Origin of the sequence: Desulfovibrio inopinatus DSM 10711, assembly GCF_000429305.1 — a bacterium.
GTDB lineage: Bacteria > Desulfobacterota > Desulfovibrionia > Desulfovibrionales > Desulfovibrionaceae > Alteridesulfovibrio > Alteridesulfovibrio inopinatus.
In genome coordinates, this window is record NZ_AUBP01000006.1 from 173,015 (window position 1) to 230,685 (window position 57,671).

The 57,671-nt window shown below is 49.4% G+C and carries 46 protein-coding genes and 1 pseudogene (1 of these 47 cut by a window edge); 14 read left to right on the forward strand and 33 right to left on the reverse strand.

Annotated features, from left to right (window positions below; genetic code table 11):
- Positions 1 to 120 precede the first annotated feature (120 nt).
- The 4 genes from G451_RS0107090 to G451_RS0107105 all read right to left on the reverse strand — a co-directional run bounded on the left by G451_RS0107090 (position 121) and on the right by G451_RS0107105 (position 4,957).
- Positions 121 to 1,047, reverse strand: a complete 927-nt coding sequence (locus tag G451_RS0107090) for an ABC transporter substrate-binding protein (protein WP_027183695.1) — start codon at positions 1,045 to 1,047, stop codon at positions 121 to 123.
- An 84-nt stretch (positions 1,048 to 1,131) separates the two neighbouring features.
- A complete protein-coding gene (locus G451_RS0107095; protein WP_027183696.1) occupies positions 1,132 to 2,154 on the reverse strand; it encodes an ABC transporter permease subunit in 1,023 nt (340 codons plus the stop codon).
- Positions 2,151 to 3,722: a sugar ABC transporter ATP-binding protein gene (locus G451_RS0107100; protein WP_027183697.1), complete on the reverse strand. Its 1,572-nt coding sequence runs from the start codon at positions 3,720 to 3,722 to the stop codon at positions 2,151 to 2,153. The genes G451_RS0107095 and G451_RS0107100 overlap by 4 nt, the downstream gene beginning before the upstream one ends.
- Entirely contained in the window at positions 3,719 to 4,957 is a 1,239-nt protein-coding gene (locus G451_RS0107105; RefSeq protein WP_027183698.1) for an ROK family transcriptional regulator, read from the reverse strand. The genes G451_RS0107100 and G451_RS0107105 overlap by 4 nt, the downstream gene beginning before the upstream one ends.
- Before the next feature lie 208 nt (positions 4,958 to 5,165).
- Here G451_RS0107105 and G451_RS0107110 point away from each other — a divergent pair, with 208 nt between their 5' ends.
- The 6 genes from G451_RS0107110 (at position 5,166) to G451_RS35300 (ending at position 10,804) form a co-directional block, all read left to right on the forward strand.
- Positions 5,166 to 6,155 carry a beta/alpha barrel domain-containing protein gene (locus G451_RS0107110; RefSeq protein WP_027183699.1) on the forward strand — a complete coding sequence of 330 codons (990 nt, stop codon included), beginning with the start codon at positions 5,166 to 5,168 and terminating at the stop codon, positions 6,153 to 6,155.
- A gap of 4 nt (positions 6,156 to 6,159) precedes the next feature.
- Positions 6,160 to 7,179, forward strand: coding sequence for a carbohydrate kinase family protein (locus G451_RS0107115; RefSeq protein WP_051261255.1), 1,020 nt, complete (start codon positions 6,160 to 6,162; stop codon positions 7,177 to 7,179).
- Positions 7,180 to 7,280: 101 nt separating this feature from the next.
- Positions 7,281 to 8,759: a xylulokinase gene (xylB, locus tag G451_RS0107120; RefSeq protein ID WP_027183701.1), complete on the forward strand. Its 1,479-nt coding sequence runs from the start codon at positions 7,281 to 7,283 to the stop codon at positions 8,757 to 8,759.
- Between the two features lie 52 nt (positions 8,760 to 8,811).
- Positions 8,812 to 9,705 (forward strand): PfkB family carbohydrate kinase, encoded by an 894-nt coding sequence (locus tag G451_RS0107125; protein ID WP_034641181.1) that lies wholly within the window; start codon positions 8,812 to 8,814, stop codon positions 9,703 to 9,705.
- Positions 9,706 to 9,738: 33 nt separating this feature from the next.
- Positions 9,739 to 10,410, forward strand: coding sequence for a D-lyxose/D-mannose family sugar isomerase (locus tag G451_RS0107130; RefSeq protein ID WP_027183703.1), 672 nt, complete (start codon positions 9,739 to 9,741; stop codon positions 10,408 to 10,410).
- A gap of 235 nt (positions 10,411 to 10,645) precedes the next feature.
- A complete protein-coding gene (locus G451_RS35300) occupies positions 10,646 to 10,804 on the forward strand; it encodes a hypothetical protein (protein WP_425387485.1) in 159 nt (52 codons plus the stop codon).
- A gap of 119 nt (positions 10,805 to 10,923) precedes the next feature.
- Here the strand turns inward: G451_RS35300 and G451_RS28150 are convergent, their stop codons facing one another.
- Positions 10,924 to 11,544, reverse strand: a complete 621-nt coding sequence (locus G451_RS28150) for a rhomboid family intramembrane serine protease (RefSeq protein WP_051261256.1) — start codon at positions 11,542 to 11,544, stop codon at positions 10,924 to 10,926.
- Between the two features lie 80 nt (positions 11,545 to 11,624).
- Between G451_RS28150 and G451_RS33595 the strand changes: the two are divergent.
- Positions 11,625 to 12,233, forward strand: a pseudogene (locus G451_RS33595) (transposase).
- Between the two features lie 79 nt (positions 12,234 to 12,312).
- Here G451_RS33595 and G451_RS0107145 read toward each other — a convergent pair.
- The 18 genes from G451_RS0107145 to G451_RS28170 all read right to left on the reverse strand — a co-directional run bounded on the left by G451_RS0107145 (position 12,313) and on the right by G451_RS28170 (position 34,398).
- Positions 12,313 to 14,574, reverse strand: coding sequence for a sialidase family protein (locus G451_RS0107145; protein WP_027183705.1), 2,262 nt, complete (start codon positions 14,572 to 14,574; stop codon positions 12,313 to 12,315).
- A gap of 946 nt (positions 14,575 to 15,520) precedes the next feature.
- Positions 15,521 to 17,425, reverse strand: a complete 1,905-nt coding sequence (locus G451_RS0107150; protein WP_245587786.1) for an ABC transporter permease — start codon at positions 17,423 to 17,425, stop codon at positions 15,521 to 15,523.
- 50 nt (positions 17,426 to 17,475) lie between these two features.
- Positions 17,476 to 18,633 carry an efflux RND transporter periplasmic adaptor subunit gene (locus tag G451_RS28155; protein WP_034641185.1) on the reverse strand — a complete coding sequence of 386 codons (1,158 nt, stop codon included), beginning with the start codon at positions 18,631 to 18,633 and terminating at the stop codon, positions 17,476 to 17,478.
- Positions 18,630 to 20,372 carry an ABC transporter ATP-binding protein gene (locus G451_RS0107160; protein WP_027183707.1) on the reverse strand — a complete coding sequence of 581 codons (1,743 nt, stop codon included), beginning with the start codon at positions 20,370 to 20,372 and terminating at the stop codon, positions 18,630 to 18,632. Before G451_RS0107160 ends, G451_RS28155 begins: the two co-directional genes overlap by 4 nt.
- A complete protein-coding gene (locus G451_RS0107165; RefSeq protein ID WP_027183708.1) occupies positions 20,347 to 21,885 on the reverse strand; it encodes a S8 family serine peptidase in 1,539 nt (512 codons plus the stop codon). Before G451_RS0107165 ends, G451_RS0107160 begins: the two co-directional genes overlap by 26 nt.
- Positions 21,882 to 22,136: a hypothetical protein gene (locus tag G451_RS0107170; RefSeq protein ID WP_027183709.1), complete on the reverse strand. Its 255-nt coding sequence runs from the start codon at positions 22,134 to 22,136 to the stop codon at positions 21,882 to 21,884. Before G451_RS0107170 ends, G451_RS0107165 begins: the two co-directional genes overlap by 4 nt.
- An 8-nt stretch (positions 22,137 to 22,144) precedes the next feature.
- On the reverse strand, positions 22,145 to 23,266 hold the full coding sequence (locus tag G451_RS0107175) for a TIGR04066 family peptide maturation system protein (RefSeq protein ID WP_027183710.1): 1,122 nt from the start codon (positions 23,264 to 23,266) through the stop codon (positions 22,145 to 22,147).
- On the reverse strand, positions 23,263 to 24,702 hold the full coding sequence (gene ccpM / locus G451_RS0107180; protein ID WP_027183711.1) for a Cys-rich peptide radical SAM maturase CcpM: 1,440 nt from the start codon (positions 24,700 to 24,702) through the stop codon (positions 23,263 to 23,265). Before ccpM ends, G451_RS0107175 begins: the two co-directional genes overlap by 4 nt.
- 243 nt (positions 24,703 to 24,945) lie before the next feature.
- Positions 24,946 to 25,080 carry a CLI_3235 family bacteriocin precursor gene (locus G451_RS35305; RefSeq protein WP_084448427.1) on the reverse strand — a complete coding sequence of 45 codons (135 nt, stop codon included), beginning with the start codon at positions 25,078 to 25,080 and terminating at the stop codon, positions 24,946 to 24,948.
- Between the two features lie 615 nt (positions 25,081 to 25,695).
- Entirely contained in the window at positions 25,696 to 26,382 is a 687-nt protein-coding gene (locus G451_RS0107185) for a hypothetical protein (RefSeq protein ID WP_027183712.1), read from the reverse strand.
- Between the two features lie 611 nt (positions 26,383 to 26,993).
- Positions 26,994 to 27,740 carry a FeoA domain-containing protein gene (locus G451_RS0107190; protein WP_027183713.1) on the reverse strand — a complete coding sequence of 249 codons (747 nt, stop codon included), beginning with the start codon at positions 27,738 to 27,740 and terminating at the stop codon, positions 26,994 to 26,996.
- Positions 27,734 to 29,902, reverse strand: a complete 2,169-nt coding sequence (locus G451_RS0107195) for a heavy metal translocating P-type ATPase (protein WP_027183714.1) — start codon at positions 29,900 to 29,902, stop codon at positions 27,734 to 27,736. The genes G451_RS0107190 and G451_RS0107195 overlap by 7 nt, the downstream gene beginning before the upstream one ends.
- Complete coding sequence (locus G451_RS0107200) at positions 29,899 to 30,123, reverse strand: hypothetical protein (protein WP_027183715.1); 225 nt, start codon at positions 30,121 to 30,123, stop codon at positions 29,899 to 29,901. The genes G451_RS0107195 and G451_RS0107200 overlap by 4 nt, the downstream gene beginning before the upstream one ends.
- Positions 30,113 to 30,454 (reverse strand): hypothetical protein, encoded by a 342-nt coding sequence (locus tag G451_RS0107205; RefSeq protein ID WP_027183716.1) that lies wholly within the window; start codon positions 30,452 to 30,454, stop codon positions 30,113 to 30,115. Before G451_RS0107205 ends, G451_RS0107200 begins: the two co-directional genes overlap by 11 nt.
- A 14-nt stretch (positions 30,455 to 30,468) precedes the next feature.
- The gene (locus G451_RS28160) at positions 30,469 to 30,825 is read right to left on the reverse strand and encodes a magnetosome protein MamC family protein (protein ID WP_034641188.1); all 357 of its coding nucleotides are present in this window, start codon (positions 30,823 to 30,825) and stop codon (positions 30,469 to 30,471) included.
- Between the two features lie 29 nt (positions 30,826 to 30,854).
- Entirely contained in the window at positions 30,855 to 31,850 is a 996-nt protein-coding gene (locus tag G451_RS0107215) for a mediator complex subunit 15 domain-containing protein (RefSeq protein ID WP_027183717.1), read from the reverse strand.
- Positions 31,851 to 31,867: 17 nt separating this feature from the next.
- Positions 31,868 to 32,179 carry a hypothetical protein gene (locus G451_RS28165; protein WP_051261258.1) on the reverse strand — a complete coding sequence of 104 codons (312 nt, stop codon included), beginning with the start codon at positions 32,177 to 32,179 and terminating at the stop codon, positions 31,868 to 31,870.
- Positions 32,176 to 34,398 (reverse strand): heavy metal translocating P-type ATPase, encoded by a 2,223-nt coding sequence (locus G451_RS28170; protein WP_084448428.1) that lies wholly within the window; start codon positions 34,396 to 34,398, stop codon positions 32,176 to 32,178. Before G451_RS28170 ends, G451_RS28165 begins: the two co-directional genes overlap by 4 nt.
- Positions 34,399 to 34,732: 334 nt before the next feature.
- Between G451_RS28170 and G451_RS0107230 the strand changes: the two genes are divergently transcribed.
- The 3 genes from G451_RS0107230 (at position 34,733) to G451_RS0107240 (ending at position 36,807) form a co-directional block, all read left to right on the forward strand.
- Positions 34,733 to 35,014 carry a hypothetical protein gene (locus G451_RS0107230; RefSeq protein WP_027183718.1) on the forward strand — a complete coding sequence of 94 codons (282 nt, stop codon included), beginning with the start codon at positions 34,733 to 34,735 and terminating at the stop codon, positions 35,012 to 35,014.
- Positions 35,015 to 35,169: 155 nt separating this feature from the next.
- Positions 35,170 to 36,087 carry a transposase gene (locus G451_RS32425; RefSeq protein WP_051261259.1) on the forward strand — a complete coding sequence of 306 codons (918 nt, stop codon included), beginning with the start codon at positions 35,170 to 35,172 and terminating at the stop codon, positions 36,085 to 36,087.
- A gap of 414 nt (positions 36,088 to 36,501) precedes the next feature.
- Positions 36,502 to 36,807, forward strand: coding sequence for an HdeA/HdeB family chaperone (locus tag G451_RS0107240; RefSeq protein ID WP_051261260.1), 306 nt, complete (start codon positions 36,502 to 36,504; stop codon positions 36,805 to 36,807).
- Between the two features lie 110 nt (positions 36,808 to 36,917).
- Here the strand turns inward: G451_RS0107240 and G451_RS0107245 are convergent, their stop codons facing one another.
- From G451_RS0107245 to G451_RS28180, 5 genes are all read right to left on the reverse strand, one after another.
- The gene (locus G451_RS0107245; protein WP_034641190.1) at positions 36,918 to 37,766 is read right to left on the reverse strand and encodes an aldo/keto reductase; all 849 of its coding nucleotides are present in this window, start codon (positions 37,764 to 37,766) and stop codon (positions 36,918 to 36,920) included.
- 43 nt (positions 37,767 to 37,809) lie between these two features.
- Positions 37,810 to 39,351 (reverse strand): MFS transporter, encoded by a 1,542-nt coding sequence (locus G451_RS0107250; RefSeq protein ID WP_027183721.1) that lies wholly within the window; start codon positions 39,349 to 39,351, stop codon positions 37,810 to 37,812.
- A gap of 144 nt (positions 39,352 to 39,495) precedes the next feature.
- Entirely contained in the window at positions 39,496 to 40,815 is a 1,320-nt protein-coding gene (locus G451_RS0107255; protein ID WP_027183722.1) for a BamA/TamA family outer membrane protein, read from the reverse strand.
- Between the two features lie 114 nt (positions 40,816 to 40,929).
- Positions 40,930 to 43,194, reverse strand: coding sequence for an FUSC family protein (locus G451_RS0107260; RefSeq protein ID WP_027183723.1), 2,265 nt, complete (start codon positions 43,192 to 43,194; stop codon positions 40,930 to 40,932).
- A gap of 8 nt (positions 43,195 to 43,202) precedes the next feature.
- Positions 43,203 to 44,225, reverse strand: coding sequence for an HlyD family secretion protein (locus G451_RS28180; protein ID WP_051261261.1), 1,023 nt, complete (start codon positions 44,223 to 44,225; stop codon positions 43,203 to 43,205).
- A 239-nt stretch (positions 44,226 to 44,464) separates the two neighbouring features.
- Between G451_RS28180 and G451_RS0107270 the strand changes: the two genes are divergently transcribed.
- The 4 genes from G451_RS0107270 (at position 44,465) to G451_RS0107285 (ending at position 49,967) form a co-directional block, all read left to right on the forward strand.
- Positions 44,465 to 45,607 (forward strand): FIST signal transduction protein, encoded by a 1,143-nt coding sequence (locus G451_RS0107270; RefSeq protein ID WP_027183724.1) that lies wholly within the window; start codon positions 44,465 to 44,467, stop codon positions 45,605 to 45,607.
- Positions 45,608 to 45,645: 38 nt separating this feature from the next.
- Positions 45,646 to 47,271, forward strand: a complete 1,626-nt coding sequence (locus G451_RS28185) for a PAS domain-containing sensor histidine kinase (protein ID WP_169727837.1) — start codon at positions 45,646 to 45,648, stop codon at positions 47,269 to 47,271.
- A 149-nt stretch (positions 47,272 to 47,420) separates the two neighbouring features.
- Positions 47,421 to 49,274, forward strand: coding sequence for an extracellular solute-binding protein (locus G451_RS0107280; protein WP_084448438.1), 1,854 nt, complete (start codon positions 47,421 to 47,423; stop codon positions 49,272 to 49,274).
- Between the two features lie 213 nt (positions 49,275 to 49,487).
- Positions 49,488 to 49,967, forward strand: a complete 480-nt coding sequence (locus G451_RS0107285) for an arsenate reductase ArsC (RefSeq protein WP_027183726.1) — start codon at positions 49,488 to 49,490, stop codon at positions 49,965 to 49,967.
- 97 nt (positions 49,968 to 50,064) lie between these two features.
- On the opposite strand, the gene G451_RS0107290 is transcribed toward G451_RS0107285, so the two are convergent.
- From G451_RS0107290 to G451_RS0107315, 5 genes are all read right to left on the reverse strand, one after another.
- A complete protein-coding gene (locus tag G451_RS0107290) occupies positions 50,065 to 52,140 on the reverse strand; it encodes a YjbH domain-containing protein (protein WP_027183727.1) in 2,076 nt (691 codons plus the stop codon).
- A gap of 52 nt (positions 52,141 to 52,192) precedes the next feature.
- A complete protein-coding gene (locus tag G451_RS0107295) occupies positions 52,193 to 53,119 on the reverse strand; it encodes a GumC domain-containing protein (protein ID WP_027183728.1) in 927 nt (308 codons plus the stop codon).
- Complete coding sequence (locus G451_RS0107300; RefSeq protein WP_027183729.1) at positions 53,116 to 55,764, reverse strand: SLBB domain-containing protein; 2,649 nt, start codon at positions 55,762 to 55,764, stop codon at positions 53,116 to 53,118. The genes G451_RS0107295 and G451_RS0107300 overlap by 4 nt, the downstream gene beginning before the upstream one ends.
- A 50-nt stretch (positions 55,765 to 55,814) precedes the next feature.
- On the reverse strand, positions 55,815 to 56,312 hold the full coding sequence (locus G451_RS0107305) for a hypothetical protein (protein ID WP_027183730.1): 498 nt from the start codon (positions 56,310 to 56,312) through the stop codon (positions 55,815 to 55,817).
- Positions 56,313 to 56,620: 308 nt separating this feature from the next.
- Positions 56,621 to 57,671, reverse strand: partial view of a ferredoxin reductase family protein gene (locus G451_RS0107315; protein ID WP_027183731.1) — the 3' portion only. It continues 254 nt past the right edge of the window; only the last 1,051 of its 1,305 coding nucleotides appear in the window; its start codon lies off the right edge, out of view — the gene reads right to left on this strand; it ends in the stop codon at positions 56,621 to 56,623.

Below are 57,671 nucleotides of genomic sequence, written 5' to 3' on the forward strand. Positions count from 1 at the left end.
TCTTTAGGGAAGGGCGGGACATAGTGAGAAAAAGAGGGAGCAGACATCTTTTTAATGCTCAAAAACAGCGCCCGACCGTTGCCGGCCGGGCGCTGTGTCATAATGCAGAATTCGCAGGCTTTAGCGGGGTGAACTCCAACCTTTGTAATCTTTGATGTTATCGCGCGTCACGAGGGTGGAAGGCATAAGGATCATGTCGCTTTCCAGCTTTTTGCCTTCAAGCAATTCCACACCGACATCAACACCCTTCTGGGCCATCGACCAAGGATCCTGGCTGGCCGAAGCGACGATCAGCGTGTTGCCCTTCAGGGCAGCTTCGATGTCAGGAGCGCCGTCAACCGAGGTGATGATCATTTCGTCACGCTTGAGCTGTTTGCATGCTAAGTCAGCACCGATAGCCTGCGGGTCGTTGATGGCGAACACGGCATCGATTTTGGGGAAACGGGTCAAATGGCCCTGCATGACATTGAGTCCGCCATCACGGGAACCCTTGGCGTCCTGGTCGTCAGACAGAATCTTGATGTCGGGGTACTTGGACAGGACATTTTTGCATCCGTCAACACGGTCGGTTACAGCAGAGACTTGAGGACCGTTCTGGATAATGACCTCGCCCTTTTCACCGATCTTATCGATGATATACTGGCAGGCAATTTCACCGGCTTGTACGTTGTTCGTCTGAACAGTGGCATCGGCACCCTTTGCTTTCACGTCGACAGCGATAACGGGAATACCCTCTTTCTGGGCACGTTTAATTGCCGGCTCAATCGCATTGGGATCAACGGCGTTGATCAGAATCATATCCACGCCAGCGGCAATGAAGTTATCAATCTGCGTGAACTGCTTGTTGAGATCGTAATCAGCCGAGAGCGCAATGACTTCAACATCGGGATTATACTCTTTGGCTTTGGCTGTGGCGCCTTTTACCATGGTAACAAAGAACGGATTTCCCAACGATCCCAGAGTGATACCCATTTTTTTGAAATCACGGGCATACGCGGTGCTCAAGGTCAGCAACGAAATGAGGCAGGCCAAAACGAGCTTTTTCATGACAGTTCCTTTGGTTTGAAAGTGAACCCACTCCGACGTTGCCACACAAAAACAACGCCGTTTGCACAACACACAACCATCGATTTATGTCCGGGCCGAACCCTGTAACCGATACCGGTCCAAGGCGACCGCACCAATAATGACCATCCCTTTGATGATGAACTGCCAGACGTCAGAAACACCAACAAGGATGAGTCCATTCGACAAGACGGCAATAATCAACGCCCCGATAAGCGTCCCCCAGATAGAGCCGATCCCACCGACAAAACTCGTCCCACCGAGGATAACAGCCGCGATGGCGTCGAGTTCGTAGGCCATACCGAGCTGCAAACCATTCGCGGCATACAGGCGAGCTGCCGACATGACTCCGCCGAGACCGGCCATAAGCCCTGAAAAGCTGTAAACGAACAAAAGAACGAACCAGACTTTAATCCCAGACAACCGGGCCGCATCCGGATTGCCGCCGACCGCATAGATGTGAACACCCAAAACGGTTCGTCGCAGGATAAACCATGAGAGGAGGATGACGGCAAACGCGATGATGACAAGCCACGGCACTCCAAAAAGTGACTCGTTACCAATAAACGCAAAGGGCATATTCGGATTGAAAACCGTGGTATCATTGCCCAGAAGTCGAGCGACCCCACGTACGCCGGTCAATCCGCCCAAGGTGACGATAAACGGAGGGAGACGTAACCACGCGATGAGCGATCCGTTGAACAAACCGAAAAGCAGTCCCATCCCGAGGCCGGCAGCAATGCCGAGCATGCCATAATCCGGAATGAGTGACCCCATAACGGCCACCATGGCCGAAGCGGCCAATACCGAGCCCACAGACAGGTCAATACCTCCGGTAAGAATGACAAATGTCATCCCAGCCGCCAGGACAGTGTTGATGGATGCCTGTTGCAAAACAATGGACAGGTTCTGTAGGGAAAGAAAGCGACCGGTCAGGAATTGGAATCCAATGCACAGTAGAATGAGCACGGGAAGCATGCCCATGGTTCGAATCAATTCTTGAATGATACGTTTTCTATCTGCCACGCTGCTATGCGGGGCAGAAGGGACGTGTCCGGCCTTTCCCGTAACATCGGGTGTCGCAGTCATTGCATGACCTCCTCGTGCGCTGTGGCGTCGGGTGCATGCACGACGGATGCTCCCGTGGCCAATTCCATGATCGATTCCTGAGTAACGGGGATGTTTGTCTGACCTCCAACCTCGCCGGCGATAACGCCGTCACGCATAACGATCACCCGGTCGGCCATCCCTACGACTTCGGGTAATTCACTCGAAATGACGATGACACCGATGCCATCTTGCGCAAGTTCGTCGATGATACGATAGATTTCAGACTTGGCGCCGATATCGACTCCACGCGTTGGTTCATCAAGGAGCAATACACGTGGTTCGGTTTCTAGCAGTCGCGAGAGCAACACTTTTTGCTGATTTCCACCAGACAATGAGCCTACCGTGACGGCAGGGCTCGCCACGCGAATAGATAACGCGTCGATTGCTGCGTCCGAACGGGTTTTCGCCCTCGTCCGATCAAGAATTCCCAGTGCGTTGGAATCGTTGTCCACAACAATGAGATTGACGTTTTCATGAACGCTCATATCGAGAAAAAGGCCTTGAGCCTTGCGATCTTCAGTCAGATAGACAATACCGGCGTCAATAGCGTCTTTCGGTGTCTTGATCTGAAGTTCCTGCCCTTCAAGTCGAACGATGCCGCCGGTTCGTTCATCAGCTCCAAATATGAGGCGAGCCAGCTCGGTACGCCCCGAACCGACGAGTCCGGCAAGACAGAGAACTTCTCCTTTGTGCAGAACGAAGTTGCATTCGTGAACTCGCCTGTCGTCTCGCACACCCTGTACCTCGAACAACACATCGCCTCGGCTTCCATGGGCATCGTGGTCTTTTTGATAAAACCCGGTCAGGTCGCGCCCAACCATCATTTTGACCAATCGCTCAGACGACAATTCACTGCGTGTCAGACTGCCCACATAACTTCCATCACGAATCACGGAAACACGGTCGGCCAGTTCGTAGACCTCGGACATACGATGAGAAATGTAGATAATGGCTAAGCCTTGCTCACGGAGGGCGTTGACGAGTGCAAAAAGACTTTCGGTTTCCCGAGCTGACAACGCTGTTGTCGGTTCATCCATAACGAGAATACGAGCATTAGCATGAATGGCGCGGGCAATTTCAACAAGCTGCTGTTCGGCAATCGACAACTCGTTCACCGGAGTATGCGGAAAAAAGGTTGCCCCAAGCCGCTTCAAGACTTCGGCACATCCTCTTTCCATGGCGGAACGATCGACAAAAAAGGATTTCTTGATTTCGCGCCCCATATAAATATTTTCAGAAACAGTCAGATTGGGCGACAGCGACAACTCTTGATAGATAACCGCCACCCCCAACTTTTTGGCAACAAGTGGGCCACTGATGACAACAGGCTGCCCGTCAACCCGGATTTCCCCGCCCGGATCGGCTTGATAGGCCCCGGACAAAATTTTCATAAGCGTGGATTTTCCGGCGCCATTTTCTCCCATAAGAGCATGGATTTCTCCGGCGCGGATCTCAAGCGAGACATCGGAGAGCGCACGGACACCGGGAAAGGTTTTGGAGATGCCGTGCATTGTCAAAATGACGGGGTTTTCCTTCGCCTGACTCATGGCCGACCTCCTTCCCATTCCTTTTGAGTGCTCAGAATGGGCGCCTGTGGGGTGAACGTATAAAAGATAGGAAGACTTGCCGCTCCCACGGCTGCGGCGCTGCATCCCATAGTTCCGACGACGATATCGGGAGCAGTCCGTGACTCGGGCGCATTGGCCGCGAGTGAATCGGTCAATCCCGTTTGCAGCAAAGCAATAAAGTCACCTCCTAAATCCGAATCGAGAACCACAGTCGGAACATCAAGCAAAGCGCGCCCCGACCAGGCAACCGGTGTTAACGCTCGAACACAATCGTCCAACCACTCCGTAAACGCTGTTGTTCTCTCTGCGACGGCCTGCTCAATATCTGCCCTGCCATGAACGGGAGTATCACAATAGCGCAAGTGGCGAATCAACGTATTGACCGATGCGCGATCAAGGAGGATGTCCCAATCCTGACGAGGACGAGGCGCAGACGGCAAACGACTTGGAGGCACGGGCATCAAACCGACATCGGCGGCATTTCCTGTTGTACCGCGGATACAATCGCCGCGCTGTACAACGCCGCCCCCCACAGCCGGCCCAAGATAGATATAAAGAAAATCATCCATTTGCCGCCCCACTCCATAGAGTAATTCTGCAATGCATGCGGCGGTCCCGTCATTTTCCAAAAACACGGGAAAATCGACAGCAGCTTCGAGCATTTGCCCGAAATGTACGCCCGTCCATTCCTGAAAGACCTGCTCGGGAAGATCGAGCTCGCGCAACCAACAATCGAGATTGAATGGCATAGCCAACCCGATACCGGATAAACGCTGCCGACGTCGGGGTCCAAGAATCCCGAGCATCTGATCGATATCATTTTGCACGAGCGTCAAGGCAAGTTCGGGACTGGGAAGGAGCGTTTCACGAAACACACGATGATGCACCTTTCCGTCAAAATCGATAAGAGCGGTTTCTATACAGGTCCGATCAAGACGTACTCCAATCCCATAAACCCCTCTGGCATTGAGTTGCAGCATCGTGGCCGGCTGGCCCCGTTGTCCCTGACGTTTTCCTGCGTGATGGATGAGATTTTGGTCTTGCAAAGACGCGACAATGCCGCCAACAGCCGCACTGGTGAGACCGGCAAAGCGCGCCAAATCGGCTTTGGACGCCTCGCCCATACGTCGAAGAGCTCGCAAGACAAGGCGCTCATTGAATCGACGCAATTGCGTGGCATTTTTCCCGCGGCCATCTGTACAGACAGAATCCATCACTCCCCCGATTCGTGAATCAATCTTTGACCGACAATTCTTTTTTCATTCCAAATGGATACAAAAAATCCATACTAATCCACTCATATACATGGAATTTTTATTTGATAAATTGATTTGAATTAATTATATTCATGACAACTCGGTGTCAAGCGGTTTCCAAAAAATCAACGCTTCACCCACGCACCCCCAGCGCAGGAGAAACAGCATGAAAAAACGTCTGATCCGCAAACTCGATCGTATTAAAGACGGAAAGTATTCACCGAAAGATTTCATCATCGCCGATGCCAAAGATGGAGACATGGCCATGGGTGCCGCAGCCCCTGGTCCAGATTGCAAACGTCCCGGTCAGTTTTTGACCAAAGCGGCCTACCTGGATAAAATGCGCGCTATTGTTGCGTCCGGGCTTGTCGACATTATGCTGATGTCAGCCTCATCGGCCGAAGTGTTGATGAAAGACGATGTCCTCGAAAAGAGCGATGTCACCCCGGCCGTACGCTTCAACGATACGACGGACATATGGTTTGCTCGTGGAAATCGATATTGTGACAAGCCGTCACGTCCCTTTTCCGGATTGAATTTGGAGGCCTGTCCAAAAGGTGTGAAACTCGGGCTCTACTCCATCACCTACTCCAATGACCTCGATGCCGATTACGCGAGTTTGGAAGCCTACAAAGCATTTCGGCACCACGCCACCAAACGTGATGTCTGCCACTTCCTCGAAGTGTTTAATCCCAATCCGGCACTTGATGTCGGCCTGAGTGCCGAAGAATTGCCAGCGTTTATCAATGATTCCATTTTGCGCACGCTGGCTCCGGTCACGTCCAAAGAAGCCCCGCTTTTTCTCAAAATAGCTTACAATGGACCGGCGGCCATGGAAGAACTCGCCTCCTACGATCCGAACAATATCGTTGTCGGTATTCTTGGAGGTTCCAAAGGCACTACGCGCGACACGTTCGAATTGCTGTTCAAAGCAGAGAAGTATGGCGCGCGCGTTGCATTGTTCGGCCGTAAAATAAACTTGTCTGAACACCCGATTGCGCTGGTCCAACTCATGCGTGCTGTTGTCGAGAAATCCGTAACTCCCGAAGAGGCGGTTCGCGCCTACCACGGAGAGCTTGAAAAATCAGGATACACCCCGGCATTGCCGCTGGATCAGGATATCATCATTTCCGACCCCATCTTGCAGAAGGATTAATGCCATGAAGACCACGGGTGTCATTTGCGGCGGCTCCTGGCTCGTCGATAAGACCAAGATCATCGACCGGTGGCCGGTCGAAGAAACCGTGGCCGTCATCGAACAGGCCACCATGCAAGCTGGTGGGCCCGGCATGAACCTCGGAATCAACCTGAAACGGCTCGGGGCAGCGTTTCCAGTCTATGGAGTCGGTGTTCTCGGCGATGATGTGGAAGGCAAATTTCTTCGCGCCGTCTGCCGTCGCAACAGTGTTGACAACAAAGGATTACGCGTTGTTCCTTCAGGCCAGACGTCGTACACCGACGTTTTCACGAGCGCACAGACCGGCAAGCGAACGTTCTTCCATTTTGAAGGCGTGAATGCCCAACTCAGTCCGGATGACTTCGACTTCACCACGATGATGGCCAGTCATCTCCATATCGGAGCACCCGGTATCCATGCTACGATGGACGGACCGTCCAATGACGATGAAAACGGTTGGGTCACGGTGCTTAAAAAAGCCCGACAAGCCGGCTTGGCCACCAATATGGAATTCATCTCATTGCAACCGGAACGATTGGCGAAGCTGGCCAGACCATGTCTACCACTGCTGGATACGCTTATCGTCAACGATGTGGAAATTGGGGCCATTACCGGCATTCACACGGTGACCGATGGTGCAACCGATGTTGCCGCCGTCATCAAAGCTGCAACGACCGCACAGGAATTGGGTGTTCGGCAATTCGTCGTTGTTCACTTTCCTCTCGGAAGCGTTGTCGTCGGTCCGGGAAGAGCGCCCCATATCGCAGGTTCTGTCCATCTGCCGGAAAAATATGTGGTCTCCAGCGTGGGAGCCGGGGACGCGTTTGCTTCCGGGCTTCTCTTTGGCCTGCTTCATGATGAGTCTCTCGATGCATGTGTGGCCCTGGCACATGCTGCGGCAACCGTTTGCTTAGGTTCAGTCTCGACAAACGAAGCACTTATCCCAGCAAAAGACTGTCTCGAACACGCTCGAGAACTGGGATACAGACAACCACCAGCATAAAGAACGAGAGGGTGGAAGGCTTCCTCCCTCTCTCTTCTTCCGGTCTCCATACCGTGAACCGTTGACCACAGGCTTTTCAGGAGATTCGAGGAGGGCATTCCATGGCGTATTATCTCGGGATTGATATCGGCACTTCAGCCGTCAAAACCATTCTTGTCGATGCGAACGAAAACATCGTTGCGCGCGCCGAAACTGCCTACGGTATTGAGCGACCTCATCCTCTTTGGGCAGAGCAAGATGCACGAATATGGAGCCATGCTGTACGCCATACCGTACACATGATTCGGGACGCAGCTCCCCATGCACTGTCTGCAACGCAAGGCATCGGTTTGTCCGGCCAAATGCACGCCGCTGTTGTCCTTGATCGGGATGACCAACCACTTCGTCCGGCAATGCTCTGGAACGATGGACGCAGTAAGGACGAAGCCTGCTGGCTTCACGCACACCATCCTGGCCTGGCCGAAGAAACCGGGGTGTTGCCTATGCCCGGTTTTACGGCGTCCAAACTTGTGTGGCTCCAGCGTCATGAACCGGATATTTTTCGAAAAATACGATATGTCTTGCCAGCCAAGGATCTGGTTCGATTGGAATTGACCGGAGAGCGCTTGACCGACCCATGCGATGGTGCTGGCATGGGTATGCTGAATGAAGCCAAACGACAATGGTCGACAACGGTATTGGAGGCCATCGGCCTTGATGCATCGGTTCTGCCGGAATTGGTCGAGGGAACACAAGCCGCCGGACAAGTATCAAAACAGGCTGCCGCCGAATGGGGACTCCCCGAAGGCATTGTTGTCGCCGCAGGGGCCGGAGACTGTGCAGCCGGCGCCATCGGGGCGGGGATGACAGAGGAAGGAGCCGCGTTTGTATCATTGGGGACAGGCGTTCTCATGTTTTGCCCCACCTGCGACTATCGCCCACATATCGCCTCACTCATTCATGCCTTTTGCCACGCTGTCCCCGAACGCTGGTTCCAAATGGCAGCAATGCTCAATGGCGGGTCGGTGCTCGAATATATCACCACACTGACAGGAAGCAGTCCGGCGCAAGCTGCGGCAGCGCTGGAAACACACTATCGCGGTCCCGGCAATGTCACGATGTTGCCGTACCTCAACGGAGAACGCACCCCGCATAACAACCCTCTTGCGAAAGGTGTTTTGTTCGGCCTGACCCCGCAAACCAATGCACTCGATTTGGCACAGGCTGCCATGGAGGCCGTCGCCTACACCCTCGCTGACGGCTTGCGGTGCCTTGAAGAAGCCGGTACCGCCATACCCGGAGTTGCGCTGGTGGGAGGTGGAGCCAAAAGCCGTATATGGGCGCATATCATTGCTGCAGTGATGAAACGCCCCGTAACCCGATTCAGTGGCGGCGAAACAGGCCCAGCATTCGGCGCGGCGCGGCTGGCTCGCATGGCTCATACCGGAGAATCCGTACAAACGGTCTGCACAGCGCCCCCCGTGCTCGATATTGTAGAACCAAAGTTGGAGCATGCGGAAGCATACGAAGAGCGCCTTGCGCAATTTCGTCGCCTCTATAGTGCGCTTGCAGCAGAATTTTCATTATCCCCGGTGTCTTAGCCAACAGGCACCACAACCATTTTATAAATCTATCGTTTTTGCTGGAGGTTTCATGCCACCCACACCACATACCACTCCATGTCTGATCGGCCTGGGAGAAGTGCTTTGGGATGTTCTTGCCGATCATGAAGAAATTGGTGGAGCACCAATCAACTTCGCCTACCATGCCAACGCTCTCGGAGCCAAAGGTATCCCCGTCTCAACGATTGGAAACGATGCGCGCGGCCGGCGCGCACTCGATGAATTGCAGAAACGTCACCTCGCGACAGCAGCTATTGCCGTGGATCCGGATCACCCTACCGGCTATGTCCCTGCCACCGTGGATGAGCATGGCGTGGCAACATACGTCTTTCCCGACGATGTCGCTTGGGATCACCTCCGGTTGAACGATCAGGCACTGACGATTGCGGAACAGGCCGATGTCGTTTGTTTCGGGATTCTTGCGCAACGCTCGGCAGCGTCACGACAGGCCATTCACCAATTTCTCGATATCGCACACCATGCCACGGTGTTTTTTGATATCAATCTCAGACAGCACTTCTATACACAAGAACATATCGAAACGAGTCTGAAGCGGGCACATGTACTCAAGCTCAACGACGCCGAATTCCCGGTGCTTCGAGCTATGTTTGACCTTCCGGAAAACGAACACGAAGGCCTTACCAATCTGGTCAAGCGATTCGACCTCAAATTGGCCGCTCTCACACGAGGAGCCCACGGAAGTCTGCTCGTCGCTCCATCGGACAGCAATGAACATCCGGGTGTCGCAACCGACGTCGTGGACACCATTGGAGCGGGGGACAGCTTCACCGCGTCACTGGCCCTTGGCCTGCTTCTTGGTCACGACCTCGCAACAATCAACGACCACGCCAACAGATTAGCCGCATTCGTCTGTCGTTCCCACGGAGCCATGCCGACCGTACCCAGCTCATGGAAGCTGTTGTAAATACAGCCTGTTCGAGAAACCAAAGAGGAAGCCATGAAACGCAGTGAAATCAACCGTCGAATACAAGATGCCGAAGCATTTTTTGACAGCATGAATTTCAAACTCCCCCCATGGGCTCACTGGACAGCGGATCAATGGAAGGGGCTGGGTGATTCCGAAGTTGTTCACCATATGCTCGGCTGGGACCTTACCGATTACGGGAAAGGAGAATTCGACAAAACGGGTCTGATCCTATTTACGTTACGTAACGGCAAACTCGGTGATCCCAACGCCAAAACCTATGCAGAAAAGATTATGATCGTGGGTGAAAACCAGATCTGTCCAATGCATTTCCATTGGAACAAACGCGAAGATATCATCAATCGTGGGGGCGGCAATCTGGTCATTGAATTGTATAGCTCCACCCAAGACGAGGAGCTGTCGAATGAGCCAACAACAATTAACGTTGACGGCATCGTCCGAATCGTCGAGCCGGGCGGCACGATTGTCCTGACACCAGGAGAATCAGTCTGCCTGGAACCGGGGATGTATCACCGATTCTACGGCGAAACCGGTAAAGGCCGCGTCATGGTCGGCGAAGTCAGCTCGGTGAATGATGACAATACCGACAACCGCTTCCACGAATCCATGCCCCGCTTCCCTGCCATCGAAGAAGATGAGCCCGCCTATCGCCTGCTCGTGACGGATTATCCGAATTACGTCTAAATGCTTCGTCCCACGGTGTAGCGAATCGTATTGTACAGCAGCACTGTGGGACAATTTCTCTATGGAAATAGAGCATTAGTCTCAACGAAGAAAAAATCATTGCCCCGATATTGTCGCCATTGCCCATTATGCACCCGACACCAGCGGCGATGTCTATATTTCTGATACGAGTCTTTGCCGTATTCAAAAATTTACCGCAGAGGGACAATTCCTCACCAAGTGGGGAAGCCCCGGTATAGACGATGGTCAATTTCAATCTCCTGAAGGCCTCACGGTAGACAAAAGCGGTAAAGTCTATGTCGTCGACACATCAAATCAACGAACCCAAGTCTTCGCACCTCAGCAATCAAACGACTTGAACGCCCTGCTCCCTGTCCTTTTAATGCTTTTATAAACATATTGTCTGTTCTACTGTTTCATGCGCTTTTCAACAAAGGCGCATGAAACAGTATTATTCGTGTATAAAGGGGACAGGCGAAATATGTTTTTGGGTAGCTTCAGAAACAGCGGAGGTCAGGATTCCTGTAATAACTCCGCACTGACGTTGCCGCGACTCAAATAAAATCCACCGAAGACCAATCCGAGCACAAAACCTACAACGTGACCTGGCTTGGGATACCCACCATAAATCAAATCAAGCGCTAAACCGGACAGCAGCACAAGCGCGATCAAGGTCCATGCCAGCTTGCGCTTTAGGACACCGAAGAGCGCGAGCACTGTCGCGCACCCCGCAAACACGAAGGTTGCTTGTGAGGCTCCGGTTCCCACGTTCCATGGGGCCTCAACCCAGATCGGGCTGATGGCGGTAGCTACTCCGCCTGCAATCAGCCAGATCAGAAACGTCCGCAAACCGCCAAGTTTGCTTTCCACTAGACTGCCGAGAAGGAGCATGTAGAGTGCATTGAGCAGCATATGAGCCTGGTTTGCGTGGATGAGCTGGGCGGTAGCGAAACGCCAAATTTCCAAATTTTGTATGTCTTCAAATGTTATGCCGCCGTAGTTCCGAAGGACCGGCATCTTTACACTGCTGAAAAATTGATGATTGGCGGAATAAGACACAAAAAGCGATACGACTATCGTCAATGTCGTCAACGCCAGCGAGACGCGAAACCGCTTTGGCCGAAGGCTACTCATTGATGTTCCTTCTTAAAAGTGACTAACAAAACCGAGCCAATAATCTTAATGATTCTTAATTCTTTCAATGGGAGGTGATTATGAAGCCCGCTGAATTTGAACGCCTGTGGACGATAATTAAACCCATTCTTCCCCAAGAGCCCCCCAACCTAAAGGGGGGAGACATTGATGCAGTGACAAAGAAGCCCTTCGAGATATTTTGTTCATCCTGGAGACTGGCACTCCATGGGAAAAACTTCCTCGTGAAATGGGTTGTAGTTCAGGTATGACCTGCTGGCGTCGCTTGCGGCAGAGGCAAGCTGCCGGAGCCTGGGATAAACTCCACACAATTCTCCTCACAGAAGTCAACCGGGCTAACGCTTTCAAATGGGAGCGTTTCTCCATTGATGCCAGCTCAATTCCCTCCCCCGGGATGACCTCGGAAACGTCCGTACAACCTCCAAGCAGGCAAGGGGTACGACTTTTCTGCCTGTAGAGAATCTGACCGGAAGAAGGGAATCGTTCCACGGATTGCAAGACGAGGAATTGAATCCTCTGAACGCCTTGGTCGTCATCATTGGGTTGTGGAGCGAACATTGTCCTGGCTGAATCGCTTTCGAAAGCTACGCATTCGCTATGAAAGAAGTGCTGACGCCTATCTTGCACTGTGCTCCTTGGCTTGCTCTTTCATTACTTTGCGGTTTTGTTAGTCGCCCTTAATAAAGAAAAAAGAAAGGATGCCGCACCCTCCTCATGGTCATGACACCCTTCCTTCTTATTCTTCGTATTTTAATCGAGCAAAATACTGATTAACGAAGCCACGATACTGCCGGCATCTGGATTCAAGGGGGCGCCGGTGACGTATGTTTCCTTATACATCAAAACACCGTCTCCCGCGCCAACGCGGTTATCTGCCCCTGTCCAGGTGGCATTTTGTGTTGTTTTGCCATCAAAAGGATAATAGGCCAACAAGCCCGTCTCATTCCCCGTAAGATGTTGCAAACGCGTTGCCTCGATTTGCGATGCACTCCGCGCAGTATTCCAAAGTCGAAGTTCATCGACATCGTGTGTTCCATAGTACCCCGTGAAAAAGCAGCCATCTCCCTGTTCTACAGTTCCGCTCGCATGAGTCGATGCAAGAAGCTCCCCATTCAGATAGAGCATGAGGTTGTCACCCGAGGCAGCAGCGTCATATACGAGCGCTAAGTGACTCCATTGGCCTATCTTCACCACCCCAGCGTCCGACGAATCCGGTGTCAACACCCATTCCCCTTCATCCGTTTTCAGTCGAGCACCAAAAACGCGTCCAGCGTTCGTGTTGGTTGTCATCAACGCGTAGACCATGGCGTATGATGATGCGCGTTTGTACACGATAGGCCGTTCGGCACTTGTGCTCCCCGTTGTCCGTCCGCCATCATAGGGACGCACCCATGCTTCCAGCGTCAGGGCCGTGGTCACCGTATTGGACGCTCCTGCGGGAACATGCATGTTACCGAAATACTCGGTGTCGGTATCGTTCTCCATATGCAACGCAAAGTTCGCCGGTCCACTACCAGGAGAACTTGCCGGCTCGACACGACGGTAGATAATGTCGAAATCGCAGTAACCACCGCAGACCAGAGTCGAGTAGTAACGGGCTTCGACAACATAATGCAGTCGCCCTTGACTATCGAATGTAAAACGCGGGCGTCTCGCACCACTGGTCAAACTCCCACTGTACGAGAATCGAGGCGAGACAAGTGCAGGGTTCGTAAAGTTTTGTCCTCCGTCCACAGTTTGGACAATCTGAGGCCAATCACTGAGGACGGTCGCACTCGCGCCAGTCGTGTCCTCGGGATTTGTCTGAACTCCGGCCCACCATCCCTCATCACCATAATACGTTCCTGAGGTCACTGTGAGAATGGTATCGCCAGCAACAACCCCACTAGGAGAACCACGACGAAAATGAACAGCCCCATTCGTAGCCTGATAGATTATATAAAGGTGCTGTCCTGACAGAGCGAGTGTTTCCTGGCCTGCCTGTACTTCAACAGCCGTATCGCCTTCCTGGTTCAGGGGAATCGCTGAAGAAAAGGTATCGCCGTTATCTTGAGAAAGAATGGCGAAGATCGTCAAAACGTCAGTACTATCCAGCCCAGCCCAAACAACCGCTACATTATCAGCGTGAGCTGAGATTTTGGGAACATAATTCTCTTCCTGGAGCGAATACGTCTTATGCTTACCATTCAAAGATGGAACGGAAATCTGTTGGCTCGTGAAACTCCCCCCTCCATTATGGGAAGTCGCCAGATAGAGTACTCCTTCCTGAAGTCCATATGAATAGTATGTACCTCGATAGAGGACATGGACATCGTCACCGTACAACAACGCGTCTCCAATAGACCACCCGAGGGATGTATCCGAAAAGGAATATACCGAATGAGACTCCCAGGTGGCCCCGCCGTCATCTGTCATACGGACATAGCCTGTATTATTTTCATTCCAATTGACTTGCACACGATAGCAAACTCCTACTCTTCCTTGGTCCGAAATCGCGTGAAGATCGTAGACGTGATTGACATCACCTGCATTGTGCAAAACTTCCACGTCACCAAAGGTGGCGCCATTGTCCTGAGAGCGGCTTACCCCGAGTATCCCGTACCAGGTCGACCCTTGGCCATAATATGAATGGAAGATCAAGACATTGCCATTTGCCACCGCCATACGACGATAGGTGTTACTGGTCAGCAACCCCTGATCAGACGTGAAGGTAGCAACTCGCACCACTGCTCCGAAATCTTTACCGCCATTCAAGGAACGCCGGTAGTTCACAGCTTTGGAGCCGTCAGTCAGAGTCGTAATCCACATAACATGGACAGTATCTCCCTCGACGATGATTTCCTGGTCATAGTCTTCGTAGGTCTCGCTATCTTCCTCATCTTGGGAAAGATTCGTCTCCCAGGAGGATACAAGAGGATTTTTCGCTTGAGCAATACCAGGAAGACAATACGACAACATGAAAACAAGAAAACACGTCGTCAATTGTTGTGGCAAATTCACATACGATAGCATGGCAACCTCCGATAATCATGACGATTTAATAAGACTGCAAATTGCTATAAATGAGGCAGCATAACAAGTGAACATTCATTGAAAGGCATGAACAAATAGCACATAGCTCTATAATACTTATTTTCAGAAAATAATGTCCAGAGAAATAATCTGCGGCTAAAACAAACACAATACAATATATAAATTCATATATCAAATAAAAACATACGTAACAATAATAAACGAAAAAAACAATTGCATCTATCATTATGAATTAGTTTTAACAATTAGATATAAAAAAACATTATAACAGCAAATACATCTTATTGAAAAAAGTCTTTACACTTTATTCAAAACCAGAATCATTTTTATATTCAAAAGAAATCATTACATTCCATACTAAAACAGTAAAAAACAACTCCACTTTGATGCAAGCAGAACACACGTGCACATTGAAGTATATAATTATTATACACGTATCATCACTTTCTAGCATTGATCCGCTTTGACAATAAAATGTGGTAAAGTAAGGGGCAGAATAAGAAAAAACAAGCGAGATATGCTTGTAGCTTTTGATATGTTACATGATAAAAAATGATAAGGAAACAGAGGGAGGAGGGGACAGGCGAGATATGTCTGTAAACTGAAGCTGATGATACAGCAGTACTCTTCGTCGCTGATAATCAAAGCCATCAGAAGTCAGGACGGACTGTCAACGTAGAATTCATACTTCCGAAGGGAAGTCTCGACTTGCCGGCCGCTCATGCTGCCAAGTATTTCGACGGCGAAAAGCGTCTGATGAGATGGCAACTCTATAACAAGTTTTGGACTTGATCTTCGTGCTTGACGAAGGTTCTCGACAAGGAACGATCCTTAGCAAGATATTCATCACTTCTGATATGCTGCGAAACATGGGATTGGAAAAAAGCGGAACAGAGACGGAACTGTTTACAGCGATATATGCTAGCTACTCATTCATTAGAGCGGTGGCCGGATTAAGCCGAGAAGCCGAATAAGCAGGTATGCACCCCGCAAGAGTTCCAAGTGCCGTGGAACATACAAAGGCCATGATGATCCCATGATATGTGTATGATAGCGGGATATCTGGCATAGAACTCTCAAAGATAAATCGTGCCAGGTATGCAAGCCCACAACCGAGACATGCCCCTCCAGAGCACATGATTATCGATTCGAGAATAAGCTGTTGCAGTATATCACCCCGTCGAGCCCCGACAGCCATTCGTAATCCTATTTCCTGAACGCGCTCTGTAACCGAAACAAGCATGATGTTTGCGACACCGATGCCTCCAACAAGAAGCGATATGAACGCAATGCAGGTTGCGAAGAGTGTCAGAGTTTGCGTTGTCTGTTCAACAGCTTTTTGAAGTGTATTTGTATTAAAGGTGAAAAAGTCTTTTTTACCGTTATGCGCCCTTAACAGAAACGTATTTATTGCTGCTTCCGCAACCTGTGATTGATACTCTTTTTTGATGGCGATTGTTATGGACTCAATGCGAGGAGAGCCGACAATTCTGTATTGCATTGTGGAATAGGCAACAAATGCTTTCAAGTTGTTTTGCATTTCAGAATGTAATCTGTCGTCTCTAAGGATGCCGACAACGACAAGAGGGATTCCGTTAAAAAGAATCGTCTCACCGAGGACCTTTTTCGTATCTGAAAAGAAGACGTTTTTAACAGCTTGACTGATGACGACTGTTGAGGCTGCATTACGGCTGTCTTGCTCGGTAAGGAAGCGTCCTTCTTCCTTGGTGAGGTTTCTTATAGAAAAAAAACTCCTGTCTACACCGGTGAGCGTGATATCACGAGAAAGGCTTCCTTTTACGGCAAGACCGGCAAGAGCAGAAACAGGAGATACACCTTTGATGTAATCCAGGCTTTTCAGCTTATCGACATCGATTATCGTTAAACTGTTCAAACGCCACTCTTGTGTGTCTCCGAAGTCGTTCCCAGGATAGACTTCAATGGAATTCGCCCCCATTTGATTCATGTCGGCAATCACCTTTTCTTGAGCACCCTGCCCGAGAGCCATAACAAAAAGAACGGCCGCTATTCCGACAACTACACTGAGAATGGTCAAAGTTGTACGCAAGACTTTTGCTCTGACCGCTTGCAACGCCATCGAAACAATTTCTGTTACCATGTGGGAGGGGGAAGGTACGCGCCGATATGGCGGCAATTCCATGGAGAGAGACTGCGTGTGTTTCTGATATGCTTGCCTGGTATCGGATACAATCCTTCCATCACAAATCTCGAGCATTCTATCTGCACACGAGGCAATTTCTTTGTCATGCGTCACGAGGAGAAGCGTTTTCCCCTCTTCGTGCAGTCGCTTCAGAATACGCATCACCGTATCACTGCTTGCGGAGTCGAGCGCCCCCGTGGGTTCGTCGGCGAGCAGAATATCTCCCTCATTCATAAGAGCCCGAGCAATACTTACTCGTTGTTGCTCGCCGCCGGAAAGATTGGTGGGGATACTGTTCTGTTTGTCTTCGAGCCCGAGATGATCCAGCAAGACGAGAGCGCGATCAAGACGCATATCGCGTTCTCTTCCCGCGTAAATGGCTGGGAGCGCGACATTGGCAAGCGAATTGAGTGTGGGGAGAAGGTGATATCGTTGAAAGACAAAGCCAAAATGATTGCATCGCCTGTTGGCAAGTTCATCCGACGAAAGCGTGCTGACGTCCTCTCCATCCAGTACATATTGTCCGGAAAAGTCCGTATCCAGACAGCCAATGATATTCAATAACGTCGACTTCCCTGAGCCGGATCGTCCAACGATGGCTATGAACTCCCCTTTCTCAATATCCAGGCTGACATCAGAAAGAAGCGTTTGCTCTGTGTGACCACTCACGACGGTCTTGCAAATGTTTGACAGAGAGATCAAGGCCATAATCAATCACATCAACGCATGGATGCTATGCTGTTCATTATTTCTTGGTTGTCCATTTGCGACAACACTACGGTATCAGTAACGGTCAGTCCGGAGATCACCTCAACATTTATGTTGTCTTGTAATCCGGTAACAATTGGCGTCGTTGTAACGACTCCATTCTCTTTTTCCGTTAATACTGAGACGATGTTGCCCTGGGTATGAATGGCATCACGCGGAATGGTAACGACAGAATCAACAGACTCAACCGTAATGGAGCATTGTGCCGTCATCCCTATATGCAGTGTGTTGTCGGCATTATTGATCTTCACTCTGCCATAATAATACACAGGCTCTTTCTCCGACTTTTCATCGTCGTTACGGGCACTGCTCAAACGAATCGGTCCAGGATCTATAGAAGCAACATTTTCCACATATTCTTTTTCCGGCTCGGAAAGTATGGAGAACCGAACAGCCATTCCCGGATGTATTTTCGTGATATCGCCCTCGGATATAGACATTTTCAACTCAAGCTTATTGAGGTCAGCGAGTTGTACAATTGTCGGAGCTGTTTGGCTTGAATTGACTGTTTGGCCGGCTTTCACCGGAATCGAGACCACCGTCCCATCAATGGGTGCAACGATTCGTGTGTATGATAAATCCGTCTTGGTTTTATCGAGTTCTATCTGTGTTTTTTCTACCAGTGCCGCCAGCTCTTTCTCTTCAGCCTCGGCCAAATCCAGAGCATTCTGAGATTTATCGAGGTCGCTTTGTGCCAGTACACCTTTGCGCTTCAATTGCGATTGACGCCTCAAGTCTTGTTTCGCCTCACGAACATTGACTTGCTTTACGGCCAGTTGTGCCTGATGCATCTGGAGCGAGGCTTTTGTCATTTTCAATTCATTCAGTTGCGGAGCGGAATCAATCTCTGCGATAAGCTCACCCTTATGCACATACTGGCCAAGAACGACATGCATTTTTTTGATTTGTCCCGAAACCTGCGCCCCCACCAGAACAAGGTCTGCGGCAACAATCTCTCCCGTTGTGATGACGGATTGTTCAATTTGACCGAGTTTGGGATGTACCACCAAGTATTGGACGGCTCCTATTGACGCACTCTGTTTCCAATACGTCAAAGCAGCAAGAAGTATAATACATGTTACAGCAATAAACTTCGTGCGGCGTTTCATGATTCACTAACCCGCTGCATGGCAGACAGGTTTTCATATTGGTGCTGGTACATCGCTTCATACGAATCGTAGACGATAAGACTTCCGTCTCCTTTAAGATATAAAATTTTGTGTATATTGCGTAACAACTCGATTTTGTGCGTAATAAGAATGACCGTCTCGTCTTTGAGCGTCGTTTCCATCAATTTCATGATGGCGTTCTCCGAGTCCACATCAAGATTTGAGGTCGCCTCGTCCAGTAAGTACACCTTAGCTTTATTCAGCAGGAGCCTGGCTAATAATATTTTTTGCCTCTGGCCACTTGATAACTTTCCGCCGTTTTGTCCGGGTGTCGACGTCTCTTTGCCCTTGAAGAAATCCATCGCCCGACTTTGTGATAACGCCAGAAGGATCTGTTCTTCGCTCACATCTTTGTACAGGCGGATATTTTCCAACAGATCAATATCGAAAAGGTAGCTATCCTGGTTGATGCAGGACAAACTCTCCCGGTACGATTTTTTTTCGATTTCGACGAGGTCAACGCCATTAATATATATTGTACCAGAATCAGGCTCATAGAACTTCTGAATCAAACCCAAGAGGGTTGACTTGCCGGCTCCATTTTGACCGACAATGGCGACTTTCTCCCCTTTATGTATTGAAAAATTGATATTGCTCAATACAGGTGTGTCCGTATGGGAAAATGAAACATGAGAAAAAACAATCGTGTCGATAGAACTGATCGGGCTATCTCCTGACGTTTCCCTCTCTTTTGCGGCCATATCCATGAAACGATAATAGCGCAGGGCTGACGGGATAACACCAGAAAGGGAGTAATGAATATTAAGCAGCGAGGAGATAGGGTCCATTACATACATACTGTACGTAATAAGGGCAAACAGTGTCCCCATAGTCAATGAATCGTTCAATATGAGGTATGCACCAATCGCATACAACACACCGATGAGCACTTCGACCATGGCCCGCTCAATGCTTTCATTACTGCTATCGAGTATTGCCAGCTTTTTTTGACTTGCTGTCAGGGGCGTTATGGTCTCTTGCAAATGCTCTTCCCATGTATCAGAAAGCCCAAACAACCGTATATCTTTGATTCCCTGCACCGCATCGCCAAACCAATGGGCGAATCGAGTTTTTGCTTGAATAAGATCTGCAATCGAGGCTTTTCTCTTGCGGGCAAGAAAATTCACCAGGGCGTATTTTGCAGGAATGAACATGAGTACAATAACAGCAAGTCTGTGCTCAATAATAAATAGGCCGACAAGCCCTCCCAAAAACATGGCAAGCTGAGTAACCGCAAAGAATATGTGCTTCCCGAACAGTGACAAAATATTGGTGGTATCGACCTCCAAGTCATTAAAAATGTCGGTGCTGTTTTTTGTTTTAAAGAACTGGACCCGTATGTGAAGCAATGCCTGAAACACTTCAACAATCAACCGACGGTAGACATCTATATAAATCGATATCCGCAGTTGTTCCTGAACGATTCCTACCACGGCATGAAGGACGCCGAGAATAACGATGCCCAACGCGCAGTATAAGACATTGGCATAGTTCTTTTCAAGTATCCCTTGGTCGATAATCAGTTTATTCAGAATGGGAATGAGAAACGCAATCCCTACATAGGCACCAAGGCATATAATGATAATAATAATCTTCTTTTTGTAGTTAAAAAAAAGTCTGAGAGATCTTTTGAGAATTGCAAATTCTTCACTTTTACGAGACTTCTGCTGTTTCTTCATCGTATTGTATCGAGTCAAATATGATATTGAATAGTTTTTCAACAGACGATCCGTCATGAAACTTGACGTTTTTTTGCTTGTCAAAAGAAAGAATCCTCTCTGGAGTCACTTGAATCAATAGCTCTGCATAAGAAGTATCATCGGCTCCAACATTTCCAAAGACGATGAGGATGTCGATGGGAAGTTGCTTGAGATTGCAGAGCTGGTCGGAACCGACATCAAGCGGGGCATGCATTCCGTAAACGTGAGCATCCGCTTGATAGATATGCTCCATTTGAGAAAAATGTCGCGGAACATCCCCAACGTCTTCAATATAGAATCCATCCAGGAGGACAGCCATAGGCCGGTTCATAGAAAACGGCACATGGTATCCCTGGTGACTGAATTTTATCGAAAGAGAACGACACGTTTCCAGGAGGCGTGTTTCAGATCGATCAACGACCGCTATCATCGGAGAATTCAATGAACGTGCAATTCCATCTTGGTATACAGGGCGACACTGCGAGGCGGACCAAAGTTTTATATTGCGTTGTCCAAACAGGCTTGAGATAGAAAAATTATCAATAATAACAATATCTTTTTCCGCTCTAGCTGCACTTTTCAGAAGCACATTTTTCAATGATTGTTGCGAGTATGTCCTCCAGATGAAGATGACCGTATCCACACCGATATCAGTCATATGCTTTTCAAAAGCATGACGCATATGTTCGCTGAGCAGGAGCACATCGACGACTTCAAATGAAAATGTGGGATTGGAGAATGGAGTGTCGGAGACCAACAGCGCTCTTTGTACCCAGTCCGGCCTGATATGTAAGAAAGGCCCCTGCTGCGCTCCGGTATTTTCTTTAAGGCGCATGACAAAATCATTGCAGGAGATACTCTTTCCCTGCTGCATATCCTTGCAGGCCATCGCCGTAATATACGGGGCGGCACAACTGTTCGCCTGCGGAGTAACAAATAAATTTTCCCCTTTTGGGATCAAGGAATGACGTGCTGGAGCCGAGACGGTAGCACCATCCAAGCTTGCATCGAAAAACGCGGGTTGCTCCCCCATTTTTGTGGCTTTCACCCCAATGACATTGGCAAACGAAGCCGGATAAGTCGCGATGTTACGATTGGAAAGCGCAGCAATCACAAGTGACTTCTGCGAAAGCCTGTTCATGATGGGGAGCAGTTTTTCTCGATCTTGAAAGCTTGTGGTACCAAGACTAATATTAATAATATCGGCTTCTTGCTCCAAGCACCACAAAAGGCCCGTCACCAGGCGGTTGATGTCACATTTGCAGTTGGAATCATTCAGGACTTTCACGCTGCTACAAGCATAGTCCGGACAGTACTTTTTCACGATTCCAGCACAGGTCGTGCCGTGGCAAGGAGCGTTGCTTTCGCCCTCCACGCGCTGAGTGATATTCCCTTTAGAGTCGACTTCGACATCGTGCACCATGTCGATGTCGAAGTCGTCGCCTTTCACTCCACTATCGATAAATACAACATGGGGTCTGGGAAAATTCATGAAGTTTTGCTACATATGAGTTCGCTCAGCCCATTGAGTGTATAGAATTGATCACTCAGAACATCGCCTTCATTGAGTTTGACGCCAAAAAGCTGTTCGGTTTCAAACAATATGTAGACGAGATTTCGAGCGTATAAGTTCACGTCTCGACTGAAAAAATGTTTGTCAGCAAGTCCCTTTTCCAAAATATCAATATCGAACTTGTCGCAAATAACATCATTGATCTTCGCTGCAACATTTCTGGTATTCATGACTTCCCCTATAAAGCTTCGACGTCGCCGTAATATGCAAGCTTTTCAACAACAGCTTCAAAGAGCTGCTCTCGGGTTTGCTTGGTGTACACAATGTCTGCCAATTCTTTTGGAATGGCGTCGGCAACCATCTGGTGATCGACAACGGTAAATCTAGGATCGTCCAATGAATCTTCCCCGGAGAGGAAATCCAAAACCACATTGTGTGCTAAGTAGCCAACGATATCCATGGAAAATCGGTGAGTTAACAATGGAGTCAATCGATTAAAATATTCAGGCGTATAGTGGGCTGAGGCTAAACAGACAAGCGAAGCATCCGGTTGGGCTGCTCTCGTTATTTTGTAAGCAAGGGTTCCAAAGTTTTGGGTTTCCCGATTTGTGATCGGCAACAAGCCGCCTGGGACACCTACAATGAGGACATCAGGGTCTTCGGTCTTTTCGACGTTCTTCAAATAGTGATTGAAAAGAATAATCTTCTCCGAGCTTGTGAACTCATGACTCAACATAAATCCCGGCATGGAATGAACGCCGAAGAGTGAACCATCACTTCGCGAGGATATAAGCGATGATTTATAACCAATTGATTTTAAATAATTTACAAGAGCCAATTGCGTATCAAGGCTGCCGACTCGTTCTGTAAGACCAAAAACCATAATAACAGGAACCGTTATGGTTTTGAGAAGAAGTTTCTTCCCTTGCATTTCCTGTTTCATTGCGCTGTTTTGATATAAATTCGTGTTGAAATATGTAAAATTACATTTGTTTTGTAAACATCTCCTGTCTAAATCCTCATATTCCGATTGAGTCAGGTCGACAGTACAAACAATGTGCTTTTTCTCATCAATCGCTTGTTCAATCTTTTCTATGAGATCAGCATGTTGGAGAGCACTCTCTCGATCATGGTGAGCGAAGAGCACCGTATCGGCACGGCCAAGGGCCTGTTGAAAATCAGACGTAATTGGAAGCGTCAGTGTTTCCCCGTGGTCCAAGTGGCCGGCGTCAATGCCATCAAGCCCCCATCCGACTGGCGAAACGCATTGCGTTATATCTAATCCTTTTATGCTGCCTTTATTCCTTACAAGCGGTAAAGATTTCCAATCATAAGGATATATCATGGTCGCGTTGCTCATATGCGCTCCTGTCGAGTCAATATCGGCTCGTCATCTTCAAAACGGTATCCATACTCAATAAGTGTGACATAATCCTTCAACAAATTGTCGGCATTAATTTTCACATACTTACAATCTGATTTCTTCTTTTCTCTGGATAATCCCTGCTCCGTGTCCGCAGCGACGAGACACTGCGTACACATTCGAATTGCCCAGCACTTCTTACATTGATCCTCGGTTAACTTGCCGATGTTAATGAGTGCATCAACTTTATCAACATCAAAACCATCTGACAGATTACCGATACGACATGCTTCTGACTCTTCATTGACTCTTTCGCATGGAAATAAATCTCCATGTACATTAAGAAACAATTTGCGAGCCCCAGCAATACACGGCCCACTATGGTGCATTTCCTCATGAAGCCCAACACTTCTCTCTCTTAACGTGAACATACGTGACTTTATCGTTGAAAATTTTTGCTTTGCAATATGTGATATACTTTTTTCACTAATCAACCCAATCTGATACAAAAGTGATTTGAATGACTCAGTTTCATCATGAATAAGAAAGCTATCCGATGAGGAAATGACTCCTTTTCTGTATTCAGGATTAATGGGATTACTGAGCATCTGCGTTCCATCAAGCGCTTCATACTGAACGAAGAATTCATTTGAACAGGTTGCATCAAGACTTTGGTCAACAACGGCATTGACCATCATTCTTTTATAAAGTGAAGGATAATTCTCTTTCATATATGCAATGTTCGCCATGATGGTATCGAAGGTCCCTCCTCCTGTTGCTGCAAAAATCCTATTTTTATCATGAATTTCTTTTGGTCCATCAAGGCTCACAAGAAGAGTAAATTCATTTTCCTGTAAAAAATCAAAGATTTCATCATTAAAGAGCGTTGCATTTGTCGTCATATGGAAGTGAACATTTTTGCCTTCATTCTTCTTCTTTGCATAATTGACTACGGATTTTATGAGAGAAAACTCCAAGAGAGGTTCTCCTCCATAAAATCCAATTCCAACCATGTTCATTCCTGTAGAATGAGCATGCAAGAAATCAACACCGGCCAGAGCTGTTTCAAGTGACATACGTTTTGAAGAGTGCTCTCTTCCTTCATACGATCCTGAATAGACACAATAATGGCATCGTAAATTGCATTGTTGTGTAACCTGGAGAGTGATCCCTTGTATTTTCTCCTGAAGAAAGCGAGGCAAAATAGAGGATACGGGATGCCCCACACTTTTGATCGGGTTTCCAGATATATAGCCTAATTTTAATATTGTCTTAAATTTGCCAGTGTCTTCAGGGGATAATGGCGTGTCGTGTTTAAAATAGTCATAAATTCCAGGTGTTGTTTTTATAACGGAATTTGTTGTTGCATCGTAAAGATAATAGGAATTTGGCGTAGAAAAAGGATAGACATAACACTGAAGTTGAGAGTTCATGCAGAATCCTCCATGCAACAACGAATTAAGTAATGCATCTTGTTGCTCTTTAATATATAAATTAACTACAAATAATAAACTGAAATCATATACACAAAATACATATTGCATATATGAAGAGAGAAGACCAAGGTTCCCATTACATTCTTGGCGGATAGGGAACCTTGATCTTCATTCTGCTACACTTGAGGAAAACACAATTCAATTGGCGAACCTTTAGGACAATTCAAGTCAACTTAAAGTTTAGTACTTAACCCCTCTGTAGGTGCTGTATTGATTGGTGTAGCGGCTGTACAGGCCGCACCAGCAGTCGCAAACACAAGAAAAAGCTTTAACAGTTTCGTTTCCATTCTGAGGTTTCTTTCCAAGCTTTTTCACCTTGAAACTCCTTGTTGTTTAAAAATTAATGAAAGATGATGTTTTTTATTCATTCGCCCCTTTCATGTCAACACATATTAAATATTTTGATATGCAAACTTGAATTGTAACAACTATGTCACAAATATTCCATGTACAATTAAAAAAATCGAAGACATACTCTATTAAACCTATCTATTAATAACACAGAAACCTATTAAGAAAACCCAAACTCATGAGACATCATTCGCTGGCGACCAGAAAGAAAATGGGAATTGTACGAGAGGAAAAGAGGCTGTCGAAAGAAACCAGACTCCTGCTTGTGACGGTATTTTGGCACAAATGAAGTGCTGCGGATCATACCATGCGCCCAAAGAGACGCTCACGGTCAACGAATAGAATCTTTGCTTTTTTCACGTATGCGCACCGGGAGGACTGTACAGGCAGGTTTGGTCGACGCTTGCAAAAAGAGAAAAACTTAAAATTACGTTGTGAAGAAGGCACCGAAACACTCTGTGATCGCTTCAAAAAATACGCTCATTCAATGAAAAATCCCCCTGGTTGCGAACCTGTTGAGGCAACCAGGGGAGAAAGCATAGTGACTTTTTATACGAGACAACCTCTTGCCTTCGGTATTTATTTATTTTTTTTCGTGAGAAGATCTTGAATTTGTTGAGAAACTTCAGACACTTCAGTTTGAGCTTGAATGACTTCGAGCTGAGCAGCTTCAACTTGAGCTTGTGCCGCAAGCTGCTTCACCTCATCACCTTCCGAGCCACTCACCTTGCTCATCGCATTCTGCAGGTTTTCCTGTGCTTCTTGTAATCTTTGTTGTGCCTCTTCGAGTTGCTTGTACAGAGCTTCGAGGAGTTGCTGGTCGGCCCTCTTTTCTTTTTCCGTGCCTTCCGTGCCTCCAGCTTCTCCGATTGCTTCAGCTTCAGTCGCGCCTGAGGTCTCATCAGTGTCTTCGGAGGCTTCCTTTGTCGTATTCGTCGTATTTTTCGTTGTCGCTGTAGTTGCGGACTTGGTCGCTGTTTCTTCGGGGGATCCGGTGGCTTCATCCGAACCTTCCGTTCCGTTTCCTGCTACGTCTTGCCCGTCACTTTGGTCTGTTTGCTCCTCACTCTTTTCAGATTCGGCAAGTAAGTTCCGCGCTTCATCTGAAATGCTTACACTATCCTCACCATTCGTTGATGATTCGCTATTCGTATTCTGCCCCTGCTCATCAGTTTTCCCCTCGGCGTTGCTGACTTTTGTGGTTAACTCAGACTGATTATTTTGTTGAGCATAATACGCAAACGGCTGTATCATTCCGGTATCCATATAAGCTCCTGTGTATGAGTCGATTCAGAGATGGCTAGATGGCCAATGGCTATAATACATATCGTCCAGAGGCAAATAAAACTTTAGGCCATGCTATTTTTTAACAATAAACATATTTTACCCTAAAGAAGCATACAATAACCTATGATGATCACAGGAAGTTTGAACGTTGGACTGTCAAGACTCCTCGAAAATGACCCAATATTTAAAAAATCGAGGCACCTATTAGGGCGTGTTTCATCGTAAAATTATTCGCCCCCAGGGAACACGGAAGCGAGACAACCGCGAGAACAATCAGCCTTGATACTTGTTAAGTAAAAACTCTGCTCGACATATTATGCTCCCCCACAGCCAGATATATTTGGGAATGAGCTTCTTTCTACAAGTCGGATAGTTGAGTTGGCACTCTTTATTTACGTTACGCCGATATGGTTCTATACCCACATATATCTATTTTAAGCCACTCCAAATCAGCCCCACTTATAACCGTCTTCAACAAGGCCTCCCTAATTTTATTATCACAACAACAAAATATGATGCCTGTCCCCATTTTTGCCCCGTATAGCTGAGGCTACACACAAAAAAACCGCCGATGTCGGCGGTTCATGATTTTAAGAATCAGATGGTGGTGAGTCATCGACCTGTTGTCGCTGCACGAGTAAATGTTGCGCGTCTTTTTCTTGAAAATAGAGACGTAAACCCTCACCTGTTACACACACGACGGGCTTAAAATGTGAAAAGGCAAGCACCTGACCGGTTGCGACATTTGTGAGTTGCAGAGAAGAGCCCACATGGATTCCGAGCGAAGAGAGCGTATCCGCTCCCCGTTCTCCAGAGAGGATACGGGTAACGCGAAATTCTTCTCCGACTCCAGCTGAACACAATTGGGTAGGACCATGTGATGTTTCTCCCATCACTTTGGATGCCAATCCCTCGCTCAACTGCACAGTTTCTTTCTTTTCGACAATAACCTTGTACATCATCGGCGGAAGGCGACGTATACATGTGATACGATCATTCTCCCTCATCCCCAAATCGCTCAATGCCGACTCCACCCCGCGTTGTCCGGTAATACCTTCGATATGTCCGCTCTCGCCAGAAGAACACTCAAGCAAAGGAAGTCGACGATCATCGTCAAGATGGACAACGATTTTCGCGGCAATGCCTCCACTCAAGACGACATCTCCTTGCGGCCCTTTAACTTTGATCGGACCAACCACAACGGATTCATTCAGCCGCATCAGCGTCGCACCTTCATACAGACCCAAACGTGAAACACGACGCGCTAAATCAGGATGTGTTATCGCACACAAAATGAGGGGAACGCCGATGGAAGCACGATCCAAGGATATCAGCATAAACGCTCCTTACGTGGCAAAAGCCGGGATATAACCGAACGTTTTTCAGACGTATCGGGAAAAGGACGTGATGCCGCCATTGCTGCATATCCAAGAATTCCGATGGTGCTCGCATTATGCAACAAAGCCGATACAACAGGAGAGATCCCGCCAGTAGCCATCAGCATGATCATGGAATTCAATCCGATCGTTGCTCCAAATGTATTGCGAATAATGCGATTCGTTCGAGTCGCCGCTCGTCGTGCCGTGACGAGTGTCTGCAAATTATCTTGCAGAAGCAGAACTTGTGCCGCCTCGCGCGCTAAATCCGCACCATTTGGCATGCAAATGCCAATATGCGCGGTCACAAGTGCAGGGGCATCATTAACGCCATCACCAACAAATGCAGGAGTATGGCCAGCTCGTTTCAGGTCTTCAAGAATACCGGCCTTTTCTTCGGGCAACAGCTCATAGTGGATATCATCAATCTGCGGCAACATATCGGCCAACGCCAACGCCGTGTCTTTGTGATCGCCAGTCAGAACAACCACTTTGTTGATGCCCTCGTTTTTCAATTGATCGAGCACCGCGGCAGCTTCTGGACGTACAGCATCCCGCAAGCCAAGAATGCCTATAAGCTTTTGATCCTGCGCAACATACAGCAAAGCTTTTCCTTCACGCCGTAACGACAGCGCCAAGTCATCCACTTCAGCGCACGGCACGCCTTCGTCTTCGGCAATAAAATGATGGCTCCCGACCAAAACATTCACCCCGTCGATCATCGCCGACACACCATGCGCGACAATAAAATCCACTCTGCTAATCGGCGGCAAATCAAGCTTGCGCTGCTTCGCCTCGCGAACAACGGCACGAGCGACAGGATGATCGTAGTGCTCCTCGGCACCAGCAGCCAGACGCAGCAACTCCACTTCGTCCAAACCATTGCATGGAATCACATCCGTCACTTCAATCTGGCCGGTGGTGAGCGTTCCGGTCTTGTCGAATACGATGGTATCGACGTCCTGCAGGGCGTCCAAAGCGGCAGCACCTTTGAGCAAAACACCGGCGTGCCCGGCCGCATACATGCCTGAACGTACAGCGACAGGACTAGCCAGCTTGACGGCACATGAAAAATCGACCGTCAACACCGATGTCGCACGGTTCATATCGTGCGTTGCGAGCAGAATCAGCCCACTCAAACCCAATGTAATTGGTACGAGTTTGTCCGCGAGTTCCGAACTTTTCGATTGTGTTTTGGATTTCCCTCGAAGGGACTGATCGATGAACCGGTTGATTCTCGCCATGGACGTCTGCGATCCGACACGCTCAACGAGTATCGTAAGCCGCCCCTCTTCAATAATAGAACCGGAAATAACGGAATCTTCCGCTTTTTTATGCACCGGAACCGATTCACCGGAAATTGAACTTTGATTCACGGAGGCTTCGCCGTCGATAACAATTCCATCAATGGGGATACGCTCACCTGATCCGCACACGATGTGATCGCCAGCAACCACATCATTGACAGAAATCTCCAACTCGGTGCCATCACGGATCACCCAGACCGTATCCGTCGCAGGAACAAGCAAACTTTTCAACAATTGCGTAGATCGATATTCGCTTTGGCCTTCAAGATATTGGCCCAGAGAAAGCAAGGTGAGGATAGACCCGGCGGTAAAATACCGACCGCGCAACAATGCCAAAGTAATCGCAGCGGAATCAAGAACTTCCACTTTGAGCCCCTGACTGAATAATGTCTCAACGCCGCGGATAATGGTCCCGAGAGCCAACGTCCATCCAAGAATTGCTCTGGCAGGAAATGGTAAAATCTGCCCAGCGCACGTCAAGAACGCTTTCGCCGCTACATCGGTCACACGAACGGGAGAATCGGCAACACTGGCAGGAGCGTATGCTTCATCAGGGATCCCTTTAAGGTATACGGCAATAGTATGCCAGGTTTCCACTTGCCCATCATACACGATGACAAGTGAACTGCCCGGTATATTGATCCTGGTTGTATCGACGCCGGAAATGGCTTCAAGCAGAGCCTGAAAATACGAAGCATCAAATGCCGGGGCGCCAAGGAGAGGTGATCGAAGGCGAATTCGTCGGGAAATGGCATGGGCCACCCGAAAGTGGCCCACGCGCATCCCGGGCGCCAAAAACGCCGAGGAATTGGTCATGCAATACGTCCTTTGGAGTTCGCGTAAGGTTGATACAGACGCCAATGCCAATAGGAGAATCCCACCAATGCCACTCCGGCGCAAACATGCAGCGTGCGTACTCCGGACTGATTTGTTTGACGGGAGCGAGACAAGAAACCAGTCGCCACAAGCACACCGAGTGAAGCTGCCATACCGACTTTGGCTTGCTCCCGTTGGCGGACAAGCGTGTTATTTGGCATCGTCTTTCATGCTCATTTCAGCTTTGATGTCTTCAATTTGTTCTTTGACTTCTTCAACACCGCCCTGAATAGTCGTCCAGAGCGTCACCGCCCCTTTAACCAAAGAACGTTGGACCGTGGGATTCGTCACCAGATAGGCGACGCCCGCGCCTACGACTAAACCTTTGATGTACCCGGGATCGGTAAAGGCGAACCATCCCTGGGTCCAGGATCCCGAGTTCGGAACCATGGCCGTCCCCGGAGAAGCTCCCCATGCCGTCGCTTGTTGCTGGCCACTCGCATACGCCGATGGGATCTGCTGATAGTACGGATATTGCGGATATTGAGACATAGTATGCGCTCTCCTCAGGAGGAAGTTGTTGTGGATTTCCCGACGTTGACCAAGCCATCATAAAAATATTTCGTTCCAATCCCGACAGCGGTCATGGCGACGAGTGACAACGCACTATTGCGAGACACGACACCAGCAGCGGCGGTACCGGCGGCGGCAGCAAGCCCAGCTCCCACGGATTCTTTCAAAACATGACCAAGAATTTCGCCACGTGTTGTGGATTCTGTCTGTGAATCTCGAATTCCACGTGCAGCAGCGACCATCCCGCCCATCATGGCGCCGACAAGGCCCATCGTTGCGACAGCGCCAACCGGCAATCGAGTTTGTTGATATTGAGAGGGGACATAGGCCGGTGAGGTATACAAAGCCATACGAATTCCTTTTTGTTCGGATGTTCCACTTAGGAAGTGGCGTCTTTCTTTTCCCGCTTGAACAACGACGAAACGCTCTCGGAAACCGCTGACGTGACCGATGTCTGTTTCAGCACAACGGTCAACAACGCTCCGACAATGGCGCCTTTCCAAAAATGCGTGCCGCCCGAGGTCAAAAAGCTTGCAATGGTGGCCGGATCGGCTTTGCCCTGCATAAGGTCATTGCACATGCTGATCATCTGGCTGTACTGGTGGTGCCCTTGCGCCTCCATTCCCGGTGAACCCGCTCCCATGTACATGCTCGGACCTCCGTTACAATGATGGCCTTCTGGTTGCGGCTGCTGTCCCGGTCCGTGCGGCATCCCCTGAGGAAAACCGGGCATGCCGCCAAAACCGGAAGCAGGTTGGTGGCCTGCAAACGGAGGAGTACCCGCTTCCGGTCCCCATCCAGGAGCCATTCCAGGATGGGCGGCAAACGGCATGGCCATGGAGGGACCAAAGGTCATGCCGGGCTGGGGCTGGGCCTGGGGCTGGGGGCCATACCCCGTCTCTCCTTGCTGCGGACCAAAGGAAGGCTGAGGACCATAGCCCCCCTCTGGACCGGAGGGGAAAGCATACCCTGGAAACGGCTGTCCACCATGAGGCATCTGCGCCCCACTGGGGGAGCCCATTCCAGAAAAATTTCCAGCTGCAGATGAGGCTTCAGGATGCTGTCCACAACTGCACCCACCCGAGTCATGATTGGATTCTTGATTGGTGCCTGTCCCTTTATTCGGACCACCATATTCAAATTGTGGTCCAGCCTGAGACATCGTCATTCCGGGATATGGGCCACCGTACATGCCCATTGACGCATGCGGTGGAATCGTTTGCTGCGAGGTCGAACCAGCTTCATACCGCTGTTGTCCAACTTCACGAGCGTCATCGCCTTCCATTCCATGCTTTGTCTCAGGCGCCGATTTGCCAGAGGGATCATTCTGAGGTGGTGTTGTCGTGCACCCGTCGTGGTATGCCGCCTTTTCCATCGGTCTCTCCTTCATGTTCAATTGGTTACGCCGAATAATTTGGCAAAGGTTTTCAAAAGTTTGGTTGTTCGGTCCGGGTCCCTGGTCTCAAGAAACTCCTCGAACTCTCCCGCATGAATTTGCTTGGGGTCGTAATCGATGACCAAAGACCGGGCCATGGAGTTGAGCCGTGTTGCAAGTATGCCTGTACCGCTTGTGTTCCAGTGTTCGAATTCCTTTGCTGCCGGGTGGTTGCGAATTTTGGGATTCAGCCGCAGTCGGATACGCCCCGGGACATGGTGTGCGACCGAAAGCAAATCACGCAGTTCAAGAAGATCGTTTTTTTTCATACTTTTTCATGGGGAAGGGGTTGGGGTGAGACATCCAGAACGATGTTCTCACCATCATGAGACTCAGATAAACGGTCAGGCAAAGCGAGTCGTGACGAATTTGCCACCACGCCCAACGTATGGACGATATGCAACATGCCTGCGGCGACGGGTGAAAGGAACCCCAGCGCACCGGCTAGTGCACCGCCAATATTGGTGGATGTGGCAATCCAGAAGTTTTGTCGTGCAACTCGAAGCGTACGCTGACTCAGATCACGCACATAAAGAATATCGGCAAGATCATCACGCACCAAAGCAATGTCAGCCGCCTCAATGGCGACATCGGCACCGCCTGCACTCATGGCAATGCCGATATCAGCCTCGGCAAGAGCCAAAGCATCATTGATACCGTCCCCCACCATGATGACACGACGGCCCTCCTGACGAAGTTTCTCAACAATCTCGCCTTTTTCTTCAGGCAACACACTGTGGAAACATTCCGTAATCTCGAGTTCTCGACATAAATCACGAGCCGTATTTTCAGCATCACCGGTGACAAGCGCCACCTGCGAAATTCCAGATTCAAGAAGTGTTGCAACGGTATGTTTGGCATCGTGCCGGAGTGCATTAGCGAATGCCAAGATCGCCAACACCTCTTCATTCTTGGCGAGATAGATGACGGTCAGTCCACGTTTCATAAGCGGCTCAACCTCGGACTGCACATGCAGAGTGTTGATGCCAGCATCGTCAAAATAGGTGCGATTCCCCAAGCGAATGACATCGTTACCGATCACCGCCCGCACGCCTTTCCCTAAGGTGAAATCACAGACCACATGCGAAAAAGGATCAATTTCCCTGGACTGCGCTTCAGCCTTAATCGCCTGCGCCAACGGATGGTGATTGTGCATTTCTGCTGAATAGGCCCACTGCAGAAGCTCATCTTCCTCAAGGTTGGATAAATTCACGATGGCTTCGATGCGTGGTTGATTGGAGGTCAGAGTACCGGTCTTGTCGAAGCAAACAACGTCCGCCTTGCCGACATCTTCCAGATATCGCCCACCTTTTATGAGAATACCGCGCCTGGCTGCGGCCGACATCGCCGCGCTGATCGCTGTTTGTGCAGAAAGGACCGTAGCGCAAGGACATGCCATGACAAGCATGACGGTAAAGGCTCTCCACGGATTCATCGTCAACAGAAAAGTCGCGACAGTCCCCACTAGTCCCATTTTGACAAGAGAACGAGCAAGTACATCGCCTACTGACTCAATTGGTGCCTTGTTCTCCAACGAATCTTCCACTTGGCGCATAATGCGCGCCAAATAGGTGCTATCGCCTACACACTCGACGCGAACATGAATAATGCCGCTTTGCACGTACGCTCCAGCAAAAACAGTATCACCGGTTTTCACATGAGCAGGCTCGGCACGGCCGGTGATGGGAGAATCGTCAATGAGTGCTTCCCCAGAAATCACGACGCCATCGACTGATATTTTTTCACCGGTATGCAGCACGGCAATATCACGAGGTTTCACCGCACTGACCGGTACTTCCACTTCAACATCGCCGGCAATGATAAATGTATTTTTAGCCGTGATATCAAGAATATCAGCAATGGAACGGCGAGATCGCTCGGCGACCCACGCTTTTAAAGTTTCTGCACCACTATGCACCCAAAGAATCTCAAGTGCAGTCAACGCCTGTCCAGAGAGTGACGCGGCCGCACAACCTGCAGCAAGGAATCCTTCCAACGTAAAGCGCTTTTCTTTGGCGTGATGGATCGAATCTCGAAATAATGGCAGGGAAGCCGCAAGCGTAATAATCCCAAGAGGGGAAAACGCAGACTCAACAACAGCAGCCTTCACAACAACATTCCTGACGGCAACAAATACCAAGACACCAGACAATCCAAGGAATCGTAATAATTGCCTCCCGACACGCGACGACTCGCGACGAACAGGTCTGCACGAACAGGATGTTGTCGAAAGACTCCTGCAGGAATAATTCTTTACGGCTGTATCCATCATGGGAAATGACGAAAGGACACTCACCAACCTGGCGGAGTCGGTCTTCTTCTTGTCATAATGGAGAACAATCGCGCCGCAACCCAAGTTCGTTCGTACGTGGGAAACGTCAGGCAACGAACTACACAGTTGACCAAACTCACCGGTCATACGCCGTGGCGACACATGAAGACGAAGACGACCAGGAATGTTGTGCCGGATATGGAGATATACAGGCATAAGGCTCCAAGTGTATTAAAAAACTGACGAATACATTTTCATTCGTTGACGAATAGAGAAATTGAACGGCCGAATGAACCACACTCGGCAAACAGCTCCGCCGTTCATGAGTTCGCTCTCTACAGAAATTGATAATCATAATCAATATCAAAAATAAAAAAAGTTCTTTCCATTTCCGAAAATACGTCTTCCAGACAGAGAAACTCCAAAGTAGGGGACAGGTAAATAATTATTCCCAGTGCAGAATAATGCTTGACCAATAAACACATCACTTTGATATATTTATATAATCTCACGATTCAATACAAAGAGAGCAAAACAGGAGTCCACCCGAATGAAATTTTACGCCACCGTTCTTTTGACGTTGACATTTCTCCTCACGACGAACGTCCTCTCCTTTGCTGAAGAATCGCAAATTGTAGACATGATGAATGAGCAAAAGGAACATCTCGGCTTGATCATCATGTGGGCGGAAGGTTACATAAGCTGTGCCACCAACGACTTAACACTCGATGAAGGATGGGTCACCGAACTCACACAAACCATTGTCAATTCCTGCGCGGGCCATTCGGAAGTACGTATTTTGGATATCGTCCAAGAAATCATCAACGAATAACAAGTCTATCAATATTCTTCTCCATTGTTTGTCAGCCCATAGAATAATTTAGTAATTGGGGACAGGTAAAATATGTTGACGTTTCTCAATACCCCGCGTTAACGAAGGGACGAAGTGTGTTTGCCACTCTAATAATTGTTCCTAAAGAGATCATCATGCCCCGTATCCCGCGCCTTCTCCTTGAGGACCGTCCCTCTGTGTATCATGTCATGTCACGCACCGCACTTGATGGATATCCGTTCGACGATGCCTGTAAGGAAATGCTGTTGACCTTCATCAGACAATTTTCTGCCATCTATTTCTGCGAAATCTTGGGCTTTGCCATTATGGGGAACCATTTTCACCTGCTGGTACGGATGACTCCGAGCAACGCCGTCACCGATAGCGACATCCTCATGCGTTTCCATCAACGCTACGGCCAGGATGCACTTTGTCCTCCAGTACAATTGGAAAAACTTCGGAGTAAGTGGACAAGCCTGTCTGAATTGATGCGTGAACTGAAGCAAAGTTTCTCACGCTATTACAACAAACGCTATGGTCGACGCGGAACATTGTGGGGAGAACGCTTCAAAAGTGTACTCGTCGAAAACGGACGCACTCTCATCAACTGTTTGGCATACATTGATCTCAATCCTGTCCGAGCAGGCTTGGTTCGTCGCCCAGAGGATTACCGTTGGTGCTCTCTTGGCCACCATGTCCAGTCAGGCAACCGCGATGATCTCCTGAGTCTCGACTTCGGCTTGGTGGAATGGGATATTGAAAGTACACGCGAACGCCTTCGCTTGTATCGACAGTTTCTCTATGAAACCGGCGCATTGACTTCCTCCCAAGGAAAGCCACTCTCCTCTGAGATCGTTGCAACTGCTCGCCAACAAAACTATGAATATACACTGGCACAACGGTTTTTATGGCGTACACGCTGGTTCAGCGAGGCCGGTATTCTCGGTTCAAAATCATTTGTCTCCTCTATTGCTCAACACCTCGGCCTGCCAGGAGCAGAGAAACGTTCTCCCAAACGCATCTCGGGGCTTGATACCTATTCTCTGAAACGATTAAGTGAGCTTACTCCTTGAAGAGAATCTTCCGTCTTTCTATATCATGGTTAATATTCCACCCTCTTTGCTCTCATAAGAACGTCCACGACGTTCTTTGAATTTATCGCAGCATGAACATACTTTGTAGTATTTATCATTGTGCATTTCCGTTCTCCTCATGATAGCGCACCGCACATCGAACGCATCAAATCCCCCTTTATTCGATACCTCATCGCTGCTTTTGATGTACATACCCAATGCTTACAGAAACATGTTCCTCAGGTCTTCGCCTCACTCTTTCGATGTAAGCAAAGCAAGAGAACATAATTCACCTGTCCCTTTTTTCTTTTATTGCTCTCTCCAATTATTCTTGACCAAAATTCAAATCTCGCTGATATGAAGATATACAAATAATTTCTTTAGCAGCATGACTTGTAACCGGAGGTTGATGACGTGAAGCGCTTTGGCATTCTTCTTTCTGCTCTGTTGTGTCTCGTCTTTCTCAGTAGCCCTTCGTATGCCAAGAAAGGTCAGGGTGTCGACATGGGAGAATATACATGTGGAGACCTTATGAAAGAACGTCCGGAAGACGTTGGTCTTGTCCTCATGTGGGTTGATGGGTATATCAGTAACGAAACGGGTGACCTGACACTTGATGAAGAATGGATCATGGAGCTAGCCCAAAATATCGGTGAAGCATGTGCTGGACAGCCTGACGTCTATCTCATCGATGTTGTTGAAAAGATAACAGACGAGTAAAGCATTCTCCATTAAACGAGACACTGTTCTTATATCAAACTCTCTATTGTACTCGACAAAAAGCGCGCAACCTGAGTGAGGTTGCGCGCTTTTTACTGCGTTGTTCGTTGCTAGAATTCTTCGTAGGTAGCAGGGTCTTGTCCCTGCAGACGACCATCGGGATGAGCGAGCGTCGCCATGATTGCCATGTCTTCCGATGTCAGTTCAAAATCAAATACTGACAGATTTTCCATCTGCCGTTCTCGCGTAGAAGCTTTGGGTATGGCAACAGCCCCAAGCTGTACATGCCACCGCAAGATTACTTGCGGAATGGTTTTACCGAGTCGATCGGCAATCGGCTGAATGACCGGATCCTGAAGGACCTGGTTAGCACGGCCCAGCGGGCTCCAAGACTGCGTGACAATTTGCTGTTCAGCATCCCAAGCTCGTTGCTCGGTCTGCGAGAAATAGGGGTGCAATTCCACTTGATTGACGCTGGGCTTTACCCCTGTTTCTTTTATAAGCGTCTGAATATGTTCGGGAAGGAAATTGCAAACCCCGATCGAACGCAGAAGCCCCCTTTTTTTCGCTTCAATAAGTGCTTGCCAGGCTTCAACGTACAACCCTTGATTCGGATTTGGCCAATGAATGAGATACAAATCATAATAATCAAGTTGCGCACGGTAGAGCGACTCTTCAACCGTCTCAATCGCAGCATTGAACTGCTGATGTCGTCCGGGCAATTTGGATGTGATTCGCAAAGCGTCCCGTTTGACTCCGGCTCGACGGACAGCCTCGCCCACAGAGCCTTCATTTTCATAATTGAAGGCGGAATCAAGTAATCGGTATCCGATTTCAAGCGCACGCACCATTGCCTCAACGCCGACCGCACCCTTTAGTTTATACGTTCCAAACCCGATGGCTGGTATCGAAGTTCCATCATTGAGTTCAATATTCGGGACATGAATTGCTGGTGTCATTGGTGTCGGCTCCTTCATTTAGGGGGAAGTAGATCTTTCCCGGCTACTGCGGTTGACAGGACTCGTCAAGCGATGCCGATTTGTCCAATAGAACAGACTCGTCACAATGAACACTTTCAAGGCTGATGCCCTTTGTCTCGATACCAAAACGCCATGTGATAAGCGCACCTAAGAGCGATGCTCCAATCAGTACATACAGCAGCGCTATTTTCCCAAAATCCTTCAAGAGAATGGGGAATAAAAACGCCGTGAGTACCGCGCCGATCTTGGCAAACGATGCAGCGAACCCGGCTCCTTTTCCTCGAATATGCGTCGGAAACACCTCACCAGCCAAGAGATATGTCATCGAGTTGGGGCCGAGATTCGTCATGAAGTTGAACAGCATAAATCCCGAGAAAATATAAATAATGCCTCGTTCGCCGGGTGCGCCAACCGAAAGTGACGCGAGAAAGAGGCCCGCCGCGCATCCGATAAATCCTATAATCTGCAAACGAATGCGACCGATTCTATCGACAAGTAACACCGCAAACACAATACCGACAAACAGCAATACGTCGATAAAAGCAGCCCCCTTGGCGGCGAGCATATCATTGGCAATGATGTCCATAAGATTATGAGCATATTTGTGCTCCGCACCGATGACCGAGGCAAGAATGGTCGGCGTAAAAATACCGATACCGTACGTTCCTAAATCTTGAAGAAACCATGGCACTGAAGCGAGAATTGTGGCCCGACGATACTTTTTGGAGAACAGCATGCCATAATGCGTCTTTTCTTCTTCAACCGAGCGAGTTTCTCCATTGGATCGTGGATCAATCAGTTTAATTTCAGATGGATAGGGAGGCTGGCGTTCCAAGAGGCGCCGGGTTTCACGTTCTGCATCGGCAATACGCCCACGCCAAACAAGCCAATGCCCGCTGTCGGGAATATAAAATCGTCCCACGATCACCAAGATAGCTGGGAGAATGGCCGTTGCATACATCATACGCCATGCCGACAACTCCGGATTTTTATATAAAATCACGTACCCCACTGCCGTTCCGACCATGGCTCCAAGAGCCTGAAATCCAAATGCACTCAGTACAAGCCGCCCTCTCCCCGTACTTGGAATGCTCTCCGATATGACCATATGCGCTGTAGGATAATCACATCCCAACGCCATTCCCATCCCAAAAAGAAATACAAGAAGCCAGCTATATGTCGGACTGAAAACAAGGCATGCCAGACAAATGACAAAGAGAATCATCTCAACAATAAACATGAGTTTTCGACCGTACCGATCCGACAACCATCCAAGAACTGTCGCACCGATCAGAATGCCAAAAAGCGGAGCCGCACCAACAGCGCCTTTTTCCGTAGGCCCCAGTTCGAACTCTTTGACGATAAGTGGTAGAGCCACCCCTGTCATGAACACGACAAGTCCTTCAAAGAATTTGCCGGCCGTTGCCAGTGTCCAGATACGCCATTGCATTTTCGTCATAGGAGCCGAAGGCACCGGGGTGCCGTCAGGCCAGTGTGGCGTTTCGTCAATGTATTCCTGCACTGTTCGACCGGAAGAAGATGAAGAAGAATTCGAAGTGCTCATAAGTCAATTCTCTCCGAAATAAACGTGAAGTTTGCCATGAGAGTACGCAAGGTCTTTCAGTCTGCCCCCAAGCTCTCGCAGAATCGAATGCAAAGTCATTGCAAAATCATTTATAATGGATCTATTCCGCACACCATGTGCTTCCTAAAACGTCTGCCCGATCATAGCCCACATTCCCCAAGAATCCGGGGCGGCTGCCACATCGACGCGTACCACAGCTTTTTCGATCATAAACCGCAGTCCGATACCGGCATCGAACTTGAGATCATCATGCAAATCAACAACCGACCAGTTACGCGCCACGTTGCCCGCCTCAACAAACAACACGGGTTGCCACCAATCCACAGTAACGAGGTTTATGAGCGGAATTTTCGAAAAAGGATTCCATTCAGGGATAATCCTCCACTCTGCGCAATAATAAATTGATGCTCGGTCATTATACCGAAAATCAGGATAAGCCCGCATGCGTTTTTTTCCACCCAGAGTTGCTCCCATGTATTCAGGAGGCCGATGAGAGAATGTCTTGCCGCCGGAGACAAGACGCTCTTCCCATGTGAGGGAGTAGGCCGACCAGGCTGTCAATGCTAGAACATTTTGGCGTAATCCCGTCATCTCGCCGAGATTAAAATACCGATTTACTTCCCCTTCTATAGCCGTCCACGAGCCGGAAGAATCAAACAAACCGAAATCACGGCTGAGAGCAAACCGTTGCAAACTGCCGGTCGACGGGCTCGGTTTGAAATCGGTATTGTCGTACACGAGTGCCACTTCCAATCCATTAGTATTGTTCGTTGTAACACCTTTAGGAAGTTCGAAGGTACGCGCACGATAGAATGGCTTGAGCTCAATGGTAGTTTTTCCCGTTTCCAACGGATTCCATGACTCGCCGCCGGACGCCCCTGATTTCAGTAAACCATTCTGCGTAATGTATTCGCTGACGATATGATCTTTTCCATGACCCAATGGGAGAACGTACTGCAATCGCAATTCGCCCCAATTGTCCCAACCACTGCTTTTCACATAATCTTGTACGGAGGATGTGCTTGTTCCAGCTTTGCCGACCAACGTGCCCGGAGGAGAGAGCTGATAGGAACGTTGCTCCTTATAATGGCCAACCGAGGCATTTACATCGAAGAATAATCGATCAAGAAACGGTATTCGGAAATCATTCAGGAGCAAATAGGCAGCATACGAATTGTTTGATGATCCCAAAACGGCAACGGCCAAACTGCTTTGCCGTTGAAAATACCCGGACATTCCTCCAGCCACACCGTAGGCAACGTCAAGTGAATCGGAATGAAAGGCATACGGCAGAGCCAATGCGCGCCCCGACTTTTCTGGCTCACCATCTTCATGAATCATATATTGGCTCATTGCCGTAGTGGGGACAATGCATACAACAAACATCACGATGATGCCCCAAAAACAGGAGCCCCAACTCCCGTTATCCTTTCTCCCTGCCATACGTTTCCCTCCTCTCGCTCTTATCTCCAATACAATGCAACGCATTCGGTTCTCTTTACGGCTTACGAAGAAATACAGGTGGAATCAACTCATCATAGAATACGCTCCGAAGTGTTATGAAGTCGATGCTTGTCCAGTCTCCACAACACTATTGAACGTATGCTCGTCAAAGTCTGATTGTTCTAAAGATTGCTGAGAGGCGCATCGCCTGGTCATTCGAACCGACGCACGTCCCAGGGCTCTTGCCGCCACAAGTAAACGTGTCGCGGAAAGAAGACGACCTGGCTCATCACACGCTTCAGCGTCTTTCATCAACTGACGCAAAACACGATCCGTATGCAGGCAAGCTCGTGTGAGGACAACGCAGGCATCGCTCGGAGCATCATACAAACGCATTCCTTTCCCGAGTTCGACAAATACTTCAATGACGTCCTGTCGAGCAGAACCGAATCCATCCCATGCCGTATCCTGAAATGCCATGTCGAAAATGGTTTTAAAACAGGTTGCACCAATCACATATACGGCCAATCGCTCATGAACATCATCGAGCTCAGTTTGCCTGAAGTCACGCATTTGCTTGAGGCCTGCCACTGCCTTTTTTGCGTGAGCAAGCGTCGCTTTGAGTTCACGGAGCACGGATTGCGCTACATCAGGAGACACTCCTCGCTCTGGGTTCTCCAACCGCAATGCAGTCATTTCACACAGACGGCGCAAGCACTCCGCGCAATGATCAAGGTGACCAGCAAGGTGGACAGCCAACGTATCATGCCAAAACAAGACGCGTACGATGGCAAGCAATACTGTCCCCAACACATAGGCAAACGGTATGGACAACAGCATACCAAGCTTGCCCTGAAGTGGGGCATTATCCCCAACCAGCATGATGACAATGGCACCGAATGCCAAACTGAAATTGAAACACGCTGGACTGCCACACTTGATGTAATTGGCCAACCATACCAATCCGGTCAGAACAAGAAGCCAGGGAACAAAGAAAAAAAGCGCTCCAGACCAGAGACTCACGGTTACAGCAAGAACGGCACAAACGGCACCAGCGGAGAGATGAATACCACGGACCTCTCGAATATCAGGAGATAAAATAAAAACGACATTAACCAAGGTGACAACAGCTACCGGCGAGGGGATATCCCATTGAAAAACAAACAGCACAACGAAGATATTCAAAAAAATCGTATCCACAATGACCCGAGACAATATGTCGGGGTCGGGCTTGGGTTCACAGTTCGGATGCGGAGCGAGTGCGGAAACACCCGGAAACGGCACCACGAACCACGCAGAAATATCTTCGAGTGTTCGTATCAATTCTTGCAAAGCCACCGCCTTATGCAGGCTCGTTCGAGACATCTCTAAGCTTGGAATGTGCTTTACGAAATGTTGATGAACCGCTTCTACGGTGTCACCCAGATCAATGCAGTCTGCTTCTGCTCTATTGCGCAGTACAGGCTCGAATCCATGATCAAACAACGCGACCATATCTTCACCAAGACGTACAAGCGCCACTTTCATGGAATCAATGTGCTGCCTCATTTCCGCCGAATACTTCTCTCCATCCAAGGGAACACGAAGCCCAAGTTCGGCAAGTTGACGTGCCAATCGTTTTGCTTGATCAAGACCAAACAAACCGGCCTGCAGCTCACGGCGGCCGAATTGACCAGTAATCCGCGCATCTTCATGAAACGCTTCCGCCTTTGTCCTGCTCTGGTCAATCGATACCGCAAGACGACGAATAGCTTCATGGTCGGGTTTTCCTTCCGCGATGCCTTCCAGCACAAGTTCAACCAAAGAAGCGGCATCGCTCCACGTATCACGACTCAAATCGAGCAATCGTCGACCGGCATTTCCCGGAAACACAAGGATGGCGAATATCGATGCAATCACAACTCCGAGGGTCGTCTCAGCAATTCTGTACCATGCATACGTATAAGCCGTCTCAGGATGAAACAGACCAATGCCTAAAATAATATAACTGGTGATGGAAAACATGATGTAACTATAGGCATTGCGTAGCGCATACGCAGAGGCAACAACAATAATTGTCGAAAGCATTGCGTAGGATAACAGGAGGTTGGGCCAGCTATACGCGCCGAATTGACAGAGCAGCAATCCGGCAATGGCTCCAAAGAGTGTCCCCGTCACTCTATCGACGGACTTACGTAACGTGAACCCGATACCAGGTGTACTCACGAAAAACGCGCCGAACCCTGCCCAATACGGATTGGGGAGACCGAGCGCCATGGCACAGAGAAGAGTGAGAACAGTCGCGGCGGTTGATCGAACGGCAAAACGAGACGCCACCGTGTCACTGCGAAACGCGGCAAACATTCCAACCACGTCGTGACGAAGGTTGGAAAGTGCCATGCTGATGTTCATTGCGAAACCGAATGCGAAGTGTTAGCGGGAACCGGGTGTTGTGTGGCGCTATACATAACCAGTGTTCGGGCATCAGCTCCCATGTGAAGTCGTACTGATGCAGGAACGTCGACAAGACGAATGCGCACAGGCAGCCTTTTGGGCAAACGAATCCAGTCGATAGTTGGATCGACATATGGAAGAAGTTTCGGTTTGCTGAGGCTCCGAGAAATCCCTCGTCCAATGCCTTCCACAACGCCGGAAAAGAGCTGCCACGGATGCCCGTCGAGATAGACAACAACCTTTTGTCCCGGCTCCATGTGTCGCACAAGGTATTCACGGTAATTTGACACGACGCGCCAGGCCGAGTCATCGACAATGCCAACCACAGCCTGACCGGCTTTGACGTAATCCCCTGGTCTTATGCGTAATGCATTGACAAACCCGGCTACTGAAGCACACACGGTGGTATGATCACGGTAATAGACAGCCAAGTCGTAGGCCGCCTGGGCCACCGCGACAAGATCGGCCTGAACCGTCAAAGCGGCCTCGGCCGTAACCAGTTCGGAAGTCGCCGCTTCAAGTTCATCGGACGCAGTTTTGAACAATTCGTTTTTCGTATCGAACTCTTCCTGGCTAATCGCCTGTTTCTCGATGAGATCGGAAAAACGAGCATGCGTTTTTCTGGCCAGGTCAAGTGCATCCAACTTTTCTTTTTTTCGTGAGACCGCCGTTGCATAACTACTTTTCAACAACGCGAGTTGTGCGGAAGATTCGGACAAGGCACTTTTCGCTTGAAGTACCTTGAGCTCATAAGGCTTGGGGTCAATAGCATAGAGAGCATCGCCGATGTTGACGGCCTGATTATCTTGCACATACACGGCGATGATCGGTCCATCAACGAGCGGAGCGGCACCAATCAGATCAGAATCTACATAGGCATCATCGCTATACACCATGAAATATGTCGACGCCCAGTAGATGACGAAAAGGAGAAACAACACCGATAAAAGAAGGAGCAATACTCGACGTCCATTCATGACAATCCGCTTTCGGTGAATATGTTCATTGGACAAATTGCCGAAAAGTCATTTGAATAGTGACCCAAATCTTATTTATGCTTACTGTGAATACATCTCCAGTCAAGCAGAATGCAGTGGTAAAAAACAATCTTCCGACGTTGAAATTTGCCTTACAATCTTTTCTGAGAGCAGGATGATTTTTATATTTTTTTCTTGTAACATTGGTACACTATTGATTCCTGTGTCAGGAGAGTACGATGCATATTTGCACTGAACAGTCTGGGCAATTTGACGCATTTGCGTACTTGGTCAAACAAGTCGAAGCACGTAATGATGTTGCAACCGTGCTGCTTCTTGTCTGTGAAGAAAACAACTTTTCCAGTTGTGATATCAATGCCCTCCTGACCTCCCTTAACAAACCGGTTTTAGGTGGCATCTTTCCGGCGCTCATCTCTGGAAATGCACTGATGTATCGTGGCGCCATTGTCGCCGGCATGAAAAAACGCGCCAAAATCCATATTCTTACCGGTCTCAGTGAGGAACACAAAGACTTTGAATCAGCACTTGATTCCATGGTCACGGAAAATATAACGGCTCCGACGGTTTTTCTTCTTGTTGATGGCATGGCCAGCCGTCTGTCGGCCTTTGTGGACGCGCTCTACACAATTTTCGGCCTTACTATAAACTATATTGGAGGAGGAGCCGGTTCCAGCCGATTTGTCTCGTGCGATTGTATTTTGACCAATCAAGGCGTGTTATCCGATACAGCTCTCATTGCGGAATTCGATATGCCAAGTTGTATCGGTGTTCGGCATGGTTTTTTGCCGGTTGATGGCCCCTTCAAGGTGACTGAAGCGGACCATACCGTTGTGACCTCTCTTAACTGGAAGCCGGCCACCCAACTCTATAACGAAACTATTGCGAACCATATCGGATGTTCTGTCGAAGCAACGCCTCTCGATCAAACGTTCAAGTCCTACCCTCTTGGCATTGACCGACTCACAGGGGAACGTATCGTCCGCGACCCTGTTTGTTTACGCGACGACGGCTCCATGGTTTTTATTGGAGAGGTCCCCGAAGGTTCATACGTCGACATCCTCCATGGAGATAAAACGTCGCTCATCGCCGCCGCAACCATGGCCAAAGACGATTGCCTCAAAAGTCTGGCCGAACGAGAAACGAAAGGATTATCTACTGAGACAGTGGATTGGTTCTTCATGGACTGCATTTCGCGAGTGAATATCCTGCGTGAGGATTTTACGAAGGAACTCGACGCCGTTTTTTCACCGGAAATGCGCCTTGTCGGCGCGCTCACGATTGGAGAAATTGCAAATAGTGGCCGAGACTACCTTGAACTCTACAACAAAACAGCCGTATTGGCTGCCCTTATAAACGCATGAGCTTGCTTCTTCTCGAACGCATCTCTTTTGAGATTGCAATGTCACTCGGTAATAGCCTGAACATGGATGAAATGTTGCGCGAAGGCCTGACCGCCTACTTACGCAAACTCAATTGTGTTGCTGGAATGGTGTTACAACGCCAGCAAGAAGACCAGACCGTTCAATACAAACACATTTATGTTGTCCCCAGACGTCTCCGTAACACCTTCTCCGTTGAGACGGCACTGCAGTGCATCCCTCAGAATATCGCTCCAGATGTAGCGGACATGTTTCACGCTCAACTTCCGATCTCGGGCTGTGCTTCCGACGACCTGATATATATGATCATGGATCTTCCAGAATTTGGTCTTTTGCTCCTCGTGAAAAGTACGCCGGAGTTTGAGCCGTCCTTGGTTTCCATGCTGAGCAAGCTCAATATGAAATTTGCCCGCTCCTGTATTTCCTGTCTGCAGAATGAGCAAATAAACGTCATAAACGATCTCCTCCTGAAGGAAATTGCCGAACGAAAACAAACCGAAAACAAATATCGCAATATCATTGAGAATGCCGTTGAAGGCATCTTTTTAACAGCACTTGGCGGCCGGTTCATTGAAGCGAACCAGGCTATGGCGACAATTTTCGGATTTGAGACGGCAGAGGAAATGATTGATCACTACCAGGACTTTCACACCCAGCTCTATGTCGATACCTCAGACCGCGATGGTTTTATCGCTCAGCTCCAAGAGCATGGATGGGTTCAAGGGTACGAAGCGCGTTTCTTTCGCAAAGACGGTTCCATCTGTTGGGGCCGCATGGCCGCGAGACTGGCTCGCGCCGACGACGGGCATGTTACCCATATCGAAGGCATTTTCGAAGACGTCACAACTCAAAAGACTGTGGAAGATGCATTGCGGCAAGCGAAAGAAGAAGCTGAGACGTTGAATCGGATGAAATCAAGCTTTCTCACGATGGTTTCTCACGAGTTACGCACTCCCATGACTTCTGTGCTCGGTTTTGCCAAACTCGTTCGCAAACAACTTCGCCAAAATCTTGTTCCCGCCTTGAACAATCCCCAAGCAACAAAAATCGCTAATCGACTTGAACAAAATTTGTCTATCATTGTTGTGGAAAGTGAACGCCTTGGAGAACTCATCAATGATGTGCTCGACCTTGCTCGTCTTGAATCTGGACGGATGAACTGGCACATGAATCAAGTCGATATCAAAGAAATTCTTGAACATTCCCTCAACGCCGTCAGTGTGTTGTTCAGGGAAAAAAATCTCCCGACCCGTCTCGACGTTCCCAATACGCTTCCACCTGCTATGGCTGATCGTGATCGCATCATTCAAGTTGTCATCAATTTGCTTTCCAATGCGGCAAAATTTACAGTCGCTGGCTGTGTAACACTCCGCGCGTTTGTCGAAGGCAACACCATGGTTGTCGAAGTCACCGATACCGGTGTCGGCATTCCCGAGGAAGAACTTGACGCTATTTTTCAGGACTTCAAACAACTCGGCGACACATTGACCGACAAACCCCGCGGTACGGGGCTTGGGTTGCCGATTTGTCGGCGCATCATCCGCTGGCACGGGGGAACCATGAAAGTCCATTCCACGGTGGGTCAAGGCAGCACATTTACCTTTACCCTACCTCTTGCCGATCACGAAGTCCTGGATAGACGCTAAATGTACGGTTGAGGCATGCATGGACGTCATGTGTTCTTCCACTGAATTCTCTCAGCCGGTTTACAGGACGGTGAATGATTCATATTGACGTCTCTACAATTGGAAACAATACGTCCTTCCGCAAGACCACAACCCATCGGAGCATGTCTATGCATCATGTTCGTCTCATGGTTACCCTGGTCGTTGTCGGCCTGCTGGCATGTGCCGGCCTGCCGGCATCGGCACAAACGACAGGAAGTCATACGAGTCACGCCCTCGCTCTTGGCGGCACGCCCAAATACCCGGCCGATTTTACACATTTCGACTACGTCAATCCCAATGCCCCCAAAGGCGGTACGGCAAAATTGTCGTCCGTGGGGACTTTCGATACCTTTAATCCCTATTTGCCCAAAGGATTACCCCCTTCGGGAATCGGTCTTATTTATGATAGCCTCACGGTCAAATCCGATGATGAACCGTTCACAGAATATGGCCTTGTGGCCAAAAGCATCGAATTGGCCGATGACCACTCATGGGTCGCCTTCCATATCGATCCCGCTGCCCGGTTTTCCGATGGAGAGCCGATAACCGCAGATGATGTCGTCTTCACATTCAATACGTTGCTTGAAAAAGGCGGCCCGCAATACGCTAAATATTATCATGATGTGAAAGGCGTGACGACGGAAGGCAACGAGACAGTCAGATTCACGTTCAAAAATACGAACAACCCGGAATTACCGCTCATTCTCGGGCAATTGCCAGTGTTACCCAAGCATTACTGGGAGACACGCGATTTCACGGAGACAGGCTTTGAGCTTCCCATCGGCAGCGGCCCCTATACCATCGCGCATTTCCAACCCGGACACACCATTACCTACAAACGTGATCCGAACTACTGGGCCAAAGATCACCCGGTCAATAAAGGACGATATAACTTCGACGAAGTCGTCATCGACTATTATCGGGATGAAACCGTGACCTTGCAGGCGTTTAAAGCGGGAGAATACGATTTTCGACAAGAGTATGTCTCCAAAAACTGGGCAACCTCGTACACTGGTCCAGCGTTTGACAAAGGGCTCATTGTCAAAAAAGAGATTCCGCACAACGTACCACAAGGCATGCAGGCGTTTTTCTTCAACACGAGACGCGATATTTTCAAAGACAAAAAAGTACGGCAAGCTCTCGGGCTCGCGTTCGACTTCGAATGGACCAATGCCAACCTTTTTTATGGACTCTATAAACGGGCGACATCTTTCTTTTCCAACTCCGAACTCGCCTCGTCCGGTCTGCCATCACCGGAAGAATTGGCCATTCTTGAACCATATCGCGGGAAAATCCCCGATGAAGTGTTCACAGCGGTTTATGCCCCACCTTCCACTGCGGGCAAGGGTGGTATCCGCGCGAACCTGCGCAAAGCGCTCACGTTGCTGCGTGAAGCCGGGTACGTGGTGGAGAATGGGGTGTTGGTCAATGCCACGACGAAAAAACCGTTTACATTTGAATTTCTTCTTTCGCAGAAATCGATGGAGCGGGTAGTACTGCCTTTTGTACAAAACTTGGAAAAACTTGGCATCAAGCCGACGCTCCGTGTGGTTGACCAGGCGCAATACTACAACCGGATGCGTGATTATGATTATGATATGATTGTCATCCCCTTGCCTCAATCCTTATCGCCGGGCAACGAGCAACGATATTATTGGACATCATCCGCAGCCGATACCCCCGGAGCCTACAACTTCGCCGGCATCAAAGACCCCGTTATTGATGAGCTTGTGGAAAAAATCATCATCGCCAAGGATCGCAAGACCCTCGTGACGCTGACGCATGCGCTTGACCGGGTTCTTCTCGCCGGCCATTACGTGATTCCACAATGGTACTCCGGTGTCTACCGTGTAGCATGGTGGGATAAATTCGACCGTCCCAAAGTCCACCCCTTGTATGATCTGGGATTTTACACCTGGTGGATCGACCCGGCCAAAGAAGCCGCGCTGAAAGGGAAAAAGAGCACACTTTCCAAAGAATAATACTCACGGCAGAATGAGGCAGAAACATTTTCTCGTTTCTGCCTCATTCTGTAATCCCCATCGTCACAGCACCCTCCATTTTTTTTCGTTTTCCACCAGAAAATACGACTAGATGTAATCTGATCTCCATATTGGCATGCGAAGATACTACCTCTCTGTGTTTCCACTGAGAGGAGCCGAAGCGCAGAAAAGCCGAAAAGAGAGGATCATGCAATGGAAAAAAAAGATATTTTGTTCGTCTGTGTTCACAACAGTGCCCGCAGTCAAATTGCCGAAGAATACGTCAAACGTCTTTCAAATGGGGCGCTCACTGCGGAAAGCGCCGGGTTTAAACCCGGAACCATCAACCCGCTTGTTGTCGAAGCCATGAAGGAAGAAGGGATTGATCTTTCGGAAAAAACCACACAAAGCGTGTTTGAACTCTTCAAGAAGGGCAATACGTATAAGGCGGTTGTCACGGTTTGCGATGAGTCAGAAGGCGGCAATTGTCCCATTTTTCCAGGGATGACCCATAGGCTGCACCTTCCCTTTCCAGATCCGGCCGAACTTGAAGGTACGCATGACGAAAAAATGCGCAAGATCCGTGAAATTCGTAATCAAATTAAAAACATGGTCCAGGAACTCCTGTCCTGGCTTGAACATCCGGACGCCAAACGTTTAGGAGACCACTGGGAAATTAAAAGCACCTCCTAACACGTTTATCACCACACCGGTGCTTCCCCCATATGGTGTGACGATGTCGAAAAGCCGTCGTCACACCATATCCCCATGCCTCTTCTCCGACCGGGAGTCACCAGCGCATTTGTTCCCCATGAAGCCGTGTTTGTACCGGCGTATCGGTATTGTCAGTCGGAAACAACGGATCGGGCATGGCCAAGGTTTGCCCCGTATCCCGTGTAAAGCCCGTCAAAGCATAACTCGCATGGCCTCGCACATCGGAGCGGGAAAATACGGATAAAGGAATACGAATAAATACTCCTTTGTCATGGTGGCCGATATTTTTAGGAGACGAAAAGACGCTGGTATCCGTCACGGTATACCAAGCACCAATAGTGAAATGTTGAAACGTTCGACGAATCTCGACGCGTGCACCCCAATCTCCACCAAGAAAACGTCCAGCCTTTATTCCCGTTTCCAATCCTAATACAGGCAATGGCTGAGCATAGAGATTGAGAAAAGCCGTATGGAAAAGAACGTCTGAAGACGGATCGAGATTCAATGGCGTGCTCGGATCGCGTTTCCGAGCTATTTCCGTTTCCAGGCCGATGCCAAGCCGACCATCAAAAAAATATCGGAAACATTCATATCCCACGCCAGCATACGCCGTATCGAGATATCCTGCCGTAATGCGGCTCGTCACATTCCAAGGCAAACGAAACGTGTACTCTCCGGCCAAACGGGCAAGACGAAACCCCGTGCCGCGTTCATAGCGCACGAGATCGGTTCGGGCACTCTCTGATTCAAGGGCCGGAAAGGCGAGTTCGTCATACTGATTGAAAAACGTATACTCCATGTCGGCCAAAAGCCGAAACGACGGCGAGGGAGACAGGACGGTACGCACCTCAACAAGCCCTTTATGCTTGAGAAAACCGGTTCGGTTATTCAGGAATGTGCGAATTTTCGGAACAACACGAAATGAAAATTGTCCTCGTCGAGGAACAACCTTCTCCGAAGCGGCTGGATCGGTGTGAAAATGGAGCCAATGTCGATCCTCATGCATATCGAGATCGGCCCATGTAAAAAAACCATCGGTATCGATACGGCTTTCCAAGAAATCGACAAAATGTCGTCGATTGGTACATAGACTTTGTATTACAGCTCCATCTTTGACAAGATTGAGATAGAATGTCGTGATTCGCGGCGGAGCAAGGCCATTGCCAATACGACCGAGCCGGGCCAGGGCTTTGGGTGCAGATAAAAATTTCGTATTCTCGGCTTCAAGCCAGAGGCTCGTTTGACTGACAGCCGCCGCAGGCGAGCCGAATCCATCCCTATCGAGCACATCAACAAAAAGCCGCGCCAACTCCACATTATCGAGCTGGCGTGCTTCCAGACGCATTTTTTCGGTAATATCCGGAGCCGGCGTTTTCTCCCAGGGAAACACACCTTCAGCCTCAAGATCTGTTTCCACAGCAAGAAACGCACTCGGATCACGACCACGAACAAGAGCGCCACCAAGACTGAGCCAATGAAAAGGCTTCCATTTCAGACCAACCGTCAATCCAGTGGGGTCATCTCCCGTATATCCGACGAGATGAGCCGCATCGATAAAGGAGTACTCCGCCGCCAAGACAAGATTATACGGCATGTGGAGTTCAAAACCGGCAAAGGGACGAGTTTTCCGAAACGGTGATGAGAAAAGAAACTCCAACCCCCTATTCGATCCCGACCCGGCGGAACTCACATCATTGCGACCGTCTCCGGCCAGTACTCCCTGTCCCAAGCCCATGGTGACATCAAGATCACGAAATCGTTTGCTCAACACCACATATCGATTCTGAAACAAACTCGTCCCGATGATGTCGAATGCTCCGATGGCAACCTGCGGCCATACGTCGGTTTCCGGAACGAGAACAGCTCGAATACCGAGAGCCCGATCCTTGTATGCGCCGAACCCCTCTCCGGGAAATGGTTCAATGGTGTCGATTTCTGTAAACTGCCCATGCAGTTCCAGGCGATTGAACAGCCCAAGACCAACGCCAGCATATCGGTATGGTCCACTCATGCCGCCACCGACACGCAATCGCCAATCCGGAAGAATCCGAGCGTTCGGAACGTCCCATATTCCCGTAAAACTCATCAGTGACGGCAATACTGGCAAGGGTTCTTCACCCCACGCGACCTCAATCCGATATACGAAAAGCATCAGGCCACACACAAGACACAGAAAAGTCCGGATGCAGACCGCCCAAGGTCGATCATGTACCGTCGTGTGCATTATGTGAAGAAACGGTATGTTGCCGCATTTCGTCTCGCAAAACCAATCCTGAAACAACCATGGCTGCAACAAGCAGGCTTGCAAGAACACAAAAACTGACAAGAAGGATACGGCGCGGTCGTGCTCGCTTGACCGGGATCAATGGTGGATCAAGCACCTTGAAGGCAATGGTCTGCCGAGACTCGGCGATTTGCGCCAACGCAAGACGACGTTTGAGTTCTGCATAAACGGTTTGATTGGCAGTAAGTTCTCGATTGATCTGACCAAGCGGTACATGTGTGGACGGCGTCGCTGTTTCCCACCGATGCAACTCTGCTTCGACATCGGCCAAGCGGTGCTCAATAAAAACGCGCTCGCGCTTGGCATCGGTGTCGTGTTCGGTTTCAAGATAATAACGCAACTCATCAATAACACGACGCAAAACCGCAGCAGCAAACATCGGGTCTCGATCAAGAAAGTCTAAATGGATCAATCCATCGGCTTCAGCCGTCACCGTGAGCACAGCATCAAGTGCATTTTCCTGCAGAGCCAAAACTGTTGTCGGTGCCGACAATCGCAACAAACCAACCAGAAGAGGATGGTAACGCATGGGATATAATCGAGGAAGCAGGTCAAGCCCGTCGATAAGTCGTTGTCGCAAGGTCCGGCTCTGCAAAAACGCGACAATATCCTGCGTTGAATCATGTTTTTGGAGATCGATGGAAAGCGGTAAAGTGGAGAGCATATCTTTCAGCATATCATCCATGACCGGCGTATCCATCGAACGCAAGGACGCGCTGGATTGATACTGCACGGGCAGACTCCATGCGAGGAGCACTCCGCAGATGAAACCCGAAACGACGATACCAATGACAAGCCGTCTTCGGTGGTTCACGGCAAGAAGAAATTGGCGCACTCCGTCGTTCATGGCACAAACATGGTGTGGAGAATGCCGGTCGTCGTGGCAATTTTAAACAGCACGTCGGACACCCCTTTGACGAGCCGCAAATACGGGATGCGTTCAACATCTTCCGGAACAACAATTGTATCGCCGGGCATGGGTGTGACGCGTTCCAGAGATTTCGTGAACAGGCCCGTCGATTCTTTGGACAACACTTCGCCACTGGCTTTAATAATATATATCCGGCCGGTATCGGCCGAAGACGTCGGGCCACCGCTCTTTTTGAGGTAATCACGCACCACGAGACCATTGTGATGCAGAAAAGACCCTGGAGAGTACACACTTCCCACTACCGCCACAAAACTTGGCGCTGTCGGCACCTCTAAACTATCTCCATCTTCAAGAACAAAGTCCTGGGGCGACCCACGAAACGAGGCAAGATTGGTCAACCGTACCGTCACCCGGCCTTGTGGTTCAATCTTCCGTAATCGTTCGATCAAAGAGGACAGACCGACTCGCGCTGCATCGGCGGCCCGTACATCTTCCGTTCCATCCATAGTTTGTGCCGCTGTCGCCACAGCCTGGCTGACACGAATTTCAAGCTCTTCCACCATGCGCTGTAAACTTTCGGCCTGAACGGCCTTGGCTCGTTTGGATAAAAATAGAGCTCCGTGAAAATAAGCGCTTTCCGTAAATCCTCCGGCACGATCGACAAGGTCGGACAACCGTTCCCCCGAGCGCATGCGATAGTTTCCCGGATACCGAACCTCTCCGGATATCGTCACCGAGGCCAAATTCGTGGCATCTTTTATTTGAGGAACAAAGATGGAATCATAGGCTTGGAGCGTAAAATTACGGTCCTCGACCATATCGAGATAGAGCAGTTCAATGTCGGCCCGATCTTGTCGCATCACTTTGCGTGAGATTTCGATACGTCCCGTCCGGGCTCCAAAGGTGACACCACCGGCCAAGGCCAAGGCATCAACCAGACGCATTCCCGGACTGAACGGAAATTCCCCACCGGACCAGACCGCCCCCGAAACCTGCACCGGTTCACTGATACCCAATTTCTTTCGAGATAAAATTTCGACGATATCATGACTGAACACGGGTTCGTCGTAGGTTCTGGCAAACAGCCTCGCCAAGGGGAATGTCTTTGAGCGATAGCGGGTCGTGTTTGGATCATAACGATGAATCAACCCGAAATCAGCCACCGCCTCAGGTCTCAGGAGATCACGACGAGGAATGACCTCGGATAACTGCATCCCCTGATGCCAGGCCAACATGGTCGGTCGCCAAACATGCCCGTCAAGCCGTACTGCATCCGGCCACTGGCTATGAAGATACTCCACTTCGACCATGTCTCCGTCACGAATGCGAACTGCGCCAGCCGAAGCAAGATTCATATCGCGCACAACAAAGGCGCTTCCCTGCTCGAATCGACGAATCCGAACCCGGCCCGTTGCCCCCTGTGGCAACGCTCCTCCAGCCAGATTGAACACCTCGCTCAAACGGGTTTCTCCGGCCAACTCGAAAATCCCCGGAGTCAACACCGCACCACAGACCGCCACGGTTTGACCAAGTCGTGGAACAAAAATCACATCATGCTGCCGGACAGGTTCCTGAAATGCCCCGTCACCAGCGAGCATCATGGCGTACAAGTCGACACGCACCGGCGCCTGTCCTGAACGACGCAACGCAATACGCCGTAAACTCCCCGATTTTTTCACCCCACCGGCTAAAACGAGAGCCCGTAAGACCGACGTGAATGCCGGGACGAGCAGCAATCCCGGTCGACCGACTTCCCCCGTCACAACAATTTCGACATCACGCAAACGATCAAGGCGAAGCGAAGTTTCCACCCCCTGGACAAATCGCCCGGCATGTTCAGCAACGACCGTCTCCGCTTCATCCAACGTCAAACCAGTCAACGCGACATCACCCAGACGCGGAAACTGCACCACCCCATCGGACCGTATGGTGGCCGTATATTCCGCATCGGCACCCGCGCCCCAAATACGTAATCGCACTTCATCGCCGGGTCCCAGCCTGTACGATTCGGGCGGAGGACTGGCGGTGCTGGGTGGCGAGCCCGTCCCGGCAAAAAGATCGTAGCCATAGAGCGAGAGCGTATCGGAAAATGCGCTGGAATACCGATTTTGGTAGGCAGCTTCAATGGTGGCCTGCTCGTTTCGTTCTCGCCCCCACGCTTTGGAACGCATTCCAGGAGAGAAGCCGGAAACACGGTCGCGGGAGACGTCCGTCTCAGGGCGAGTCCTGACCGAATCTGCGTTTTCGGGGAGATTGGATTGAACAGACGGAGAAGGTGATGATGTTTCTTGTTGTTGTGAACTCTTCGTCAGACGTCGATCGTATCCCGTGCTTCCGTGTTGATCAATAAACCGTTGCTGGACATCGGCGGGTAATGAAGAAAACAAGCGCTGCAATTCTTCCAAGTTGAGACCGGACAACGCCTGAATCTGCTCTGGTCGAAGTGTCTGCGGGTCGAGCGAACCGATTCTTTCTTCAGCTATTGGGTTGCCCGCGGAAGTGGTGTGAACGTGCTGTTCCGTCGTGGAGGATCTTGTCGTTTGGGCAAAACTCGGCAGGCACCATAACATACCGATCACAAGGACAAAATTCAGCAAAGCTGTCCAGAATATCGACATCATCCGGCAACGCACCCGTCCTCTCCACTTCTCAGGTATGAGCCAACGACGGGCTATTGCCCATGTCCCTCGGCGGTACCATGTCCTTGATCTTGGCTGAATAGCGGAACAAATCCAAAAACGGCTTCGGAACCATCCTGCCCGGAAAACCTCGAAATACCGGCGACGACGCCCAACCCGATGGCGGCACCTAAAGCAAGTTTGCTGATTTCAAGACGGGATTTCGGCGTACGAAGATCATAATAGCGCTCTTGCCGAGAAAGAGACTCCCCCTCCGAGGCAAACGGCAGGGAGGAAGACATGCCCTGTCCTGGCGGCCCAACCGGTAACGCGAATTTTTCCATGGAACCGTCTGGAATTTCATTTCCGGCTTGTCGATGACTCTGTTGTGTAACGCGTCCTCTTTCCATGGACGTCGCCGGAGGCCGATCAACCTCCTCCGGCGCAGGGCCGAACAAGACCTGTGCCCAACCGAACTGCGGCGTACACGTCACAACAAACAGTACACCGATCAAAAATGTAATTATAACGAAGGAGGAACGCATACCCATGACAAATCATGCCATGTTTCCACCACCTTGTACAGCCTGAGCGATATACTTGATACGCTATATACACTAACAACATCATACTTGCGAAACACCAAGCGAGATACTCGACAAAGCACCTGCACAACCTGTTTTTCACATGCAAGCCCGCACATTCTCCCTGGGCCATGGGCATTTTCGCCTATCTTGAATATCAATTGCCCATACGAATAACGGCAACGGCCGAAACAACGGCGATAATGATAAACGCAGTAATTAAAACTGCAGCATTGAGTTGCGGGGTTCTCATATATGCTCCTTTGCACCCTTTTTTAATCAAGTAAAACAAACTCTTCACTATGTATACGACGCTGAGGAATACCAAGCTCGACGAGCGCCGCAACAACAGCGGTTCGCATCCCGGTTGGACCGCACACATACACCCCAAGTTCCCCATGCCCTTTGGGTATCATGTCGGCCAGCAGGTCTTTGTCGATACGCCCGGTCCGACCGCTCCAAGAAGTATCCGGCTGACTCAACACATGTTCGACACGAAGACGTGGCCGCCCCGCTGCCACCATATCGGCTAATTCATCAGCAAACACGATATCGGCTTGCGTTCTGTTCGCGTACATCAGGTTGACCGGCCCCGAAAAACGACTATCGCGCATATGACGCAGCATGGACATCAAGGGCGTGATGCCGATCCCACCGGCGATGAACAGAAAACGGTGTTCAGTCGGATGCAGCACGTACGAAAACCGGCCATATCCACCATCCACAATCACGCGGTCTCCTGGTTTCACCTGCCCCAATGCGGAAGTGAAATCACCACAGGCTTTAATCGTTGAAGCGACCCCGTCAGAGGTGGTCGGAGATGAAGAAATCGTGAAATGATGTTCTTCCAACGGCAATCCGGCACTATGAATGGTGAGAAAGTGAAATTGGCCGGGAAGAAAATCATAACGTGGGGCACCTTCTGCTGGCACAAGATTGAGCGTTCGTACGGTGGGTGTTTCCTGGACGAGATTTGCCACGGTGTAGGCGGAGCGAGCAAGACGCCTCGGATTGACAAAACGCCAAAAAAGAAATGCACACAGGCCAACACCAACCAGAGCAATGACTGCAAAGCGTAATGCACCGTCAGCAAGAACAACGGCATGGGTGAGGCCGGCAAGCAGGAGCAACGGACCAACCACCATATGTACAGTACGCCACCGTTCAAAACTCCATCCTATTTTCTTTCGGAAAATACTGGTCAAAATCTGCACAATAACAAGCACCAAAGTGATTTTTCCTGCCCAGATATACCACGGCAAATCAATCGAAATAAGCAACCGAGGACTGTTATGTCCAATAGCGAGAAAGACTGGATGACATGCC

Bases quoted from the DNA above. Each gene is read 5' to 3' on its own strand.
- G451_RS0107090 (WP_027183695.1), bottom strand. From the start codon at position 1,047: ATGAAAAAGCTCGTTTTGGCCTGCCTCATTTCGTTGCTGACCTTGAGC.
- G451_RS0107095 (WP_027183696.1), bottom strand. From the start codon at position 2,154: ATGACTGCGACACCCGATGTTACGGGAAAGGCCGGACACGTCCCTTCT.
- G451_RS0107100 (WP_027183697.1), bottom strand. From the start codon at position 3,722: ATGAGTCAGGCGAAGGAAAACCCCGTCATTTTGACAATGCACGGCATC.
- G451_RS0107105 (WP_027183698.1), bottom strand. From the start codon at position 4,957: ATGGATTCTGTCTGTACAGATGGCCGCGGGAAAAATGCCACGCAATTG.
- G451_RS0107110 (WP_027183699.1), top strand. From the start codon at position 5,166: ATGAAAAAACGTCTGATCCGCAAACTCGATCGTATTAAAGACGGAAAG.
- G451_RS0107115 (WP_051261255.1), top strand. From the start codon at position 6,160: ATGAAGACCACGGGTGTCATTTGCGGCGGCTCCTGGCTCGTCGATAAG.
- xylB (WP_027183701.1), top strand. From the start codon at position 7,281: ATGGCGTATTATCTCGGGATTGATATCGGCACTTCAGCCGTCAAAACC.
- G451_RS0107125 (WP_034641181.1), top strand. From the start codon at position 8,812: ATGCCACCCACACCACATACCACTCCATGTCTGATCGGCCTGGGAGAA.
- G451_RS0107130 (WP_027183703.1), top strand. From the start codon at position 9,739: ATGAAACGCAGTGAAATCAACCGTCGAATACAAGATGCCGAAGCATTT.
- G451_RS28150 (WP_051261256.1), bottom strand. From the start codon at position 11,544: ATGAGTAGCCTTCGGCCAAAGCGGTTTCGCGTCTCGCTGGCGTTGACG.
- G451_RS0107145 (WP_027183705.1), bottom strand. From the start codon at position 14,574: ATGCTATCGTATGTGAATTTGCCACAACAATTGACGACGTGTTTTCTT.
- G451_RS28155 (WP_034641185.1), bottom strand. From the start codon at position 18,633: ATGAAACGCCGCACGAAGTTTATTGCTGTAACATGTATTATACTTCTT.
- G451_RS0107160 (WP_027183707.1), bottom strand. From the start codon at position 20,372: ATGAAGAAACAGCAGAAGTCTCGTAAAAGTGAAGAATTTGCAATTCTC.
- G451_RS0107165 (WP_027183708.1), bottom strand. From the start codon at position 21,885: ATGAATTTTCCCAGACCCCATGTTGTATTTATCGATAGTGGAGTGAAA.
- G451_RS0107170 (WP_027183709.1), bottom strand. From the start codon at position 22,136: ATGAATACCAGAAATGTTGCAGCGAAGATCAATGATGTTATTTGCGAC.
- G451_RS0107175 (WP_027183710.1), bottom strand. From the start codon at position 23,266: ATGAGCAACGCGACCATGATATATCCTTATGATTGGAAATCTTTACCG.
- ccpM (WP_027183711.1), bottom strand. From the start codon at position 24,702: ATGAACTCTCAACTTCAGTGTTATGTCTATCCTTTTTCTACGCCAAAT.
- G451_RS0107185 (WP_027183712.1), bottom strand. From the start codon at position 26,382: ATGGATACCGGAATGATACAGCCGTTTGCGTATTATGCTCAACAAAAT.
- G451_RS0107190 (WP_027183713.1), bottom strand. From the start codon at position 27,740: ATGCTGATATCCTTGGATCGTGCTTCCATCGGCGTTCCCCTCATTTTG.
- G451_RS0107195 (WP_027183714.1), bottom strand. From the start codon at position 29,902: ATGACCAATTCCTCGGCGTTTTTGGCGCCCGGGATGCGCGTGGGCCAC.
- G451_RS0107200 (WP_027183715.1), bottom strand. From the start codon at position 30,123: ATGCCAAATAACACGCTTGTCCGCCAACGGGAGCAAGCCAAAGTCGGT.
- G451_RS0107205 (WP_027183716.1), bottom strand. From the start codon at position 30,454: ATGTCTCAATATCCGCAATATCCGTACTATCAGCAGATCCCATCGGCG.
- G451_RS28160 (WP_034641188.1), bottom strand. From the start codon at position 30,825: ATGGCTTTGTATACCTCACCGGCCTATGTCCCCTCTCAATATCAACAA.
- G451_RS0107215 (WP_027183717.1), bottom strand. From the start codon at position 31,850: ATGGAAAAGGCGGCATACCACGACGGGTGCACGACAACACCACCTCAG.
- G451_RS28165 (WP_051261258.1), bottom strand. From the start codon at position 32,179: ATGAAAAAAAACGATCTTCTTGAACTGCGTGATTTGCTTTCGGTCGCA.
- G451_RS28170 (WP_084448428.1), bottom strand. From the start codon at position 34,398: ATGCCTGTATATCTCCATATCCGGCACAACATTCCTGGTCGTCTTCGT.
- G451_RS0107230 (WP_027183718.1), top strand. From the start codon at position 34,733: ATGAAATTTTACGCCACCGTTCTTTTGACGTTGACATTTCTCCTCACG.
- G451_RS32425 (WP_051261259.1), top strand. From the start codon at position 35,170: ATGCCCCGTATCCCGCGCCTTCTCCTTGAGGACCGTCCCTCTGTGTAT.
- G451_RS0107245 (WP_034641190.1), bottom strand. From the start codon at position 37,766: ATGACACCAGCAATTCATGTCCCGAATATTGAACTCAATGATGGAACT.
- G451_RS0107250 (WP_027183721.1), bottom strand. From the start codon at position 39,351: ATGAGCACTTCGAATTCTTCTTCATCTTCTTCCGGTCGAACAGTGCAG.
- G451_RS0107255 (WP_027183722.1), bottom strand. From the start codon at position 40,815: ATGGCAGGGAGAAAGGATAACGGGAGTTGGGGCTCCTGTTTTTGGGGC.
- G451_RS0107260 (WP_027183723.1), bottom strand. From the start codon at position 43,194: ATGGCACTTTCCAACCTTCGTCACGACGTGGTTGGAATGTTTGCCGCG.
- G451_RS28180 (WP_051261261.1), bottom strand. From the start codon at position 44,225: ATGAATGGACGTCGAGTATTGCTCCTTCTTTTATCGGTGTTGTTTCTC.
- G451_RS0107270 (WP_027183724.1), top strand. From the start codon at position 44,465: ATGCATATTTGCACTGAACAGTCTGGGCAATTTGACGCATTTGCGTAC.
- G451_RS28185 (WP_169727837.1), top strand. From the start codon at position 45,646: ATGTCACTCGGTAATAGCCTGAACATGGATGAAATGTTGCGCGAAGGC.
- G451_RS0107280 (WP_084448438.1), top strand. From the start codon at position 47,421: ATGCATCATGTTCGTCTCATGGTTACCCTGGTCGTTGTCGGCCTGCTG.
- G451_RS0107285 (WP_027183726.1), top strand. From the start codon at position 49,488: ATGGAAAAAAAAGATATTTTGTTCGTCTGTGTTCACAACAGTGCCCGC.
- G451_RS0107290 (WP_027183727.1), bottom strand. From the start codon at position 52,140: ATGCTTTTCGTATATCGGATTGAGGTCGCGTGGGGTGAAGAACCCTTG.
- G451_RS0107295 (WP_027183728.1), bottom strand. From the start codon at position 53,119: ATGAACGACGGAGTGCGCCAATTTCTTCTTGCCGTGAACCACCGAAGA.
- G451_RS0107300 (WP_027183729.1), bottom strand. From the start codon at position 55,764: ATGATGTCGATATTCTGGACAGCTTTGCTGAATTTTGTCCTTGTGATC.
- G451_RS0107305 (WP_027183730.1), bottom strand. From the start codon at position 56,312: ATGGGTATGCGTTCCTCCTTCGTTATAATTACATTTTTGATCGGTGTA.